The following is a 53,841-nucleotide window of genomic DNA, read 5'->3' on the forward strand; positions in this document are numbered from 1 at the left end:
GGTGACCAGGGCGTTGCGGCTCACCGGCAGCACCACCGACCAGAAGGTGCGGAAGGTGCCGGCGCCGTCGATGCGGGAGGCGGCGATGAGCTCGCCGGGGATGCCCGACATGAACGCCGTGAAGATCATGACGCCGAAGGGCACCGCGATGGTGGAGTCCGCGATGATCAGGCCCCACCAGGAGTTGAGCAGACCGAAGTCCAGGAAGATGCCGTAGAAGCCCATCGCCATGACGATCCCGGGGATCATCTGCGCGATCAGCAGCCCCAGGCCGAGCGCCCCGCCTCCGCGTGGTCGGAGTTTCGCCAGCGAGTAGCCGGCCGGGGCGGCGAGCAGCAGGGTGAGGGCGACCGTGCCCAGGCCGATCAGCAGGCTCGTGCCGAGATACGGCAACTGGTCGTCCAGGACGGCCCGGTAGCCCTCGAAGGTGGGGTGCAGAGGCAGCAGGTCGGGCGGGTCCTTGCGCATGTCCTGCTGCGGGGTGAGGGACACGTTCAGCATCCAGTACACCGGGAACAGCATCAGCGCGGTCAGGACGAGCCCGATGAGCGTGTAACGGCGGGCAGGCCTACGGGACTTCATGCTTCCTGCCTCCTCTGGACGCGGATGTACAGCAGCCCGAAGACGAGCGCGATGAGGATGAGGATGTTGCCGACCGCCGCGCCGGGCCCGAACTTGGGCAGCAGCGTGCCGAAGCCCAGCTGGTAGGACCAGGTCGCCAGGGTGGACGAGGCGTCGCCCGGACCGCCCTTGGTCATGATCCAGATCAGGTCGAACACCTTGAGGGTGTAGACCAGCCCGAGGAGCAGGGTGATCGCCGACACCGGCCGCAGCAGCGGGAAGGTGATCCGCCGGAACTGCTGCCAGGCACTCGCCCCGTCCAGTGCCGCCGCCTCGTACAGCTCGGCCGGGATGTTCTGGAGACCGCTGTAGAGGATGACCAGGTTGAACGGGATACCGATCCAGATGTTGGCGACGATCACCGAGGTCAGTGCCCAGTCCGGCGAGGTGAGCCAGCCGACCGGGTCGACGCCGAAGAAGTGCAGGAAGTAGTTCACCACCCCGGACTCGCTGTTGAACATCCACGACCACGTCGACGCCGACACGATCAGCGGCAGCAGCCACGGGATCAGGAACAGCGCGCGCAGGGTGGGCGCGAGCCGGAAGTGCCGGTTGAAGAAGACCGCGAGGGCGAGCCCGATGACGTACTGGAAGGCGATCGACACGAAGGTGAAGATCATCGTGTGCCGTATGGCGGGGCCGAACGTGGGGTCGTCCAGCACCTTCTGGAAGTTGTCCCAGCCGGAGAACGGTGCGTCGCCCGCCACGAACGACCGGACGGTGTAGTCGCGCAGGCTCAGGTCGAGGTTGCGGTAGAGCGGATAGACGTAGAAGGCGGCGAGGTAGGCGAGGAGAGGGGTCACGAAGGCGAGCGCGGTCAGCCGGCTCCTGCGCCGGTGACGGCGGCGCAGGGACAGCGTGTCGGTGCCGCTCGCCCCCGTCGCGGCGGACGCTGCCCGCCGCGGACGGTCGACCCGGGCGATGGTCATACCGGCCCTAGCCCTTCTGCGCGCTCGACTGGGCCGTGTCCAGGGCGTCCTGCGGGCTCTTGCTGCCCGACAGGGCGGCCTGCACGGCGGTCCACATCGGCTGGGAGATGGTCGGGTACTTGGTGCCCAGACCGCCGCTGGTCCGGCCGCGGGCCGCGGCCACCGCGTCCACCCAGGGCTTCAGCTTCGGGTTCTGCTTCACCTGCTCGGCCTGGACCGCGGCCGTCGGCGCGACGTACTGCAGCGTCGTGTCGGTGGGCAGCAGGTTCGCGTCGCTGGTCAGACAGGTGACGATCTTCTTGGTGACGTCGTAGCGCCCGGTGTCCTTCTGTACGGGCACGGTCACGAACTCGCCGCCCGTCGGCACCGGCGCCGAACCGCCGTTCTGCCCGGGGATGTTGATGATCCCGTAGTCGAAGCCGGCCTTGGCCGCGTTGCCCAGCTGCCAGGTGCCGTTCTCACTGAACGCGTAGTCGCCGGTCGCGAACTCCTGCCAGCTGGTCGTCTGGGTGTTCTGCAGGACGTCCTTGGGGGCGTATCCCGCGTCCACCCACTGCTTCCACAGCGACAGCGCGGCAACTCCCTTGGCGGAGTTGAGCTTTGTCAGGTCGCCCCCCGCGCCCCAGAACCAGGGCAGGAACTGGAAGCTGCCCTCCTCCGTGTTGATCGCGGAGAACGTGATTCCCTTCTTCCCGGCCGACTTGACCTTCTTCAGGGCGGCCGTGAGGGAGGTCCAGTCCTTGATGGAGGCCGCGTCGACACCGGCGGCGGAAAGGACCTTCTTGTTGTAGTAGAGCGCGAGTGTGTTGGCGCCGATCGGCACCCCGTACGACGCGTTGTCGATGGTGCCCGCGCCGATGATGTTCTTCTGGATCGACTTCGTGTCCAGGCCGAGGTCGCTGGTCTTGTTGAGGATCCCGGCCTCCACCAGCGTGGAGACGACCGGGTTGTCCACCAGCATCACATCGGGCGCGTTGCCCTGCTGGGCGGCCAGCAGCGCCTTGTTGCCGAGGTCGGTGGTGTCGTACGGGGTGCGCTTGAGCTTCACCCCGGCCTTGGTCCCGCAGCCGGTCACCAGCTTGCCCCAGGCCGAGGAGGCGTCGAACTGCGGGTAGGGGTCCCAGAAGGTGTACGTCCCGCCGGCCTTGCCGGAGGAGGAGTCCGAGGAGCCGGAGCCGCCTGAGCAGGCGGTCAGGGAGGCGAGCGTGCCGACGGCGGCGAGCGCGGCGAGAAGAGTGCGGCGGGTGGGTATCACGGGGTGACCTCGTTGTCGTAGAGCGAAGTTGAGGGTGTGTCAGGAGGTGGGCAGCCAGACGCGCATGGCGCCGTCCTGCCGGTTGGCCCAGGCGTAGTAGGGGATCGCCGTGAGCTCGACGGACTCGCCGTGCGTGGGGGCTTCATGGGTGCCGGCCGGCCGGTACGGCCACCAGCCCGCGTCGGGGATGTCGCGCCGCCGCCCGGCCGCCACGATCGTGGTGACCCCGCCGAGCAGGTCCGGGCGGTGCTTGACGGCGAGCGGACGGCTCGGGTCGAGGACGAGGTCGTCGAGCCCGCCGCCCGGGTGGTCGACCTGCTCCAGGCAGTACACGAGCGGGCCGCGTTCGATCGCCGCGCAGCCGCGCACGGCGTCCACGCGCGGGTCGCCCGCCGTCAGCCGCGGCTCCAGACCGAGCTCGAGGACGACCTGGTCGCCCGGCGCCCAGGTGCGCTCGATGCGCAGCCAGCCCTCGTCGACCGGAGCGTCGGTCTGGTCGTACGTCACCTCGCCGCACCGCACCCGGAACTCCCGGCACCACTGCGGGATGCGCAGCGACAGCGTCCAGGGCCGGTCGGCCGGGGTGTCCTCGACGGTGAGGGCGACCGTGCCGTGCCAGGGGTAGTCGGTCTCGGCGCGCACGGTGATCGGGCCGGACGTGTAGCGCCCGTTGACGTACTGGTGGATCTGCAGGCCGCCGTCGTCGCCGGTGGCGAGGTAGTGCTCCAGGCCGGCCAGCAGCCGCATCACGTTCGGCGGGCAGCAGGCGCAGCGGAACCAGCGGGTGCGGCGGGCCGACTGGTCGCCGCCGGGGTCGGTGTGGCCGTCGCGGACCTGCAGCGGGTTGACGTACAGCCAGCGTTCGCCGTCCAGCGACACCCCGGCGAGGAAGCCGTTGAAGAGGGTGCGCTCGATCAGGTCGCCGTAGCGGGCCTCACCGGTGAGCAGGGCCATGCGCCAGCTCCACTGCACGGAGGCGATGGCGGCGCAGGTCTCGCAGTAGGCGCGCTCGTTGGGCAGTTCGTACGGGTCGCCGAAGTCCTCCCAGTCGTGGTGGGCGCCGAGGCCGCCGGTGAGGTGGGTCTTGGTGGTGGTCATGGCGTGCCACAACCGCTCGGCGGCGGCGCGGAGTTCGCCGTCCCCGGTCTCGGTGGCGAGGTCGGTGGCGGCGGCCAGCAGGTACAACTGCCGTACGGCGTGGCCCTCGACGTTCGTCGCCTCGCGCAGCGGCACCCGGTCCTGGCAGTAGGCCTCGCCGCCGAGCAGACCGTGGCCGTACCGGTCGACGAAGTAGCCGGCCAGGTCCAGGTAGCGGCGCTCGCCGGTCTCCCGGAACAGCTCGACCAGGGCTGTCTCGACCTCGGGGTGGCCGTCGATGCCGTCGATCTCCTTGCCGCTGCCGGGCGGGCCGAAGACCGAGTCGATGTGGTCGGCGAACCTGCGGGCCACGTCGAGGAGTTCACCGCGTCCGGTGGCCCGGTGGTGGGCGACCGCCGCCTGGATGAGATGGCCCGCGCAGTACAGCTCGTGGCCCCAGCGCAGGTCCTGGTACCGCTCGCCGCCCTTGACCAGCTGGAACCAGGTGTTGAGATAGCCGTCCGGCTGCTGGGCGGCGGCGACCAGCGAGATGATCCGCTCCACGTCGGCCTCGAGTTCCGCCGACGGACCCTGCGCCAGTTGCCAGGACGCCGCCTCCAGCCACTTGTAGACGTCCGTGTCGACGAACGGGTAGGCGCCCTGGAACTCTCCCTGAACCGCGCCTGCCGCCAGCCGCAGATTGTGCAGGTTGCCCGCGGACTCCAGGAGGCCGGGGCCCTGCGGGATGGAGGTGCCCGCGTTCACCTCGCGACGGACGTGCCAGAAACCGCCGCCCACCTCGGCGGCTGCGGGTCGCAGGGCGACAGAGGCATCAGGACCCGGACGGACCGGGCCGGCGGGGGAGGGCGGGGTGGAGCGGGTGCTGGGCATGGCTCTCCGGGATGTGGGCGGTAGCTCGGCGGGCAAACTATTGCGCAACCGTTTTCCTCGCCGAAGAGTAGAGTGGAGCAACGGAGTGCCGGTCAAGAGTTCTGCGCGGTTTTCTCAAGTTGCGCAAGGACTGGCACTCCATCCGGGCGCCTGCCACGATGGGCCGCGCTCCACCCGTGAAGAAGGACCGCTGAGAAAAGGATTGCCCGTGACCGAAGCCGCCCCGCGATCCACCTCCACCGGCCGGGCGAAGCTCGCCGACGTCGCCGCCCTCGCCGGCGTCAGCGTCGGCACGGCCTCAAAGGCGCTGAGCGGCAGCGGCCGGATGCGCCCGGAGACCCGGCAGCGGGTGATGGACGCCGTGGAGACGCTCGGCTTCCGCCCCAACCAGCATGCGCAGAGTCTGCACACCGGGCGCAGCTGGACGGTCGGGCTGATGACGACGGACGGCATCGGCCGCTTCAGCACCCCCGTGCTGCTGGGCGCCGAGGACGCGCTCGGCGCGGGGAAGATCTCGGTGCTGCTGTGCGACACCCGGGGCGACACCATCCGGGAGCAGCACCATCTGCGCAACCTCATGGACCGCCGGGTCGACGGCATCATCGTCACCGGCCGCCGCACGGATCCCCGCCCGCCCCTGAAGGGCCTCGACGGCATCCCGGTCGTCTACGCGCTCTCCCCGTCCACCGACCCCTGCGACACCTCCGTGGTCTCGGACGACCGGGGCGGCGCCCACCTCGCCGTCGAGCACCTGCTCGCCACCGGACGCACGAAAATCGCCCACGTCACCGGCCCCGAACACCACGCGGCCGCCCGCGACCGCGCCCGCCACGCAGTCGACCTGCTCGCCCGCTCCTCCCTCCAACTCGCCACCGGACGCGTCCACTTCGGAGAGTGGAGCGAGGCATGGGGCCGCCGGGCCGCCGACGCCGTCCTGCGCACGGCCCCCGACACGGACGCCGTCTTCTGCGGCAACGACCAGATCGCGCGAGGCGTGGCCGACGCCCTGCGCGAGCGGGGCGTGGACGTACCCGGTCAGATCGCCGTCGTCGGCTACGACAACTGGGACACCATGGCCCTGGCCTGCCGCCCGCCGCTGACCACGATCGACATGGACCTCACCGAGATCGGCCGCATCGCCGCCCTGAAACTGCTGGAGGCCATCGACTCCGAGGCTGTCCCGGGGGTGCACACTGTGCCGTGCCGCCTGGTAGTGCGCGAGTCCACCTGACGGCACCTCTCGCTGCGTTGACGGATGTCCGCCGGGGTCCCGACGATGATCGGCATGCGTTTCCTACGGCGACTGCGCGGCGAGCTCTCCACAGGAGAGAACCTTGAGCTCTACGTCACGGCGCTCCTCTCCCTGACCCTCGCCGTACTCGGCGTGTTCGACGTGGCCGGCGGCAAGGTCCTCGCCGCCGCCACCCTGGCGACACTCGCCCTGCCGGCCGGGAGCCTGCTGGGCAGTCGGCGCCAGATCGCGGACCTGTCCGCGGAGGTCCGGGCCGGCCGCGCCGGTGAGGTCTGTGCGGTGGACTTCTCACCAGCGACAAGCCCGACGCCGTCTTCACCGTGAAGCCGGGGCGCGACGGCCACTGGTACGAGCACTTCCACGCCGAGTTCGAGCGCGTGTGGGAGTCGGCCGCCCGGCCGGCGCCGGGGACGGCTTTCCCGGCGCCCGGTGATGAGGTACAGGACATTTCCCTGGACGAGAATGGAATTCTCGCCCGAGTCGTCGAGGTCGAGTGCCGCGGGATGCGCATAGCTGTTCACTGGACGTTCAGGAGGGCGACAGTTTGTTCGGTCCCCAGTGAGTAGGTTCCCTTTCATGGCGACTGCACAAGCAACTGACAACAATCCCGGCGAGCTCAAAGACGTCCCGGGCTGGTTTCCGCCCTTGGATCAGGCCCTGTTCACCTGGTTCCTCGAGCGGCAGGAGACGCGTGGTTTCCGGGGCGACTTGCTCGAACTCGGCGCCTACATGGGCAAGAGCGCAATCCTGCTCGGCCAACACCTTCAGGACGGCGAGGAGTTCACCGTCTGCGACCTCTTCGGCGGCGACGCCCCGGACGGAGCCAACCAGGCCGAGACGGCGAAGTCGTACTCCTCGCTCAGCCGACAGGCCTTCGAGCGCAACTACCTCTCCTTCCACGACACCCTGCCCAGGGTGATAGAGGCCCCCACCTCCGTGATCTCGAAGGAAGTGGCCCCGGGCAGCTGCCGCTTCGTCCACATCGACGCCTCGCACCTGTACGAGCACGTCCACGACGACATCGGCGCCGCCCGCGAGCTCCTGGTGCCCGACGGCATCGTCGTCCTCGACGACTTCCGCTCCGAGCACACCCCCGGCGTCTCGGTCGCCACCTGGGAGGCCGTGCTCAACCGCGGACTGCGCCCCATCTGTCTCAGCACCCAGAAGCTGTACGGCACTTGGGGTGATCCGGAGCCGGTGCAGGAGGAGCTGCTGGCGATGCTCAGGGACCGTACGGACGTCGGCCTGAGCGTCCAGGAGGCTGCGGGGCACTGTCTGGTCCGCACCCGCGCCCAGAAGGGAATGCAGCCGCCGCCCTTCCCGCGCTCCCGGCACTACACGGCGCCCGAGTCGCCCAAGTCCCCGGCGCGGGCCGCTGCCCCCGCTCCCGCCGCCCCTCCGGCTTCCACGACCCGCCGCCCCCGCTCCCGGGTCCGCCGCATCGGCGTGGACCTGCTGCCCCCGATCGTGACCCGGGCGATACGCCGGGCTCTCGCGCCCGGAGCTCAGGGCGCCCCGCGGCGCGTGGCACGTTGAGCGGCGCCGCGCGGTGGGCGTGGCGGCCGGCGAACAAGCCCCGCCTGCGTTCCGGTGTCGGTTCGCAGGCCGTCAGCCGCGCATGAGGCCGTTCGCGCAGTAGTCCCAGATCTCGTCCGCGGTGAGCGGGTGGGCCGCCTCCTGCCCGCTCGACCGGGCGTTGAACATGACCGCCTGCAGGGTCATAGCGGCCGCCCGGCGCGCCGTGAAGCCCGGACGCAGCAGATGTGCGTCCTCGAGCTCCTCCATCAGCTCGGTGAACAGTGCGAGCAGCGGCGCGTTCGCGTCCCGCATCTCGGCCGGGTGCGAGACCAGCAGGCGCAGCGCGAAGTCCGTGAACAGCGGACGCTGCTTCCCCGACGGGCCGGGCCGCGAACTCTCGACGCTTCACGGCCCGGCTGGAACGCTCGACCGCACGCTGCGTCCAGGACCTGGGGCGGCTGTCGAACCCCTTGGCCGAAGCTCCGCTAGACCTTCCCGGCCAGGTTCTGCGTGCCGAGCACGGAGATGAGATCCAGCTTCTCGGCGGGCTCGGTGCCCGGTTCGGCCGAGTAGACGAGGATGTGCAGGTCGTTCTCCTCCACCCGGAGCAGGTCGCAGTCCAGCGTGAGCAGGCCCACCTGCGGATGCTCGACCGTCTTGCGCGAGGCCGCCAGCCGCCCGACGACACCCGCGTCCCACAGCTCCGCGAACCGCTCGCTCTTCGCACGCAACTCTGCTATCAGGAGCCGCAGTTGACGGTCGGCCGGATAGCGGGCGGCGGTCGTCCGCAGCTCGGAGACCATGCCGACCTGGAAGGCACTCCACTCCTCCGGCGTGTGCCGCACTCGGCTCGGAAGGCCGAGGAAGTTGCGCCACACGCCGTTGCGTTCGAACCCGCGCAGGCCCGACGGGTCGCCCATCAGTGCCGCGTACATCGGGTTGGCCATCAGCAGTGTCATGGCTGCGTCGGAGACCGCGACAGGCGTGTCCACCAGCCGGTCCAGCAGCCGCTGGACGCTGGGCGTGATGAACCCGGGCACCATGTCGGGACCCGGCGGCACCAGCTCCGCAAGGCCGTACAGATACGCGCGCTCGTCCCCGGACAGCCGCAGCGCCCGGGCCAGCGACTCGACGACCTGCCCGGAGGGGTTCGCCGCCCGCCCCTGTTCGAGGCGCGTGATGTAGTCGACCGAGATCCCGGCCAGCAGGGCCAGCTCCTCGCGCCGCAGTCCGGCCGCGCGTCGGCGCCCGCCGAAGGGCAGCCCCGCCACCTCCGGGGCGACCCGGTCGCGCCAGCGCCGCAGCGCCCGTCCGAGTTCCGTCGCCGTCATGCCCCCAGTGAACACCGCGGGCCGCACATGTGCCTGGTACTCCGAGTCCCAGGAAAAAGGGTCTCCTGGCTGATCGGGGTGGCGCGCCGCAGTCTTGACGCATGACGACAACACTGATCACCGGAGCCAACAAGGGCATCGGCCACGAGACCGCCCGCCAGCTCATCGCCGCAGGTCACACCGTGTATGTGGGGGCCCGCGACGCGGAGCTCGGACGCCGGGCCGCCGAACAGCTCGGCGCACGCTTCGTCCTGCTCGACGTCACCGACGACGCCACGGTCGAGGCCGCGGTCAAGACCGTCGAGGCCGACGGCGGACTGGACGTACTGATCAACAACGCCGGGATCGAGACCCGCGGCGAGGGAAACAGCGTGCCCACCGCCGAGACCGTGACCGCCGACCAGATGCGGAACACCTTCGAGACGAACGTCTTCGGCGTCGTCCGCGTCACCCACGCCTTCCTGCCCCTTCTGCAGCGCTCGGCCGCGCCGGTCGTGGTCAACGTCAGCAGCGGACTGGCCTCGCTGACCCATCTCTCCGACCCTGACCACCCCGCGCACTTCTACCCGGGCGTCGCCTACCCGACGTCCAAGACCGCGGTCAACATGCTCACCGTGCAGTTCGCGAAGGCGTTCCCGAACATGCGGATCAACTCCGTCGAGCCCGGCTTCACCAAGACCGACCTCAACGGCAACACCGGCACCCAGACCGTCGAGCAGGCCGCCCGGATCATCGTGCGCATGGCGCAGGTCGCGCCCGACGGTCCGACCGGCGGCTTCTTCGACGTCAACGGCCCGCTGCCCTGGTGACCTGTCGGACCGCAGACGCAGGTTCCCTCTGCGTGGGGGCGAGGTAGAGCCCGAAAATGCCCAGTGAGGTCGATGCGGCTGCTGGTCCAATACGCGGATGGAGAACCTTCCGAACGCGGAAACCTCACTCTCCGACCGATGGCTTGCGTACTTCGCCGCGTCCGGGCACATGGGCGTCCGCCGTATCGGCGCCGGTGTTGAGGGCGTCGTTTACTGGCTGGGCGAGGGCCGAGTCGCCAAGGTGTGGAGCGGTCGGTCGCCGGCCGACTTCGAGCTCGCCCGCCAGGTGTACGCGGATATTGCGCGGCACCCGTTGCAGTTCTCCACCCCGGAGATCTTGGATGTCGAGGACCACGAGGGCGTCCTGGTGACGTATGAGCGTGAGCTGCCCGGGTTTGCGATGCGGGTCGACTCCGCACACGCGGAGTACGAGCGCGAGCTGTCCGCCGGGCACAGCGACGGGCTGCTTGCCGTTCTGCGTGGCATGGCCTCCGTGCCCGGCACCGAGGCCATGCGCCAGTTGACCGTCCAGGGTGACGACCGTCCACTGTGGCGCGGTCACGACTGCTTCCGCAACGCGCTCGCGGCTCTGGTCGCCCGGGCTGCGGCCCGGCACGGTACTGCCCTGGCTGCCTACGTGCCCGATTTCTACGCAGGAGTTGCACGCACGCAGAAGGCACTGCGCTCACTCCCCGACGCCCCGGTGACAGCGATCCACGGCGACCTCGTCCCGCCCAACATCCACATCGACGCGGCCGGCCGGCCCGTGGCGGCTCTGGACTTCGGCTTCTACACAACCGCAGGCGACCCGGCCTTCGAGGCCGCAGTCACCGCTGCCATCTGGGACATGTACGGGCCGCACGCCGAGGAGCACACCGCGGAACTCACGCGGCTCTTCGCCCATGAGCTCGGGTACGCGCCAGAAACCCTCACCACCTATCAGGCCGCATACGCTCTGACCACCTACGACCTTTTCGGCCTGGACGACAGCGACGGGCACTTCCGGTGGTGCGCCGAACAGCTACGGCGCAACGCTGTGTTCAGCGCCTGAAGTGAACGTCCGACCGCGCTGAATGTGCCTGGGAAGCCCTCCGGCAACGCGTTGAGCCGGATTTGGTGGGGCACCTGTGGATTTCCGTACCCCTGCATGACGAGTGACGCCCGGATGCAAGGATGAGGCGCCATGACAGCAGGGTGGTGTTCTCGCACGGTGCGGGCCGCGGTGTTCGCGGCCGTCTGTGTGCTGCTCGCCGCCCTGGGCCACATCCTGATGTCCGGCAGCGATGTGCCTGCCTGGGCGCTGGCCGCCGGAGCGGCCGGAACCGGGGGCGTGGGCTGGTGTCTGGCGGGGCGTGAGCGGGGGCTGCCGTCGATCGTGGCGGTCGTGGTCGCCGCGCAGACGGTGCTGCACAAGGCGTTCTCGTTCGCCCAGTCGACGACCGAGGCAGCCGGCTCGTCGGCCTCCATGGACATGAGCGGCTTGGGCTCGGTGCACATGGACTCCATGGACATGGCCCACATGGATCACATGGGTCATGCAGCGACCGGCACTTCGCCGTCGGCGGGCATGCTCCTCGCCCACCTTCTGGCCGCGCTGCTGTGCGGGCTGTGGTTGGCGTACGGCGAGAAGGCCGCCTTCCGTATCCTCCGGGCCGTCGCCGGATGGCTTGCCGCACCGCTACGGCTGCTGCTCGCCCTGCCGGACACCCCAGAGCGCCCGCGCCCGTACCTGCGGCGTCGCCGTTCGGACCGCGAGCCCCGCCTCCTCCTGCTCGTCCACGCGATCACCTCTCGGGGGCCTCCCGTGGGGACGGCTGTCGCCTGACGACAGCTGGTTTCCCGAGGCTGCCCGTACGCGCCTCGGGCCACGGCCGTACGACCGCGCAGGCGCCGTAGCGTCACCGCGGCGTAGGCCGTCTCCCCACTCACCGGACCGCTCGTGCCCTCGCGCGCCCCGGTCCGGATCACGGTCGACCTGAGAAGGACACCAGGTGATTACCTCTGCCCTGCCCACCTCGCGCGCCACGAACGACAAAGCGGCGGCGCTCGACGAGTCGATCACAGCCTGGGCGCTCGCCGCCCGGGGCGGCGATACGGACGCCGTCGAGCAGTTCGTGCGTGCCCTGCAGCGGGATGTCCAGCGCTATGTCGCGCACTTGTGCGCCGACCCGCAGGCCGTGGACGACCTCGCGCAGGACACGTTCCTGCGCGCACTCGGCAGCCTGCACCGCTTCGAGGGCCGCTCCTCGGCGCGTGCGTGGCTGCTGTCCATCGCCCGACGGGCCGTCATCGACAGCTACCGCTACGCCGCCGCTCGCCCCCGCCTGTCCGACGTACCGGACTGGCAACTGGCCATCGAACTGTCCCAGCCGCGCGACCTGCCCGGCTTCGACGACGGCATCGCCCTGCTGGACCTGCTGGCAGCCCTGCCGGAGGAGCGCCGAGAGGCGTTCATCCTCACCCAGCTGGTCGGTCTCCCGTACGCGGAGGCCGCCGAGGCCGGCGGCTGCCCGATCGGTACGGTCCGCTCCCGCGTGGCCCGCGCCCGGGCGAGCCTGATGGACCTGCTGGAGGAATCGGAGGAGCCCGCCGGGCCGGCGGCGGTCTGAGCCGCGCTCGCAGGAGGGTGTCGGGGCGGTCGCCCCGGCACCTTCGGCGGCACTCATTCAGAAGCCCGACCACACACGTCAGACCAGCCGCGCGCCGCGGCGCGCCGTACAGCGGCCGTCCTTCAGGACGCCGGCGGCGACACCACCGGCCGGACCGTCGCCGAGATCGTGGCCCTCGGCCGCGCACCTCACCACGGGCTGCTCGGCCGTGACGGACCCGAGGATCACGGAGCCTTGTCGGACGCCATCGACCGCTGCGGCGTAGGGCCCTTCGCGGACCGCGACTACGCCTCCCCCTCCGGCGGCGAACGCCAACGCGTGCTGCACGCACGGGCGTTGGCGCAGCACCCAGTGCTCCTCGTGCTGGACGAGCTCACCAACCACCATGACAACGGGCCTGGTTCGAACTCCTGGACCTGATCGGCGCCACCGGCGTCACCACCCTCGCCACCTTTGCGGGTGCTGTGCGCCTGAGGTCGGCGGGTCACCTCACGCGGGGTACGCGTGCGTCTGAGCCGCCTTGACCGTCGCCCAGACCGTGGCGCCGGGGTGCAGGTCGAGTTCCGCGGCGGCGACCGTGGTGAGGTCGGCGGCGAGGGGGAGTTCGCCGGTGAGAGCGGCGCGGATCTGGTCGCCGTGGGTCTCCAGGCCGGCCACCTCGCACTGCCAGAGGTTGCGGGCGCTGGCGCCGGTGGGGCGGTCCCGGTAGAGGGTGACCGCGCTGGGCGGGAAGGCCACGAAGACCGGGCCGGTGAGGTCCTCCTCGGTCGTGATGCCGGGGCCGCCTTCGAGGCTGACCGTGTGGCCTTCGGCCTCCCCCCGGTAGAGGTTCAGGCCGACCAGGTGGGCGATGTAGTCGGTGCGGGGGTGGCGGGCGATGTGTGCGGGGGTGCCCTCCTGGACGATGTGGCCATCCTCGATGACGATGAGGTGGTCGGCGAGGACCATCGCGTCGAGCGGGTCGTGCGTGACGAGGACGGCTACTGCTTCGAAGTCGGCCAGGTGGCGGCGGAGTTGGGCCCGGATGTCGAGGCGGGTGCGGGCGTCGAGGGCAGCAAGGGGTTCGTCGAGGAGCAGCAGGCGCGGGTTGGTGGCGAGGGCGCGGGCGAGGGCGACGCGCTGGGCCTGGCCGCCGGAGAGGCGGCGGGGTTTTGCCCCGGCGTGGCCGGTGAGGCCCATGCGCTCCAGCCATACGGCGGCCTCGGCGCGGGCTTCCGCTTTGGTGGCGCCGTGGCAGCGCGGCCCGAAGGCCACGTTGTCCAGCGCGGTGAGGTGCGGGAAGAGCAGGTAGTCCTGGAACACGACGCCGACCGGGCGGGACTCGGGCGGTGTACGGTCCAACTCGGCGCCGTCCAGCCGCAGACGGCCGCCGGTGAGCGGGACGAGTCCGGCCAGGGCGCGCAGGGCGGTGGTCTTGCCGGCGCCGTTGGGGCCCAGGAGGGCGACGACGTCACCGGGCGCCGCGTTCAGCGTCACGTCGAGGCGGAAGGAGCCGCGCTCGACCAGCAGCCGCGCATCAAGCCCCTCGCCGGTGAGGGTGGGAGCGTCCACGGCGGCCTTGTCGATGTCGGTCATGAGGCGGTCATCCAGCGGTCTCGCAGCCCTGCCAGCACCGCGATCGACACGGCGAGCAGGACCAGGCTGAGGGCGATCGCCGCCTCCGGGTCGTTCTGGAGGGCGAGGTAGACGGCGAGGGGCATGGTCTGGGTGCGGCCGGGGAAGTTGCCTGCGAAGGTGATCGTCGCGCCGAACTCGCCCAGCGCCCGCGCCCAGGCCAGCACGGCGCCCGCCGCGACACCGGGGGCGATCAGCGGCAGGGTGACCCGGCGGAAGGCGGTGAAGCGGGAGGCGCCGAGCGTGGTGGCCGCCTCCTCGTATCGCGGGTCGGCCGCCCGCAGGGTGCCCTCGACGCTGATGACCAGGAACGGCATCGCGACGAACGCCTCTGCGACCACCACCCCGGCCGTGGTGAACGGCAGGGTGACGCCGAACCAGGAGTCCAGCCACTTCCCGACGACCCCGTTGCGCCCGAGCGCCATCAGCAGCGCCACGCCGCCCACCACGGGCGGCAGGACGAGCGGCAGGGTGACCAGGGCCCGTACGACACCCCGTCCCGGGAACTCGACCCGGGCCAGCAGCCAGGCCAGCGGCACCCCGATGACCAGGCTTACCGCGGTCGCCGCCGTCGCGCAGACCAGGGACAGTTGTAGCGCCTGCCACACCTCGGTGCTGGTGAGCAGGTCGGGCATGCTCCGCCACGGGGCCCGGATCAGCAGGGCGACGAGCGGCAGGATCAGGAACGCCAGGCCGATCAGCGCGGGCAGCAGGAGAGGCAACGGGGCGCCCCCGCGCACACCCTTGAGGACACGGCGGCGCCGCGGGCCACCCGTGAGGGTGTCCGCGGCGTCGGTCCTGTCCGGGGAGGGAGAGGTCACGGCTTGAGGAATCCGGCCTCGGTCAGGACCTTCTGGCCCTCGGCGGACTGCACCAGGGCGATGAACGCCTTGGCCGCCTCCGCGTTGGGCGCGTCCTTGAGGACGGTGATCGGATAGTCGTTGATGGCGTCGGCGGACTCGGGGAACTCCACGCCCTGCACCTTGCTGCCCGCCGCCTTCACATCGGTCTTGTAGACGACTGCGGCGTCGGCCTCCTTCAACACCACCTTGTTCAGGGCGGACTTGACGTCCTCCTCGTAGGAGACCGGGGTCAGCTTGAGCTTGCTCGCGTCCAGCGCCTTCTGCGCTGCGGCGCCGCAGGGCACCGTCTTGTCGCACAGCACGACCTTCAGCGAGGACTTGGTGAGGTCCTTGAGGGAGGCGACCTTGTCCGGGTTGCCCGGCAGGGTGGCGATCTCCAGCTGGTTGCGGACGAAGGTGGCGGGCGTGCCGACCGCGTCCTTCTTGTCCGTCACGATCTTCATCGTCTTGGGGCTCGCGGCGGCGAACACGTCGGCCGGGGCGCCGCCGGTGATCTGCGCGGCGAGGGTGTCGCTGCCACCGAAGCTGAAGGTCACCTTGGTGCCCGGGTGGGCCTTCTCGAACTCCTTGCCCAGCGTCGTGAAGCTCTCCTTGAGCGAGGCGGCGGCGAATACGGTCACCGTGCCCGACAGCTTCGGCGACGTGGACGCCGACGCCGAAGTGTCGGACTTGGTGGAGTTCGATTCGGAGGACGAACAGGCGCTCAGGGCCAGCAGCGCGGCGGTGCTCACGCCGGTCACCTGCAGCATCCGGCGGTTCCGACGCACGGAACGGGTCATCACGGGTCCACTCCCTCTGGTCCTGACGGACTCAGCTACGGTCTTGCGACCTCTTCTACGGTCTCTCGACAACCACGTTGGTCGACTTGATCACGGCTACCGCCGGAACACCGGGCTCCAGCTTCAGCTCCTCAGCCGACTCTCGGCTGACCATGGCCACCACCCGGAACGGTCCGGCCTGGATCTCCACCTGCGCGGAGACGTCCCCGAGAATCACGTCGGTGACGATGCCGGACAACCGGTTGCGGGCCGAGGAGCCGGTGGACTCCCGTTCCGCCCGGTGTGTCTCGCGGGCGTAGGCCGCAAGAGCCGGCCCGGGGATGATCCGGTGGCCGAGCTCGTCGCGTTCGGCGGTCAACTTCCCTGCGTCGACCAGACGCCGCACGGTGTCGGGGCTCACGCCGAGTAAGGCGGCCGCGTCCCCGATCCGGTAGGTGTGCATGCGCCGATCATACTGCCGCAGATGCAAGGCGAAAGTCTGCTGTCACATCGCATGAGCCGGAACTGTGATCCGATGGCATGGCATGTGCGTTTGTACGGGAGGTCGGTTCGGGTACGGTCATGCGGGAGGTGGTAGCCCGTGAGCCAAACCCTCGCAGCTGCCCGTACGGCCGCCGGACCCGCGGCGGAACTCGTCCTCACCGGCGACCTGGACCGACCGGCCCGGCTGACGGTGCCCGAGCTGCTCGCCTGGCCCCAGCACCGTGCCGACGTCGCCTTCGAGTGCGCCACCAGCGGCTTCCGGCACCACACCTTCACCGGCCCGCTTCTGCACGACGTCCTCATGGACGCGGGCCCTGTCTTCGATCCCGCCCGCCGCAAGGACCGCCTCCGCTTCCTCATCGCCGTGCACGGCATGGACGGCCACCACACGCTGCTCTCCTGGGCCGAGATCGACCCCGACTTCGGCCGCGCCCCCGTACTCCTCGCGGTCACCCTCGACGACACCCCGCTCGACCGTGCCGGCGCCCAGCTCGTCCTGCCCCAGGACCGCTGCGGCGCCCGCTACGTCAGCGGCATCGACGCCATACGCGTGGACGGCGGATACACCGCATGGGCCTGACGGCGACCAGAGGAGCACGGTGAAGCACGGTCCAGCGGTGAACGACGTCCTGGTCCTGGAACACGCGCCGCACGAGGGCCCCGTGCCTGGTCGGCCCCCCTGCAGTGGTTGCTGCAAGGGATCTGGGTAATTACGGTCGGTTTCATGGCGGACGACGAATCCACGCGCGCGGCATGCTTGCTGGACGCCCAGGCGAAGGCCGTGCGGCTCTTCGCGGAGATCGAGGAGCGCGGGCTGGTCGCACCGGGGCAGGGGGAGCGGGCGGTCAGCGACCGGATCCGGGACCTGGCGAACGAGCTGTTCGGCAAGACCCGGCACTGGCACAAGCGGATCGTGCGCTCCGGCCCCAACACGCTGATGCCGTACAGGGAGAATCCGCCGGACCGGGTGATCGGTGCGGACGACATCGTGTTCGCCGACTTCGGGCCGATCTTCGAGGAGTACGAGGCCGACTTCGGCCGCACCTTCGTCCTCGGCGACGACCCCGTCAAGCAGCGGCTACGCGACGACCTGCCGAAGGTCTTCGCCGCGGGCCGCCGCTGCTTCGAGGCCGATCGGGCCATCACCGGCAAGCAGCTCTACGCCGAGGTGGAGCGGCTGGCCGCCGCGGCCGGGTGGGAGCTGGGCGGCTGGCACGCCGGGCATCTGGTCGGGGAGTTCCCGCACGAGTGGATCGACGGCGCGGACGTGGAGTCGTACATCACCCCCGCCAACGACACCCTGCTGCGCCGCACCGACAAGGCCGGGCGCACCTGCCACTGGATCCTGGAGGTCCATCTCGTCGACCGGGGACGGGAGTTCGGCGGGTTCTACGAGGAGCTGCTCACTCTCTGATCACGAGGCCCTGTTCACGCTCCCTTCCGTCACGCCCGCATCACGCAACCTCAGCCATACCCGGTCGCGCGTCAGCGGCACTGCGGGGAAGCGGACGCCGGTCGCGTCGCGCCGGGCGTTGGCGGAGGCGGGAGCGACCGGGTTGAAGGGGCTCTCGCTCATCGACTTCGCGCCGAGGGGGCCGATGGCGTCCGTGGGTTCCTGAACCACTGGGCGTTGAAGGCGACCGTGCGCGGGGTGCCGCTGAAGTGGCCGTCGGCGCTGAACTCGACGCCGACGGCGCGGGCGGGCGGCGAAGTCGGGGAGCGTGTCGGCGAGGGCGCGGGAGCGTCTACGCGGTGGCCGGCAGCACGTGGGTCGGCTCTGACGTGCATGCTCTCGCCCTCTTGAGGGCGGGCCCAAGGCCGAAGCCGTCGTAGTTACCGACGTTGCATCGAACGGAGAGCTGATCACCCTTCGGCTACAGGGCTGAGGAAGCGCGTCCAGGCCAGGGTGCCGAAGACGAAGGTGGGGCCTTTGTCAGTACGTGTTCGTGGACGGCCGGGGTCGACGCTGGAGCAGTCCTGAACGACTGACGAAGTCGGCTCCGGCCCACGTCGAAGAACGCGAGCCGGAGCCAAGCCGGACACGGGAAGGTGATGGTGGTCAGTCCGCGGACCGCACGGTGGGTGTGGCGAGGGCGACCGGGCCGGTGGCGGCACCGGTCTTGCAGGAGTCGTGGCAGTTCTTCTCCAGGCTGCAGCACAGTGAGCAGATCGCCCCGGAGTGGAAGGTGCAGTTGGCCACGTCGGGCCGTTCGAAGTCGGTCGTGCACACGGTGCAGGTCAGTGTGGCCGCGGAGGGCAGGCCGTCCGTCCCGAGCAGCGGTTCCTCGAGGTCGTCGACGCGGGCGATGTAGTACCTGCCCTTCGTGAGCACGGCGAACAGCGGTGACAGGATCATCGCGAGGAACAGGGCGATGAAGGGGGAGTACGCCTTGCCGTAGTCGCCGAAGGCCTCGAAGTACGCGGCGATGGAGACGGCGGAGGCGATGAGCATCGAGCCGAAGCCGACGGGGTTGAAGTTGTACAGGTGGGCGCGCTTGAACTCGATGTACGACGGGCTCAGTTTCAGCGGCTTGTTGATGACCAGATCGGCGACGACCGCGCCGATCCAGGCGATGGCCACGTTGGAGTAGAAGCCGAGGACGGTGTTGAGGAAGCCGAAGACTCCGCCCTCCATCAGGGCCAGCGCGATACCGACGTTGAGGAAGATGTAGACGACCCGGCCCGGGTGCCGGTGCGTGAGGCGGGAGAAGAAGTTCGACCAGGACAGCGAACCGGAGTACGCGTTCGTCGAGTTGATCTTTATCTGGGAGAGGATCACGAAGAACGTCGCCAGTCCCAGGGCGACGGGCGCCGCGAAGGTCTTGAAGCCGTGCACGTACTGCTGGATGGGCTCGTTGGCCTTGGACAGGCCCACGCTGCCGGCGATGTAGAAGGCCAGGAACGCCCCGCCGATCTGCTTCGCCGCGCCGAGAACCACCCAGCCGGGACCGGCGGAGAGCACGGCGCCCCACCACTTCCCCGCGTTCTCGGGGGTCTTGTCGGGCATGAAGCGCAGGTAGTCGACCTGCTCACCGATCTGCGCGATCAGTGACAGGGCCACGCCGGCGCCCGCGCCGACGCCGAGCATGCTGATGCTGGAGCCGGTGGGGGAGTTGCCCGCGAAGTGGGTGAACTGCGAGAACTTGTCCGGCTCCTGGATGGCGATGGAGACGAACGGCGCGACCATCAGCACCAGCCAGACCGGCTGCGTCCACACCTGCATCTTCGACAGGGCGGTCATGCCGTAGATCACCAGCGGCAGGATGATCAGCGAGCAGATCAGATAGCCGACGGCCAGGGGGATATGCAGGCCCAGCTCGAGGGCCTGCGCCATGATCGAGCCTTCGAGGGCGAAGAAGATGAACGTGAAGCTGGCGTAGATGACCGACGTGAGGGTCGAGCCGAGATAGCCGAAACCCGCGCCCCGGGTCAGCAGGTCCATGTCGATGGAGTACTTCGCCGAGTAGTACGAGATCGGGATGCCGGTCAGGAAGATGACCACCGCCGCGGCGAGAATGGCCACCATGGCGCTGGAGAAGCCGTTGGAGATGGCGATCGAGCCGCCGATGGCGAAGTCGGCGAGGTAGGCGATGCCACCGAGCGCCGTCGTGGCCACCACGTAGGGAGTCCAGCGGCGGAAGGACTTCGGCGCGTAGCGCAGCGAGTAGTCCTCCAACGTATCGTTCTGAGCCCAGTTGTTGTACGTCCGTCCGCCTGTACTCGTCGGCGGTGCTTCCTTGTCGACGATCTCCGTCACGACATTCCCTCTTCCCAGCACTGGGGACGACCCGGGCGACCCCGGGTGATTGCATGGAAGAGTCACGCCGAACTGTTTCTTGAACGTTTCGCTTCCTTTAAGGGAAAAGGTCTTTAACGGTCCTTTATTTGACGCGCGTAGATAGTGCGCGACCAGGAGCGCGCTGTGTGGGCGGGGCGCCCGTCGATGAGAGACTGTGGCGAGCGAAGGGCTCGATTGAATACAGATGCCTCGCGTCCGCCAGATGCTTCCCGTAGAAAGTATTTCTGTGGCAGGGTAATGTCAATCAACGGCCAGGGAGCCGGGTCAGAGTTGGGTGACGACGTGGAAGTCGAAGGCATCCGCCCGTGCCAGGTACAGCCGTTGGGTGAGATGGTTGCCGCGCAGCCGCAGTGCGCCGCGCGGGCCCTCGTAGGAGACCGTTTCGCCCACCGTGCACATCGTGTTCACGTCCAGCGACCGCGCCCGCTCGGCCAACGCCGCCAGCAGGCGCACTCCTTCGAAACACGACTCGCCCAGACTACCCACGACGGGTGCCTCCACACCGAACCGCGCCGCGTAACGCGCGCTGAAGTCCAGGCTCTCGGCGGTCGCGAGCGACTCGAAGAAACCGGCCGTCGCCCACAGCCCGTCGGTGGCCTCCGCTCCGGTGGCCAGCAGGATGTTCTCGTCCATGTGGGTGCTCAGCCGCAGGCACCGCTGATGCAGACCGTACCCTGCGAACGCCCGGTTGAAGTGAGCTGCGTCGTCCCCGACCAGCAGCATCAGTACGGCATCCGCCTCGCACCGCTCGATCCGGCGCAGCACGGGCCCGAAGTCGCGTGTTCCCAGGGGCACGAAGACTTCGTCGCGCACCAGGCCGCCACAGGTCCGGGCGTATCGCCGTGCGGCACGGGCGGTCACGCGCGGCCAGACATAGTCGTTGCCCACCGTGCACCAGCGTCGCGCTCCGGTTGCCTCGGCCAGCAGCCGCATCGCGGGCAGCAGTTGAGCGGCGTCGGTCTCGCCCGTCAGGAAAACCCCGGGTGTGCGCTCGCCGCCCTCGTACTGGGCTGTGTAGACGTACGGCACGCGGCCCGCGATCCGCGGCAGCAGCGCCTGGCGCACCGCCGAGGTGTGCCAGCCCACCACCCCGTCAACGGCGCCCAGCGACACCAAGGCCTCGACTTCGGCCGCCACCTGCTCCGGCGACGCCCCGCCGTCCACCGTGACCAGGTGGACCTCCTGGTCCAACACGCCGCCCGCGGCGTTCAGTTCCTCCGCGGCCAGTTGCGCAGCCAGCTCGCACGACGGACCGAAGACCCCAGCCGGTCCCTGCAGCGGCACGACCAAGGCCACGACCAGCGTCGTGCTCGAATCGTCATTCTTTCTCGGCGGCACCGGATGCACAGACCACCTCCGTGAGGGCACTGGGCGCGCGGATCCCGGTCCGGGCCCCGGCACCCTCGCGGAGGCTCGTAATCTGCCCGAACACTAGACCTACGGAAGGACACCGGCAATGCCGTCGGAACCCTCCTCGCCGGACCTGGCCCACCTCCTCAGCCACGCCGAGCGATCCCTCGGCCGGCGCTTGGCCGCGATACTGGCCGAGGAGGGCTGCTCGGTGGATGAGTGGCGCGTCCTGTCGGCCGTCGCCGACGGGCAGGGTCACCCGATGTCTGAAATCGCCGACCACGCACTCATGCCGGCGCCCACTTTGACCAAGCTCGTCGACCGCATGGTCGCCGGCAACCTGGTCTACCGTCGGCCCGACCCCGACGACCGCCGCCGCGTCCTGCTTTACCTCACCGCCCGCGGCCGCATCCTCCACCAGCGCGCCGCCCACCGCGTCCGCTCCGACCAGACCCGGCTTCTCGACGCCATTGGTGACCAGGGAGAACTCACCCGGCTCCTGCCTCTGCTCGCGGCGACGGTCGACGGGTTGCCTGCGGTGGCGCCCAGCAGACCGCAGAGCTGATCTTTTCGATCAATGGCCGCGGCCTCGCCCGTGTGCGGCGAAGGTGGGCCTGCGCTTCAGCGTCCTGGCGGTCGCGCGAGCGAGTGGGGCGACCAGGTTGGCGTGACGGTCAGCGGAGGTGGTGAAGCCCTGCGCTCACGCGCTCGAAGAGGGAGCGCGGCCAGAGCGCGGGCGGGATGACCGGGGCCGAGAAAGACGACGATGCCCGTGCCCTCGGGTGAGGGGTGCGTGGCCTGTGTCCAGCCCCGCCGGCGGTAGAAGGCGACGGCGCGCGGCGAGCGGACGGACGTGAGCAGCCAGGAGCGGCGTTCGGGGGCGTCCTCGGTGACCGCTTCGAGCAGTTCGGCGGCCAGGCCGGTGCCGTGGGCGGCCGGACGGACGGCGAGTTCGTCGATTCGCGGGCGCCGCCATCAGTGCTGCCCGTCTTCCGCCGGTCGACCGGCGACGGACCGGTGTCGGCTCCCCTTTTTTTGCACGGCCGTGGGAGCCGCCCACGCACAACATGGGACCAGTCGCGTTTGCCGGCCGCGTTGAGTTCGGCGAGCAGTCTGCTCAGAAGGCGGGACATCAACTGCCGCGTGCCGTCCGGTCACAGCATCCGACGCAACTGGCTGGTGGTGGCGATGCGGTGCTGGGCGAGCCCGGCCAGCACCTGGGGAGGCCGAAGCCCATCTCGGATCGGGAGGGCGGCGAGAGCTGTCAGTAGGTGTCTGTGGACATCACTGACCGCTGCGCCGCAGCCGCACGCGGTACGAGTAGTGCTCGGGCAGGAAGTGGCTGATGGCCAGTTCGACGAGCTGACCGGCGACCGTCTGGTAGACGCGGTCGATCCGCAGCAGGGCGCGGCCCGGCTCGCAGCCCAGGTGTTCGGCGATCTCCGGGGTGGCTTCGGCGACGGTGATGCTCTGCTCGGCCACCGCGATCGGTTCGGGCAGCCGCTTGTCGAGCAGGCCGATGACGGTGAAGGCGTTCGGCCTGCCCGGCAGCGTCAACTCATCGACGGACTCCAGCAGTTGGCCGACGGGGGGCGGCAGCCAGACCGACGTGTGGCAGAACGCGGCGTCCTCGTGCAGCCGTAGAAAGGCCAGCTTGTGCACCCGGTCCGTGTTCAGGCCCAGTCGTCCGGCCGCGTCGACGTCGACCCGTCGGTGCAGAGGTGTGACGACGTCCATACGGGTGTCGAGGGACAGCCCCATCAGGTCGTCCACCGAGCCGAACTGCCGCAGGTACTGCTCCTCGCGAGGCGTGGCGAACGTCCCGCGCCCCGGCACCCGGTAGACCAGTCCCTCGGCCACGAGGTCCTGGAACGCGCGGCGCACGGTCTGCCGACTCACCCCGTAGGTCTCGGCCAGCTCCGCCTCGGTGGGCAGCCGGACCCCGTCGGGGTAGTCGTGCCGCAGGATCGCCGCCCGCAGCTCTCTCCCGAGCCGCGAGTACGTGCTCTCCCGCTGCGATTGCTCAGCCATCGAGACCGCCCCTTGCCACCAACTGCGCGGCGATCACGTTCCGTTGGATCTCGTTCGTGCCCTCGCCGACGATCATCAGGGGCGCGTCGCGGAAGTACCGCTCCACGTCGAACTCCGTGGAGTAGCCGTAACCGCCGTGGATCCGCACGGCGTTGAGCGCGATCTCCATCGCCGTCTCCGACGCGAACAGCTTCGCCATGCCCGCCTCCATGTCGACCCGGCGCCCGGCGTCGGCCTCCCGGGCCGCGTGCAGCGTCAGTTGGCGGGCGGCCATGAGCTTGGTCGCCATGTCGGCGAGGTAGTTGCCGATGGACTGGTGGCGCCAGATCGGCTTGCCGAACGACTCCCGTTCCTGGGCGTAGCGCAGCGAGTCCTCCAGGGCCGCCCGCCCCACGCCGAGGGCCCGGGCGGCGACCTGCAGCCGCCCGGTCTCCAGCCCCTTCATCATCTGGGCGAAGCCGTGGCCCTCCTCGCCGCCCAGCAGCGCGTCGGCCGGTACGCGGTAGTCCTCGAAGGACAACTCGCAGCTCTCGACGCCCTTGTAGCCGAGTTTGGGCAGATCGCGGGAGACGACGAGGCCCGGGCCGTGCTCGGCGAGCAGGACCGAGATGCCCGCATGACGGGGACTGGCGGCCGGGTCGGTCTTGCACAGCAGCGCGATCAGGCCGGCGCGGCGGGAGTTGGTGATCCAGGTCTTCGCCCCGTTGACGACGTACTCTCCGCCCTCGCGGCGCGCGATGGTGGTCATCGCCTGCAGGTCCGAACCGCCGCCAGGCTCGGTGAGCGCCATCGTGGCGCGCACCGCTCCGGTCGCCAGCCTCGGCAGATACTGCTCCTTCTGCCCTTGTGTGCCGTACAGCAGCAGGAGCCTGGAGACGACGGTGTGCCCGCCCATCGCTCCGGCCAGGCTCATCCAGCCGCGTGCGAGTTCCTCGGTGACGAGTACGAAGCACGGTGTGGAGACCGGGTTGCCGCCGTACTCCTCCGGGACTGCCAGGCCGTAGATGCCGAGTTCCTTCATCCGCTCGATGAGGTTCTCGGGATAGGTGTCGGTGTGCTCCAGCTGCTGGACGACGGGCTTGACGTCCTTGTCGACGAACTCCCGCACGGTCCGGACGACGAGGCGTTCGTCGTCGGTGAGGATGTCCAGGACGCTCATGGGGCGCAACTCCACATCGTCGGGGGTCAGATGACGGCGTCGGCGCGCAGCGCCTGGATGTCGTCGGGGGCGAGGCCGAGGCCGGTGAGGATCGCGTCCGTGTGCTCGCCCACCGCCGGCACGGGATCCATGCGCGCGGGGATGCCCGCGAGGTCGGCCGGTGGGAGCAGCGCCTGCACCGTCGCGCCGGGCACGGCCACCTCGCGCCAGCGCTCGCGCGCGGCCAGCACCGGATGGTCCAGGAACGCGGCGACGTCGTTGACCCCGGCGCAGGCGATGCCGATCTCCTCCAGGTCCTTCAGGTTCTCCTCGGCGTCGGAGCGGGCGCAGCGCTCGGCGACGATCGCGTTGAGCACGTCGCGGTGCGCGACGCGGTCGGAGCCCGTCGCGAAACGCGGATCGTTCGTCAACGCCGGCTCTCCGAGGAAGTCCGCGCACAGGGCGGCCCACTCGCGCTCGTTCTGGATGGAGAACAGCACCTGCTTGCCGTCGGCCGTCGTGAAGGCGCCGTACGGTGCGATGGTGGCGTGCTGGGTGCCGAGCCGGGCGGGCTGACTGCCGCCGTATCGCGTGTAGTTCGCGGGCTGGCCCATCCACTCCGCCAGCGCCTCGAACAGGGACACCTCCACCGGGTGCGTCCGTCCTGTGGTGGCCCTTGTGTACAGGGCGGTCAGGACGCCCGTGTAGGCGTACATCCCGGCGGCGATGTCGGCGACGGAGATTCCGACGCGCGCCGTCTCGTCGGCGGTTCCGGTGAGTGAGACCAGGCCGGTCTGGCACTGCACCAGCAGATCGTACGACTTGCGGTCGGCCCACGGCCCGCTCGTGCCGTAGCCGGAGATCGTGCACGGGATCAGCCGCGGGTAGCGGGCGGCGAGCGCATCGACGCCGAGGCCCAGACGGTCGATGGCGCCGGGCGCGAGATTCTGTACGAACACGTCGGCGCCGTCGAGGAGTTGGTGCAGGATCTCCATGCCCCGTGGATCCTTCAGATCCAGCGTGAGGGACTCCTTGGAGCGGTTGAGCCAGACGAAATAACTGGAGTGGCCGTGCACCGTCGTGTCGTAACGGCGCGCGAAGTCCCCCTCGCCCGGCCGCTCCACCTTGATGACCCGGGCGCCGAGATCGGCGAGCTGCCGGGTGGCGTAGGGAGCGGCCACGGCCTGCTCCAGGCTGACCACCGTGATGCCGGACAGGGGAAGCTGGTGCACCGTCATGCCTCCTGGTCCTCGTAAGGGATGTAGCGGTCAACGGTCTCCCAGGGATTCGGTACCTGTCCCTGCTCAGATTTGTACGGCCAAATCCGTGACCCTGTCAATGCTGTCTCCAGTGCCATGACCTGTGTCTTAGTGCACTGTCCTGATGCGCCGGAGCAGACATCGGGGCCGTGGTCAGACTTTGTACGCAACAATGTGCCCGGCCGCGAGCCGCCGCGACGAAGCCCACGCCGGGCGGGCGCGGCCTTCGTCCGAGGGAAGCTTTCTTCAGTTCTCCCGGCTGGGATCGCACAGCACCATGACCGCGCGGGCGACGAGTTCGCCCGCGCCGCCGAGTTCCCTCCGGTAGCGGTCCGTTATGCCTCGTACCGTCTCCGCGAAGGCCGGATCGCCTGCACGGGCGCGGGCCGGAGCCGGGAGTGCCTGGGCCATCGCGCGGCGTCGTGCGAGGAGCGTGATGATCTCGTCGTCGAGACGCTCGATCTGGTCGAGTGACAGGTCCGCCGTAAGACCGGCCGCGTGGTTCGTCATCAGAAGGGATCTCCGTTCGCCGGCGGGAGCCGGATCGCGGCCCCCGTCCGTCCTCATCGCCATTGGTCCTTCATCACTTTGCCCGCGGCGATGAGCGGCAACTCCTGGCGGAACCCCACGGATCGGGGGCCCGTGAACCCGTGTCCCTCTTGTGGCTCAGGCGGCTTCGTCGATGCTCGGCTGCGCCATCTCTGCGGGGCCCGCGACTCGACGGGGCAGCAGCAGCGGCGTGGCCAGGACGAGGACACCGGCGACGGCGATCGCCGCGCGGGGGCCGGTCAGGCCGGCCAGCAGGCCCCACAGGGCGGTCATCCCGGCGGTCGTCGCCTTGGTGGTGACCGACCAGGCGGAGAGCGTGCGCGCCACCCGGCCCGTGTCCGTCTGCCGCAGTCGAATGGTGGAGTACACCGGGTTGAAGACGGCACAGGACACGATCACCCCCAGCTCTACGACCATGACGAGCACCAGCCCCGCCGTGCCGGGCCCGACGAAGGCGAGGCCGATCGGCCAACACGCGCGCAGTGTCCCCGAGACGAGCAGCACCCGGCGCTCTCCGAACCGCGGCACGAGCCGGCGGGTCAGCCGCGAGCCGATCAGGCCGCCGATGCTGGGTACGGAGAAGGCCAGGCCGTACTGCCAGGCGGAGAAGCCGAGATCGCCGACCATCAGCACGGCGAGCAGCGGAAGCGACACCATGATCAGGGCGTTGTACAGCACCGTGTTGAAGAACATCGGCCGCAGCGTGGGATGGGCCAGGATGTAGCGCCATCCTTCGAGCAGGCTGCCGGCCGGTGCCGGCCCCGGCCCCGGCCCTACGGGACGCGTCTCGGTCCCGCCGATCGCGCGGATCCCGGCGGCCGACAGCAGGAAGCTCACCGCATTGGCCACCACGGTCATCACCGGCCCGAACACGCCCATTGCGGCCCCGCCCAGGGGCGGCCCCAGGATGGTCGCGGTCCACTGGGTCGCCTCGAACCGTGCGTTCGCGGCGAGCAGGTCCTCCGGCGGCAGCAGCGACTTGACGAAGGCCCCGCTTGCCGCGGTGAAGCTGATGTCGGCCGCGCCGACGACGATCGACACAACCAATAGTTGTACGAAGGTGAGCGCGCCGAGCGCAAACGCGACCGGAATGGTCAGCAACACCCCACAGCGGACCAGATCCATGGACATCATCACGGGCCGCTTGCGACGGAACTCCATCCATGGCCCGAGCGGCGTCGCCACCGCCGCCCCCACCGCGAGCCCGGCCGCCGACAGCACCGCCACCTCGGTCGCCCCGGCATGCAGCACCATCACCGCGATCAGCGAGAACGAGTCAAAGGCGAGCCATGTTCCGACCGCGCTGACGGCGTACGCCCCCCACAGCCATCCGAACTGTCGCCCCAGCGCCTGCCCGCCCCGCATGCCGGCCTCCCCGTCCTGCCCGAATCTCGACCGGCGACATCAAAGCCGGTCACCCGGCGCGGGGGCAAACAACCGACGCGCCGGTCGTCCGACAACCGGAAGTTGTAGGGCGACTGACCATCGGACGTTGTAGAAAGGGGCCCGTGGACATCGACGCAGTGCGCACTTTCGTGGCCGTCGCGGATGCCGGGCAGTTCCGGGAGGCCGCCCTGGTCCTGGACGTCACCCAGCAGGCCGTGTCCAAGCGGGTCGCCGCGCTGGAGAAGGACCTCGGCGCGCGGCTGTTCACCCGCACTGCGCGTGGCGCCCAGCTCACCGTCGACGGCCAGGTCTTCCTGCCCCACGCCCGCGAACTCCTGCAGGCCGAGGAGCGAGCCGCAGCCTCCGTACGGCCCGGCCGCCGTGCCCTGCGCGTCGACGTGATCGGCCGCCGGCTCGCCCCGGCCGACCTGATACGGGACTTCCACCGCGCGCACCCCGACTCGGCCCTGGACGTCGTGACGCTATTCGACGCCGACGCGGCGATCTCCGCGGTGCGCTCCGGCACCATCGACGCGTCCTTCCGCGCCCTCACCCTCCCCGCGCGGCAGCTGCCCGAGGGCATCGAGGCGGCCCGAGTCCACGACGAGCCCCTCGAGCTCCTCACCGGCCCCCGGCACGCGCTCGCCTCGGCCCGCGCGGTCACCCCGGCCCAGCTGGCCGGGCACCGGATCTGGATGCCCGGCAACGTCGCCGGCACAGAGTGGGCCGCCTTCTACGACGACCTGGCTGCCGCCTTCGGCTTCACGATCGAGGTCACCGGCCCCGACTTCGGCACCGAACCGCTCCTCGACACCATCGCCGACTCCTCGCTGCTCGCGACCTTCGTCGGCGTACAGACCCGCATGGTCTGGCCGGCCGACCACGACCTGCGCCGCATCCCCGTGCGCGACCCCACGCCCGTCTACCCGCACTCGCTGATCTGGCGCGGCGACAACCCGCATCCGGCGCTGGCGTCGCTCCGTGCCCACCTCGGCACCGCCCGGCGGGACGCGGACACCTGGACCCCGAAATGGGCCCAGTAACAGCCTCGAATCGGCAGTGGCAGCCGCAGCCGCCCGCGCCCCGAACCGGCAGCGTCCGGCCTTCAGTTGAAGGTGTCCGGGTCGGGGCCGGTGCGCAGCCCCCGGTCCAGGGCGGCGATCGCGGTCATCTCCTCGTCGCCGAGGGCGAAGTCGAAGACGTCGATGTTCTCGCGGATGCGGGCGGGGGTGACGGACTTGGGGATCACGACGTTCCCGAGCTGAAGGTGCCAGCGCAGCACCACCTGCGCCGGTGACTTGCCGTGCCGCTCGGCAATCTCCGTCAGCGCGCGCTCGCCCAGCACCGCGCCCTGCGCCAGCGGACTCCAGGCCTCCGTGGCGATGCCCAAGTCGGCGTGCCGGGCGCGCAGTTCACGCTGCTGGAGTCCGGGGTGCAGTTCGATCTGGTTGACGGCCGGCACCAGCGCGCTGCCCTCCAGCAGCCGGCGCAGATGGCCGGGCTGGAAGTTGGAGACACCGGCCGCGCGGATCCGCCCGTCGGCCGCAAGCTTCTCGATGGCCTGCCAGGACTCCCGGTACAGGTCGCGGGCCGGAGTGGGCCAGTGGATGAGGTACAGGTCTACGTAGTCCAGGCCCAGCTTGTCCAGGCTCGCTTCGAATGCGCGGAGTGTGGCGTCGTACCCCTGGTCGGCGTTCCACAGCTTGGTGGTGACGAACAGTTCCCGGCGGTTGATGCCGGAAGAGGCGAGGGCGGCGCCGACGCCGGTCTCGTTGCCGTAGACGGCGGCCGTGTCGATGCTGCGGTATCCGGCCTCCAGTGCGGCGCTCACCGCAGCGGCGGTCTCGGCGTCGGGGACCTGGAAGACGCCGAAGCCGAGCTGGGGGATCTCGACGCCGGTGTTGAGGGTGACGGTGGGGACGGAAGGGGTCATGTGCGTTGCGTTCCTTGCGAGTTGGTGGTTCAGTGCCGCGCGGCGGCCGGGATGTGCTCGGCCGGCGCGGACGCGGCCACGACACGGCCGGCCGGGCGGGTGCGGCGGTCGAGGAAGGCCGCCAGGAGGGAGAGGAGCAGCGCGCTGCCGGCCAGCAGGGCGCCGACCCAACTCGGGGCCGTGTAGCCGAGCCCGGCCGAGATGACGAGACCGCCGAGCCAGGCGGACAGCGCGTTGCCGAGGTTGAAGGCGCCGATGTTGGCGGCGGAGGCCAGCGTCGGGGCGGCCGAGGCCTGGTCGAGCACCCACTTCTGCAGCGGGGGCACGGTGGCGAAGCCCAGCGCACCGATCAGCGTCAGGGTGAGCGCGGCGAGGACCTTGTTGTGGGCGGTCGCCGTGAACAGCAGCAGCGCCAGGGACAGGGAGCCGAGCGCGGTGAACAGCATGGGCATGAGGGCACGGTCGGCGAACCGGCCGCCGACCAGGTTGCCCAGGAACATCCCGGCCCCGAACAGCACCAGCAGCCAGGTCACCGCACCGGCCGAGTAGCCGGTGACCTCGGTCATCATCGGCGTGATGTAGGTGATCGCGGCGAACACACCGCCGAAGCCGAGGACCGTCATCGCCATCGCGATCCACACCTGCACGTTGCGGAAGGCGGCGAACTCGGTACGGATGGTGCCGGACTCCGGGCGGCCCGGCTCGGGCACCAGCTTCGCCACCCCGACGAGCCCCGCGATGCCGAGCGCGGCGACGGCGGTGAAGGTGACCCGCCACCCGGCCGCCTGGCCGATGTACGTGCCCAGCGGCACACCCACGACGTTGGCGACGGTCAGGCCCGTGAACATCAGGGAGATCGCGGAGGCCTTCTTCTCCGGCGCGACCAGACCGGCCGCGACCACGGAGCCGATGCCGAAGAACGCGCCGTGCGCGAGGGAGGCGATCACCCGGCCGGCGAGCATGACGCCGAAGGTGGGGGCGAACGCGGACAGGGTGTTGCCCACCACGAACAGGCCCATGAGGAACATGAGCATCTTCTTGCGGGAGACCTTGGTGCCCAGGACCGTCAGCAGGGGCGCGCCGAGGACGACGCCCAAGGCGTAGCCGGAGACGAGCCAGCCGGCAGTGGGGATGGAGACATCGAAGTCACCCGCGACCTCGGGCAGTACGCCCATGATCACGAATTCCGTGGTGCCGATCCCGAAGGCCCCGATGGCCAGGGCCAGGAGGGCGAGAGGCATGGGAAGTACCTTCCAGGCGATTGCGTGTAACGCTTACAGGCGTCGACAATAGTTGCAGACGCGCGATAAATGCAAACGCATTGAATGATCAGAGCGGGTAGCAGGTGTCTGCAAGTATCTGGCCAAGCGAAAACCCCCGCGGCGAGGACTCCGGCGGCGGGGGTCTCGGGGTCAGGCAGGGACGCGGAGCGTCTCGACCGCTTCGACCAGCGGCGCGAGCTCCGGGCTCCGGGCGGCCTCGTCCAGGGCCTCGCGCAGGGCCGCCTCGTTGGTCGGGCGGGCCCGCTCCAGGAGTCCGAGGCCGGCCTCGGTGACGTTGGTGTAGATGCCGCGCCGGTCCGTGGGGCACAGGTACCGGGTCAGCAGCCCGCGGTCCTCCAGGCGCGTGACCAGCCGGGTCGTGGCGCTCTGGCTGAGGACGACCGCGTCGGCGACCTGCTTCATCTGCAGGTGCCCGCCCTCCCCGTCGTGCTGCCGGCTCAACACGTCCAGCAGGGAGTACTCGCGCACGCTCAGATCGTGCCCGGCCTGCAGGGCACGCTCGATGTGGGCCTCGATCCTGCCGTGCAGCAGCGACAGGGCGGACCAGCTCGAGGCGAGCGCGGTGAGCGCCGGATCCGTCGCGGTCATGGGTCTGGGTCCTCCGTCCCGAAGTGCCTGCGATCCAGGATAGGGCATCTGTGAAATTGTCCGCGAGAGCCGATATGACGCGCATGCAAGGGTGTCGGGTCGCGGTCGCGGGCATCCGCCTGGTACACCCTTGCCATGGCAGACGAGGAATCCGGTCGTTTCGTAGCAGGGCAGACGGCGCTCGTCGTACCCGTACCCGAGGCGGAAGCGGTGGTCCGGCCCTGGCGGGACCGCTTCGACCCAGCCGCCCCAGCCGGTGTCCCGGCCCACGTCACCGTGGTCTTCCCCTTCCTGCCCGCCTCCCTCGTCGACGCCGCGACCTGCGCCGCCCTGGACGAGATCTTCGGGCGCCACCGCTCCTTCGAGGTGCGGTTCGAAGAATCCGGACGGTTTCCCGGGGTGCTCTACCTCGCGCCCACCCCCGAAGCTCCGTTCCGCCGGCTCACCGAGGCGGTCGTCGAGCGCTGGCCGGAAGCCCCGCCGTACGGCGGGAAGTACGAGCCTCATCCGCATTTGACGGTCGCCCAGGGCCAGGACGACGCCGTGCTGGACGAGATCGAGGCCGGCCTGCGCCCCGCCCTCCCCTTCACGGCTCGCGTGCCCACGGTCGACCTCGTGGCCTACGACGGCACCGACTGGCTGCACCGGGCGTCGTTCGCCCTCCGGTAGCCGCCCGGAACGGAAGCACCCGATCGTCGATCGAAACCCCTTGGCCGCGGCGCCGGCCCCGCCTGTACCGTCCGGGCTCCCGACCGGCACGCACCGGCGGCCGATCCCTCGTGGAAAGCGAACGCCATGACCAGCCCGCGACCGACGACAACCCTGTGGCGCCCCACCGGCCCCAAGGAGCTGGACCTGGTCCGTGAGCTGGAGTGGCGCGCGTGGCCGCCCCGCCTGCCCGAGCAGCCGATCTTCTACCCGGTGGTCAACGAGAACTACGCCATCAAGATCGCGCGGGACTGGAACGTCAAGCACGACGGCGCCGGCTTCGTCACCCGCTTCGAGGTCGACACGGAGTTCCTGAGCCGGTACCCCGTGCAGCAGGCCGGCGGCGAGACCATCCTCGAGCTGTGGGTTCCGGCCGAGGAGCTCGACGAGTTCAGCGCCCACATCGTCGGCGAGATCCACGTGGTCCACGAGTTCCGCTGAACCCCGCGCGTCGGGGGCCTACGGCCGCGCCAAGTTCCGCATTGTGAGCGCCAGTTGCAGCCTGAGCCGGCCCTGCGGCGTGCGCAGCGGCCAGCCGAGCAGGTGCTCGGCCTGGGTCAGGCGGTCCTGGAGCGTGGAGTGGTGCACGCTGATCTCGGCGGCCGCCGCCCGCTGGCTCGCCGTGGCGGCCACGGCCTGCAGCGTGGCCAGCAGCCCGGGCAGAGCGCCCGCCGCCGCTTCCAGCGCCCGCACGTCGGGCGGTGGCTCGGCGCCCGGCACGACGAGATCCGCGAGCAGCGCGATGCCGCCCAGCTCGTCGGCGTACACCACACGCGGGCCGGGATCCCGTGCCGTGCCGTCGGCCGTGAACCGCAGGGCGGTGCGGGCAGCCACCCACGAGCCCGGCAGGTCGAGCACGGGGACGGCGGGCCCCACGCCGAGGCGACCGGCGGGCAGCTCGGGGTCGCTCGGGCGGACGCCCGCGCGGGCCGCCAGGATGCGGGGCGGGCCGTCGCCGGGGGCAAGGGCGCGGATCCGTACGGCAGGGTCGGCGGGGTCGATGCCGATTCGGCGGGCCGCGTGCAGCCGGGCCGGCTCGGGCACCGTGGCATCCAGGAGGGTCTCGATCAGTGCCGGGTCGTCGGCGGGGGAGGCCGGGGCGCGGCCCCGGGTGCGGTCCAGTACCAGCCGTATCGCACCGGCGGCACGCTCCAGGATCACCGCGTCGACGACGCTCGGTCCGGTACCCGCCCGCTCCAGCCACAGGGCCGGTGCCCCGCCTGGCTCCAGCGCCGTGCACGGCCAGTCCGGCTCCGGCGGCGCTTCGCTGTCCTTGCGGGTGCCGTCGGGCTCGACCCGCACCCGCACGCGCCGCCCGGCGTCGACGAGCCGCGCCGGACATCCGGCCAGCACGGCCGCCCCGCGCACCAGCGCCTCCAGACCGGCCCTGGTCTCGGCCAGTCGGTCGAAGTAGGCGATGACCCGCACGGCGGCACCGGCGTCGGGATCCAGCGCGGTCAGGCGCCCGGCCAGCTCTTTCATGTTGGCCATCATGCGCCATGGCGCACTCGGTGAGGAGCGCCTGCGAAGGTCCGGCCGTTCCATTTGAGCGGTGCGGCCGGGCTCCGCCGACGATCCGTGCCGGGGCGCCTGCTGCAGGAGACGCACTCGCCCGTGGTGAACTCGCCGCGCGCCGGAGCGGCTGGGCAGCGCTCCGCGCACCTGCCAAGAGGTGTTCATGGCACCGCCGTGGCAGCGCATCGAGACCGCCGTGGCGGCCGACGGGGTCAGGGCGTTGCCGGACACGTTCCGCCCGACGAGCAGCCGGCAGGCCCGCCATGGAGGTCGACTGTCCGTAGACCGAGACCTGGTCCTCAAGGGCCGCGGTCCGCTGCTGGTGCTCTCGTACTTTCTGCCGGCCCCGGCCCGTCCCGTTGGTTGACGAGACCTCCTGCCGGTCCCGGCCCATCCGGTCGACAAGACCGTCGTCCCCGACGCGTCCGTCGCTTCACCCCAACGCGCCCGGTCCCTCGGACCCACCCGCGCGGCCCTGCTCTACGTGACCGCCACGCGAGGCTTCGCCTCCGCCGCCGCACCGGCCGGCCCGGTCGTCGTGTCCGTGCCCTCCGCGAGCCGGCCACTCGGCGTGCTGCGCGAGTCCGGCCTCGTCACCGGGCCGCCGCGACGGCAAGTACGTCCTGCACAGCGTGACCCCGCTGGGCCCGCGACCGCTCGGAAACCTCGCCGGAGCGGCGGTCGAGGCACCCTTCTGACCGCCGCCCGCACCCCGTTACTGCGCCAGCAGTCGGCGCAGCCAGTCCAGATGCGCCGACCGGGCCGCCTGGGACAGCGTCGCCTGCGGGGCGAAGCCGTCGAAGCCGTGGAAGCCGCCCGGCCACACGTGCAGCTCGGCCACCCCGCCGGCCTGCCAGATCCGGGAGGCGTAGGCCACGGTCTCGTCGCGGAAGGTCTCCGCGGAACCGACGTCCAGGAAGGCCGGAGGCAGACCGGTCAGGTCCTCGGCGCGGGCGGGCGCGGCGTACGGCGGCACGTCCGGGCCGCCGCGCTCCTCGCCCAACAGCGCCGTCCAGCCGGTGTCGTTGGCCGTGCGGTCCCAGACGCCGAGGCCCGCCATCTGGTACGTGGACGGGGTGTCGTTGCGGTCGTCCAGCATCGGGCACATCAGCACCTGCCCGAGCGGCCGCGGGCCCTTGCGGTCCCGGGTCAGCAGGGCAAGCGCCGCACTCAGCCCGCCGCCCGCACTGGCACCCGCGATCACGATCCGCTCCGGGTCGGCGCCGAGCTCCCCGGCGTGCTCCGCCGTCCACAGCAGACCGGCGTACACGTCCTCGATCTGCGCCGGATAGGGATTCTCGGGCGCCAGCCGGTACTCCACCGACACCACGACCGCGTCCAGCTGCTGCGCCCACGCCAGGGGTACGTCCACACCGACCCGGTTGTTGCCGATGATCAGCCCGCCGCCGTGGACGTGGTAGACGACGGGCCGCGGACCGGCGGCCGCCGGGGCGGCGGGGCGGCAGATCAGCAGGGAGATGTCGGGCGCGTTCTCGGGGCCGGGCACGGTGCGGTCCTCGACCTCGAAGAACCCGCCGGCGGTCAGGTCGAGCTGGGCGAGCATCTCGATGCCCGGCCCCTGGCGCACCAGGTCGATGTCGTCGAGGGTGAGACCGGGTTGCACCACGTCCTTGATCAGCTCGAGTGCTGCGGCAAGTTCGGGATCGAACGGGGGCGGGACCAGGGTCATGATTCTCTCCTCACGCACGGCGCGGCGGCTCTGGCCGACATGATTCACGCACCGGCCGCCGTGCGGACCGCCGCCGTCCGGCGGAACCTCCCCGCCGAACGGCGGGTGCCCGACCGATACCTGCTCATGACCTTTTGTTCACCTGTGAGGGGTGGAAAGGGCCCTGATCGCCGACAACGCTGTCATATCCCCCACCTGCACCAGGAGCACCATCCGTGAACGTATCCCTCACCGTCTGGCTGCTGACCGTCGCCGCCCTGTGCGCGCTCGTGGCCGTCGACTTCTTCGTCGGGCGCAAGCCGCACGATGTGTCCGTCAAGGAAGCAGGGACCTGGACGGTCGTGTGGGTAGTGCTGGCCTGTCTCTTCGGTCTGGGCGTGTATTTCTACGGCGGTGGCGGGCCCACCGGCGAGTTCTTCGCCGGATACATCACCGAGAAGTCGCTGAGCGTGGACAACCTCTTCGTCTTCGTCCTGATCATGGGGAAGTTCGCGGTGCCCTCCCAGTACCAGCAGCGGGTGCTGATGGTCGGCGTCCTGGTGGCCCTGGTGCTGCGCGCGGGCTTCATCGCCGCCGGAGCGGCGATCATCTCCGCCTTCTCCTGGGTGTTCTACCTCTTCGGCGCCTTCCTGATCTGGACCGCCTGGAAGCTGATCCAGGACGCGCGCAAGGAGGAGCACGAGGAGGAGTACCAGGAGAACAAGCTGCTCAAGATGGTGGAGAAGCGTTTCGGCGTGGCCGACCGCTACCACGGCACCAAGCTGTGGATCGAGCAGAACGGCAAGCGGGTCATGACGCCGATGCTGGTCGTGATGCTGGCGATCGGCTCCACCGACGTCCTGTTCGCCCTGGACTCCATCCCCGCCATCTACGGCCTGACCCAGGACCCCTACATCGTCTTCACCGCCAACGCCTTCGCACTGATGGGCCTGAGGCAGCTGTACTTCCTGATCGGCGGACTGCTGAAGAAGCTGGTCCACCTCAGCTACGGCCTGTCGATCATCCTCGGCTTCATCGGCGTCAAGTTGGTGCTGCACGCGCTGCACGAGTCCGGCGTGCACGTCCCGGAGATCAGCATCCCCTTCTCGCTCGGCTTCATCGTGCTCGTCCTGGCGGTCACGACGATCACCAGCCTGCGGGCTTCGAAGAAGCAGGAGAAGCAGGAGAGGCAGGCGGCGCAGGAGCGTGAGGATGCGGCCGATGCGGGCCGCGCCCTCTGAGAAGGCCGGGCGAAGGCCGCCGCGGTGAGCCCCGCTCCTGAGGTGGCGCGGGGCTCACTTGACTTCGAGAGCGCTCGAAGTTCTGGCGTCGCCAGGGACGGCAAAGGTCCGGGCGGACGGAGACGGTCATGTGGGTGGGCGTACACATCAACCGGTTCAACCACAGTGGCCAAGGCGCCGCCCTCGGCGCTGAACTCGCCGCGACGGGCACCGCCGCTGAGGCGGCGGGGATCAGCCGGCTGTCGGTCATGGACCACTACTTCCAGATGGAGTGCAACGGCGGGGCCGAGGACCCCATGCTGGAGGCCTACACGACCCTCGGCTATCTCGCCGGCCACACCTCCACGGTGCAGCTGGGTGCTCCCCCACTGCCTTAAGGGCGTGGGAGGTACCCCCAGGTGACCGGCGTGACCTACCGGCACCCCGGCCTGCTCGCCAAGATCGCCACCACGCTGGACGTCCTGTCCGGCGGCCGCGCCACCCTCGGCATCGGCGCGGCCTGGTACGACCGCGAGCACGAGGGCCTCGGCGTACCGTTCCCGCCAGTCGCCGAGCGCTTCGAACGGCTGGAGGAGACCCTGCGGATCTGTCTGCAGATGTGGGACCCGGAGGCGAACGGCTCCTTCGAGGGCAAGCACTACCGGCTGGCCGAGACCCTGTGCGTGCCGGCGCCGGTCAGCAGCCCCCACCCCGAGATCATGATCGGGGGCGGGGGCGGGGGCGAGAAGAGGACCCTGCGTCTGGTCGCCCGGTACGGCGACGCCTGCAACCTGTTCGCGACCTCACTGGAGGAGGTCCGCCACAAGCTCGACGTGCTGCGCGGACACTGCGACGCCGAGGGGCGCGACTACGACCGGATCCGCAAGACGGTCGCCTACATGGGCGAGCCGGCCACAGCAGGAGACCTCGACGCCTTCATGCGGGACATCTCCGGCTACACCAAGCTCGGCCTCGACACCGTCATCCTCGTGCCGCGCCTCGGGGAGCCCGCGGCGTGGATCGAGAGCTTCGCGTCCCCGGCCGTTCAGCGGCTGGCCGGGTTGGACTGAGGCTCCGCGGGACCGCTGCGCGAGACGACGCGCATCCCGCAGCCGTCGACCACCCGGACCTGCAGCGAGCCACAGCCGCAACGCGTCCACACCGTGCGGCCCGCCGCGGTGCTGTGCGTCGAGACCACCTGGAAGGGCTCGGCGCCGTCCGGCCAACCGCAGTGCGGGCAGCCGGTGCCGGTCGTGCTGATCATGGCAACTCCTCGTACGTCCTGACTGGTGGACCGTCGCGACACAGCCAGGGTGCAGCGCAGCGTCCGTACACGTCCAGGTTGACTTTGTGGATCTGACCTTGAAGCCTGGACTTCATGATTGATCTGCGCCGACTGCACGTCCTGCGGGCGGTGGCCCACTACGGCACCGTCACCGCGGCCGCCCGCGCCCTGCACTTCACCACCTCGGCTGCCTCGCAGCAGATCCGCCAGCTCGCCCGCGACCTCGGCGTCGACCTCCTGGAACCGCAGGGCCGCGGGGTGCGGCTCACCCCCGCCGCCGAGAGCCTGCTCGCCCACGCGGACGCGATCCAGGCCCGCTGGGAACAGGCCGAGCTCGACCTGCGCGCCGAACGGGGCGCACCGGCGGGGCCGTTGCGGGTGGGCGGGTATCCGGTGGCGATCTCGGTACTGCTGGCACCGATGGCGGTCCGGCTCCAGGAGCGGCATCCGCGGCTGGCCGTACGCATCCAGGAGGCGGGTGTGCCGGAGAGCTTCGACCTGCTCTTCGAGGGCGAGATCGACCTGGCGATCGTCGAGGCGACCCCGCACAACCCGCCGCTGAGCGACGCCCGCTTCGATCAACGGCCGCTCCTGGACGACCCGTTCGACCTCGTCGTCCCCGCCGGTCACTCGCTGGCCGACAAGGAGCGCGTCGACCTGTCGGACGCGGCGCACGAGGACTGGATCGCGCCCATGCCGGAGAGTCCCTGTCGTGCGCATGTCATGTCTGCCTGCGGGGAGGCCGGGTTCAGCCCCGCGGTGGTCCACCAGGCCGTGGACTGGAACGTCACCGCCCATCTCGTCGCCCATCGGCTCGGCGTCGCGCTCATCCCGCGACTGGCCCAGCTCACCCCGCACCTGCCCATCACCCGGGTGCCGTGCACGGGCAACCCGCACCGCAAGCTGCTCACCTGCACCCGCCGGGGCGCCCGGGAGCGGCCCGCGGTCGCGGCCGCACTCCAGGAACTCGGCGAACTGGCGCCGACGGCCGTGGCCTGGAGAACGGACCCGATTGCACGGACATGACACACGTGCTGACATGCCGAGGGGCCGGAGCGATCAGCTCCGGCCCCTCAAGTCTCTGCTGTCGGCTGTGCCGTCGCCGTCAGGCGGCAGCGGCCTCGTCCGCATGGCCGTGAATGCGGGCGATGACCTCGGTCAGCTGCGCGGCGACCTCGGCGTCGTCGGCCGGGTGGGTCTCGGCGAAGCGGACCACGGAGCCGGGGATGGACAGCTTGACGTCCTCCAGCACCTTGCCGCCGGCGATGCCCACGGCCTTGCGGGTCTCGTCCTGCGCCCACACTCCGCCGAACTGGCCGAAGGCGGTACCGACCACGGCGACCGGCTTGCCGCCGAAGGCGCCGGCGCCGTAGGGGCGGGACAGCCAGTCGATGGCGTTCTTCAGGACGGCAGGGATGGTGCCGTTGTACTCGGGGGAGAAGAACAGGAACGCGTCGGCATCCTGAGCGGCCTCGCGCAGCTTGGCGGCGGCGGCCGGGACGCTGCCCTCGACGTCGATGTCCTCGTTGTAGAAGGGGATCTCGGCCAGGCCCTCGAACAGCACGACATCCGCGCCCTCGGGGGCGAGCTTGACGGCCGCCTCGGCGAGCTGACGGTTGTGCGAACCGGCGCGAAGGCTGCCGACGAGAGCAAGGATGCGAACAGACATGGGTACTCCAGAGGGTGCTGAAACATTGCCGTTACGATCCGGACCGAGGTCCGTTTATTGTTCTAGCACCCTAACCGGACCGCGGTCCAGTTTTGTTCCCGATGCTTTACGCTGTCTTCATGTCCGCCACGCTGCCGCCCTTCCCGAGGCCTCAAGAGCCCACTGGCGAGCCCGAGTTGCTGCAGCTCGGCTCGGCCGAGGACGAGCCGTGCCTGCGCGCCGACGCCGCCCGTAACCGAGCTCGGCTGCTGGAGGCCGCGTCCCGGCTGATCGCCGAGCACGGCGCGGCCGGGGTCACGATGGAGGCGGTGGCCGCGGCCGCCCAGGTGGGCAAGGGGACCGTCTTCCGGCGCTTCGGCGACCGCACCGGGCTGCTGATGGCGTTGCTCGACCATTCGTCGAGGAAGCTGCAGGCCGACTTCCTCGGCGGACCGCCGCCGCTGGGCCCCGGAGCGCCGCCCCTGGAGCGGCTGCGGGCGTTCGGAGTGGCGCTGCTCTACCGCTCGGCCGAGCAGCTGGACCTGCAGCTGGCGGCCCAGCCGGAGCCGACCCGCCGGTTCACTCACCCGTCGGTTCGGGCACTCACTCTGCACGTCACGATCCTGCTGCGGCAGATCGTGCCGGACGCCGACTGCGATCTGCTGGGCCGGACGCTGATGGCGTATCTCGACCCCGCCCTGATCCACCACCTCACCGAGCAGTGCGGGATGTCCCTGGAGCGCCTGGAGAAGGGATGGGTCGACCTGGTCGCCCGGGTGACGGGCACCGAGCCGCCCGGCTGAGCTCTGCTCAGCGCCAGGCCGCGAACGCGTCGACGAGCCCCTGCGGCGCGTCGGCGCGGAACAGCAGGACTCCGTTGCGGGCCGATTCGGCGGCGGAGTGCTCGCTGCGCGGGAACAGCTTCTCCTCGTAGGCGGCCAGCGCGGCCTCGGTGGCGCCCGGGTGCGCGGCGAGCGCCAGGCCCAGTTCGGCGCCGTCGAGCATGGCGAGATTGGCACCCTCGCCCGCGAACGGGGACATCAGGTGCGCGGCGTCGCCGAGAAGCGTCACGCCGGGGACGCGCTCCCAGCGGTGCCCGACCGGCAGTGCGTGGATGCGCCGCGGGACCAGGGAGCCGTCGGCGTCCGAGACCAGCGCCCGCAGACTCTTGTCCCAGTCCGCGAAGTGCTCCAGCACGGTCTCCTTGGACGCCTCGGTGTCGGTGAAGTCGATGCCGTCGAGCCACTCCTCTGGTGCCTTCAGCGCCGTGTAGACGTGCAGGCTGCCGTCGGTCTCGCGGTGGGCGAGAAATCCCCGCCCGGCCCCGAGCGCGAACAGCATGCCGCCGCCGACGACCTCGGCGCTCACCGGGTGTCGCAGATCCGCGTCCCGCAGATCAGCCTCGACGAACGAGACGCCGGTGTAGGCGGGCTGGGCGTCGGAGACCAGCGGCCGGATGCGTGACCAGGCGCCGTCGGCGCCCACCAGCAGATCCGTGGTGAAGACGCTTCCGTCGGCGAGCGTCACCTCGTGCCGGCCGCCGCCCAGCGGCCGCGCGCCGGTGACCTTGGCGCTCCAGCGGACGGTGCCTTCGGGCAGTGAGCCGAGCAGCAGGCCGCGCAGGTCGCCGCGGTCGATCTCGGGTCGCCCGCCGGTGCCGTCGTCCGCCTGCTCCATGCGCACCAGCGCGTCCTTGTCGAGGATCCGCAGGGCCTCGCCGCCCGGATGTACGAGCGCCCGGAACTCCTCGTACAGGTCGGCCGTGCGCAGCGCCTCCTGGCCGGATTCCTCATGCATGTCGAGCATGCCGCCCTGGGTGCGGGCGGAGGGGGAGGCGTCCAGCTCGTAGACGGCCGCCTCGATCCCGCGCACATGGAGAACACGGGCGAGTACGAGACCGCCGAGACCGGCGCCGATGATCGCTATGGGGTGATGTGTGGTCATTGCGTTCTCCTTGGGGTCAGTCGGGTACGGCGGTCCGCTCGATGCCGGCGATCAGCGCTCGCAGCCCCCACGACAGGCGGTCCTCGGGCGCTCCGGACAGCAGTGCGCCGCCGAGCGCGGCGATGCGCGGGTGGGTGCGGCCGGAGATGTCGTGCAGGGCGCGGCGCAGAGCGTCCCAGTCCTCCTCGGACGCCGCGTCGGCACCGTGCTCGGCGGCCGTCGCGGTGGCGTGCTGCAGCAGCAGGTCCACGCCCCACGCGGCCTGCGCGGGCGGTACGCCACCCTCGTCGAGCAGGGACAGCAGCGTTTCGATCAGGTTCAGGTAGTGCGGGCCGCTGGGCCGGGCGGTGAGCGCGGAGCGGGCCAGGCTCGGATGCTCGAAGAGCATCGCGGTGTACGCCCTCAGCACGTGCTCCAGCCGCTCCCGCCAGGAGCCCTCCGCCGGGGCCTGCCCGACCGTCCCCAGCAGCTCGTCCAGGACGGCCGCGTGCAGTTCGGCCGTGTTGCGCACGTAGACGTACAGCGAGGCCGGGCCGGTGTCGAGCTCCTGCGCCAGGCGTCGCATGGTCACCTTCTGCAGGCCCTCGGCGCGCAGGATCGCGACGGCGGCAGCCACGATGCCGTCCCTGGTCAGAGCGGGCTTGGCAGGGCGTTCGCGGCGGCTGCGCGGGGTGCCGGGGCGTTGTGTCATGCCTCCACGATAACGAACATGTTCGTTGCGAACAAGTTCGTTGCGAACGTGTTCGTGCATGCCCGCCTGTGGCCCCGGCCACAGGTTCTGCAAAGATGCCGTACGTCATGGTGCAGATACCGAAAACGCCCGCGCCCTCGTCGCCCGCACCGCGCTCCGTGCCCACGAGCGCCGATGTGGCCCGCCTGGCCGGCGTCTCGCGCGCGACCGTCTCCTACGTCCTCAACAACGCCAGCGCCGTACGGATCAGCGAGCCCACGCGCCGCCGCGTCCACGAGGCCGCCAAGGAACTCGGGTACGTGCCGCACGCGGCCGCCCGCAGCCTGCGCGCCGGACACAGCCGCATGGTCCTGATGCCCGCGCCGAGCTTCCCCGTCGGCCCCCTCTACAGCCAGTTCATCAGCGAGCTGCAGTGGGCGCTGGGCCGTCTCGACTACACGGTCGTGCAGTACGGCTCCGTGGGCGTGCACGGCGACGAGGCCGCCCGCGCCTGGGCCGAACTGCGCCCGGTCGCGGTCCTGGTACCCGGCCCCGGCTCCCTCGGCCCGCAGGGCGTGACGGTGCTCAAGCGCTCCGGCGCCCGCGCCGTCGTCACCCTCGGCCCCCACTCCGTCGAGGGCGCCCACGCCCTGCTGATGGACCACGAGGCCGTCGGCCACTGCGCCGGCAGCCATCTCTTCGACCGCGGGCGGCGACGCTTCGGCGTCGTCGTACCCGAGGAGGAGGGGCTGGAGTCCTTCTCCCTGCCCCGACTCGACGGCGTGCGCCGCGCCCTGCACGGCACCGACGCCACCGTCACCGAACTGCCCCTCGGCTACGAGGAGGAATCAGCCGCGCGCCTCGCCGCCCGCTGGCGCGACCTCGACCTCGACGCCGTGTTCGCGTACAACGACGAGTACGCGATGCTACTCATGCGCGCCCTGCAGGATGCAGGGGTACGCGTCCCGGAGGACACGGCCGTGATCGGTGCCGACGACCTCATGCTCGGCCGGCTGCTCAGGCCCCGGCTGAGCACGGTCCACATCGAGCTGCCGTCCGGCCGCGACCTCGCCGAACTCGTCGACCGCGCGGTGCGCAACCCCGGCGCCGCGCCCGAGACGCACAAGGTGCTGGGAGCCACGATGGTGCACCGCGAGTCCAGCTGAACCCAGGGGAGGCGCCCATGCGCACGACGGTCGGCATCATCGGCGGCGGCCCCGCCGGGCTGCTCCTGGCCCGGCTGCTGCACCGCACGGGCATCGACTGCGTCGTCCTGGAGGCCAGGACCCGCGAGTACGTCGAGCACCGCCAGCGCGCCGGCATGCTGGAACAGGGCACCGTCGACGCCCTGCGCGAGGCCGGCGCCGCCGAGCGCCTGAACGCCGAGGGCCTGGTCCACCAGGGCATCGAGCTGCGCTTCGACCGCGAACGCCACCACATCGACTTCCCCGCCCTCACCGGCGGCCGCACCGTCACCATCTACGCCCAGACCGAGATCGTGAAGGACCTCGTCGCCCTCCAACTGGCCGACGGGCCACAGCTGTTGTTCGAGGCGGAGGCCCTGGCGATCGAGAAGCCGGAGAGCGCCTCGCCCGTCGTACGCTTCCTGCACGAGGGCCGCGAGCAGACGCTGACCTGCGACTGGGTGATCGGCTGCGACGGCTTCCACGGCATCTCCCGCGACACCTTCCCCGCCGCGAGCAGCCGCACGTACGCGCACGACTACCCGTACTCCTGGCTCGGCATCCTCGCCGACGTGGCACCCTCCTGCGAGGAGCTGATCTACGCGCGCGGCGAGAGCGGCTTCGCCCTGCACAGCATGCGTTCCCCGCACCTGTCCCGCCTCTACCTCCAGGTCCCGAACCACACCGACCCCGACGACTGGCCCGACGACCGCATCTGGGACGAACTCGCCGCCCGCTTCGCCGTCGACGCCGACTGGACCCTGCACCGCGGCCCGGTCACCGCCAAGTCCGTGACCTCGATGCGCAGCTACGTCCACGAACCCATGCGCCACGGCCGGCTGCTGCTGGCCGGCGACGCCGCCCACATCGTGCCGCCGACCGGCGCCAAGGGCCTCAACCTCGCCGTCTCCGACGTCCGAGTCCTCGCGCGCGCCTTCGCTGAGCTGCACCGCAGCGGATCCGAGCAACTCCTCGACACCTATTCGGAGACATGCCTCGCGCGAGTGTGGCAGGCCACGCGTTTCTCGTACGACATGACTAAGATGTTGCATGCTCAACCAGATGGGGATGCGTTCGAGAACCGCCTGCAGTTGACACGTCTGCGCCGGATCGCCGCATCCCGCCACGCGGCCGCCGAACTGGCCGCCAACTACACGGGACTTCCGCTCATGACCTGAGTCCCGCCGGTGACGAAACGGAGAGCCGTCATGCCGTTGCTCGACCCGAAGACCTGGCAGTCCCGCCCCCTGTCGGGACCGGAGTACGCCGTGACGGAGCCCGCCACCGGGGACACCCTCGCCACCGTCACCCTCGCCTCGGCCACGGACGTCGGCCCGGCCGCCGAGGCCGCCCGCACCGCCCAGGCCGAGTGGGCGCGCGTCCCGCACTTCGTGCGCGCAGGGGTCCTGCGCAAGGCCGGCGACCTGTTCGCCGCGCACGCCGAGGAGCTGCGCGAATGGCTCGTCCGCGAGTCCGGCTCCATCCCCGGCAAGGCCGAATTCGAGCTGCACGTCGCCGCCCAGGAGTGCTACGAGGCCGCCGCCCTCGCCTCCCGCCCGGCCGGACAGATCCTGCCCAGCGAGGCGCCCCGCCTGTCGTACACGCGACGCATCCCGGTCGGCGTGGTCGGCGTGATCTCCCCCTTCAACGCCCCGCTGATCCTCTCGATCCGCTCCGTCGCCCCGGCCCTCGCGCTGGGCAACGCGGTCGTGCTCAAGCCGGACCCGCGCACGGCCGTCTGCGGCGGGCTCTCCCTCGCCGCGGTCTTCGCCGAGGCCGGCCTGCCCGAGAACCTCCTGCATGTGCTGCCGGGCGGCCCGGACGTCGGCCAGGCCCTGGTCGCCGACCCGAAGATCCCCGTCATCTCCTTCACCGGCTCCACGGCCGCCGGCCGCGCGGTCGGCGAGGCGGGCGGCCGCCACCTCAAGCGCGTCCACCTGGAACTCGGCGGCAACTCCGCCATGGTCGTCCTGGAGGACGCCGACCTCGACGCGGTGATCTCCACGGCAGCCTGGGGCTCGTTCTTCCACCAGGGCCAGATCTGCATGACGACCGGCCGCCACCTGGTGCACCAGTCCCTCTACGAGGAGTACGTCGAGCGCCTCGCCGCAAAGGCCGAATCCCTCGCCGTCGGCGACCCGCACCGCGAACAGGTCCACCTCGGCCCCATCATCGACGACGCCCAGCTGACCAAGGTGCACGGCCTGGTCGAGGCCAGCACCTCCCGCGGCGCCAAACTGGCCGCGGGCGGCACCCACGACCGCCTCTTCTACCGTCCGACCGTCCTCGCCGGCGTCGACGACCAGAGCCCCGCCTACGCCGAAGAGGTCTTCGGCCCGGTTGCGCCCGTACGGTCCTTCGCCACCGCCGACGAGGCAGCAGCCCTCGCCTCGGCGGGGGAGTACGGCCTCTCGCTGGGCATCGTCACCCGCGACGCGGCCCGCGGCCTCGACCTGGCCGAGCGCATCCCGACCGGCATCGTCCACATCAACGACCAGACGGTGAACGACGAGGCCGTGGCCCCCTTCGGCGGCATCGCCGCGTCCGGCACCGGCGCCCGCTTTGGCGGCGAGGCCAACCTGGAGGCCTTCACCGACGTGCGCTGGACGACGGTGCGCGGGGACGTGGCACCGTACCCGTTCTGATCCGGGCGGCTACTGGCCGTTCTGCTCGGCCTGCGCCTGCTGTTCCGCGACCGCCTTGCGGACCTCGTCCATGTCCAGCTTGCGGGCCTGGCCGATCACATCCGTCAGGGCGGCCTCGGGCAGCGCGCCAGGCTGCGCGAACACCGCGACCTGGTCGCGGACGATCATCAGCGTCGGGATCGACTGGATACCGAAGGCCGCGGCCAGCTCCGGCTGCGCCTCGGTGTCGATCTTGCCGAACACCAGGTCCGGGTTGTCCTCGGCCGCCTTCTCGTACACCGGCGCGAACTGACGGCACGGCCCGCACCACGACGCCCAGAAGTCGATCAGGACGAACTCGTTGTCCGTGACCGTCTGGTCGAAGTTCTCCTTGGTGAGCTCCACGGTGCTGCTCATGACCTGAAATCCCTCTTCCTGCTGTCGGGGCGAAGCCGTCGGCACAACACGGCCGGCCGGTCACGTATTCCGCGCCCCTACCCGTGTGGCCTGAGGCCACACCACCCACCAGACTGACCCCATGACGGAAACGGAAACCATCGCGTACGACGTCGTGGTGCTCGGGGCCGGGCCCGTGGGGGAGAACGTCGCCGACCGCACCCGTGCGGCCGGCCTGTCCACCGCGGTCGTGGAGAGCGAGCTGGTCGGCGGCGAGTGCTCGTACTGGGCCTGCATCCCCAGCAAGGCCCTGCTGCGCCCGGTCATCGCCCGCGCGGACGCCCGCCGCGTGCCCGGCCTGCGCCAGTCGGTGCAGGGCCCCCTCGACGCCGCCGCGGTCCTCGCCCACCGCAACTACTACACCTCCGACTGGCACGACGACGGCGCCGCCGGATGGCTGGACGGCATCGGCGCCGACCTCCACCGCGGCCACGGCCGCCTGACCGGCCCGCGCACGGTGACGGTCACCGCCTCCGACGGCGGACAGAAGGTGCTCACCGCCCGGCACGCCGTCGCCGTGTGCACCGGCACCGACGCCGTCCTGCCCGACCTGCCCGGCCTGGCCGACGTCAAGCCGTGGACCAGTAGGAACGCCACCAGCGCGCAGGAGGTGCCGGGCCGTCTGGTAGTGGTGGGCGGGGGAGTGGTCGCCACCGAGATGGCCACCGCCTGGCAGGCCCTCGGCTCCCAGGTCACCGTCCTCGTCCGCGGCAAGGGACTGCTCAACCGCATGGAACCCTTCGCCGGCGAGCTGGTCGCCGAGGCCCTCACCGAGGCCGGCGCCGACGTCCGCACCGGCACCTCGGTCGAATCGGTCTCCCGCGAGAACGGCACCGTCGTGGTCGTCACCGACCAGGGCGACCGCATCGAGGCCGACGAGATCCTCTTCGCCACCGGCCGCCGCCCGAAGACCGGCGACATCGGCCTGGACACCATCGGCCTGGAGCCGGGCAGCTGGCTCCCCACCGACGACAGCCTCCGCGTGACCGGCAGCGACTGGCTCTACGCGGTCGGCGACGTCAACCACCGCGCACTCCTCACCCACCAGGGCAAGTACCAGGCCCGCATCGCGGGCGCCGCCATCGCCGCCCGCGCCTCCGGCGAACCGCTCCTGGAGTCGGACCCCTGGGGCGCCCACGCCGCCACCGCCGACCACCATGCCGTCCCCCAGGTCGTCTTCACCGACCCGGAGGCGGCGGCCGTCGGCCTCTCCCTCGCCGAGGCGGAACAGGCCGGCCACCGGGTACGGGCCGTGGACGTCGACATGACCTCCGCATCCGGCGCCGGACTGTACGCCGACGGCTACCGCGGCCGCGCCCGCATGGTCGTCGACCTGAACGAGGAGATCCTGCGTGGAGTCACCTTCGTCGGCCCCGGCGTCAGCGAACTCATCCACTCGGCGACCATCGCGGTCGCCGGCCAGGTCCCGATCAGCAGGCTCTGGCACGCGGTGCCGTCGTTCCCGACGATCAGCGAGGTCTGGCTGCGGCTGCTGGAGGCGTACCGCGACAACTGACCTCCGTGGCAGGGGAATTCACGCGGGCATCACCGGCTCCGGACAGTCCTCGCTCCACGGATCCTCCTCGGACTCCGGCAGCAGCAGCACCCGGTCCGGGCGCAGCGCCGTGACGGCGCCCTCGTCGTGGGTCACCATGACGATCGCGCCCGGATACGTGCCCACCGCCGCCAGGACCTCGGCGTGGGAGGCCGGATCCAGGTTGTTGGTGGGCTCGTCCAGGAGCAGCACGTTCGCGCCGGAGTGGACCAGACCCGCCAGGGTGAGGCGGGTCTTCTGCCCGCCGGACAGCACCCCGACGCGCTTGTCGACGTCGTCCCCCTCGAACAGGAACGAGCCCAGCACGCGCCGGACTTCGACGTCCACGTGGTTCGTCGGCACCGTACGCGTCGGCGCGCATCTCCTGCTCGAACCGGCCTACCAGCGTCATCGGGCGGACGGGTCAGGTTGCCGTCCTGCTGCGAGGGCGACGCTGCGGGGGACCGCCGCACGGCGTTCGCCCGGCCCTACGCCGGTGCCGTGCGGGAGCGGGTCGTGCAGTTCGCTGGGCGCTTCTGAGCCGATGAGGGCCGCCAGATCGCCGTTCGGTAGTTCGAAGTCGGCAGGACAAGTGCCTTCGCTGAGGCACGAGGCGGCGGTGGCCGGCCGTACCTGCGGACACGTTCTTCACGGCTGTGACGGCAGATCGAAATCCAGAGCCTGCGCCGCCTGGTCCGGCGTCGCCTGAGCCCACCGCTCCGCCATCGCCTGGTTGGAGGACAGTGAGCGCAGTTCCGCCCGGTCGAGGTACAGAACACCGTCGAGATGGTCCGTCTCGTGCTGCACGATCCGCGCGGGCCAGCCGCTGAAGACCTCGTCCACCGGGCGCCCGACCTCGTCCTCACCCCTCAGGCGGACCTCGGCCGCCCGTGCCACTACGGCCTGCCAGCCCGGCACACTCAGACAGCCCTCGAAGAAGGCGGCCCGGGCCGCACCGACGGGCTCGTACGTCGGATTGACCAGCACCCGGAACGGCTGCGGCACCCGGCCACGGGCCAGCCGCACCTCCTCCGGCACCGGAGCCGGATCCTCGATCACCGCAATCCGCAGCGGCACACCGACCTGCGGTGCGGCAAGGCCCACGCCCGGCGCCTCGTGCATGGTGACGCGCAGCGCCTCGACGAAGCGGGCCAGCAGGGCGGAGTCGAGCTGTCCGTCGAAGCGCTCGGTGCCCCGCCTCAGGACCGGGTCACCCGCCGCGACGATGGGCAACGGGCCGCCGACGGTGAGGAGTTCCTCGACGTGCTCGGCAAGGGATGCGTGATCACGGGCAGTTGCCATTCGGCCAGCATGCCATGACCGGTCGGCGACAGACGTCTCGCCTTGTGACGCACGCCACTTCCACCTCCGGGAACTCGGCGTCCTCCACCCCCGACTACTGGACCGCTACGCCCCAACACGTCCCCGTCCCCCGGAGAAGCCCGCCGATGTCCACCGCTCCCTCGACAACCAAGGACGAGGCCCCGCAACCGGCCGCTGCCCCGGCGCCGTCCCCCAACCGCCTGGCGCCGCTGCGCCCGCTGATCCTGCGACTGCACTTCTACGCCGGAGTGCTCGTCGCGCCGTTCCTGCTCGTCGCCGCCGTCACCGGTTTCCTCTACGCCGGCGCGTTCCAGGCCGAGAAGCTCGTGTACGCCCACGAGATGACCGTCGCGAAGGTCGGCGACACCAAGCTGCCGATATCCGAGCAGGTCACCGCGGCGCGCAAGGCGCACCCCGAGGGCACCGTCTCGGCCGTACGCCCCTCCCCGGAGGCCGACGCCACCACCCGCGTGATGCTGTCCGGCGTCAAGGGCGTCGACCCCGACCACACCCTTGCCGTCTTCGTGGACCCGTACACCGGCAAGGTGCGCGGCGCCCTCGAACAGTACGGCTCGACGGGCGCGTTGCCGTTGCGCACCTGGATCGACGAGCTCCACCGCGACCTGCATCTCGGCGACACCGGCCGGCTCTACAGCGAGTTCGCCGCGAGCTGGCTGTGGGTGATCGCGGGCGGTGGCCTGGTGCTGTGGTTCTCCCGGCGCCGGGCCCTGCGCAGGGTGCGCGGCACCAGCGGGCGGCGGCGCACGCTCGGTCTGCACGGCGCCGTCGGCGTGTGGGCCGCGGCCGGGTTCATCTTCCTGTCGGCGACCGGTCTGACCTGGTCGACCTACGCCGGGGCGAACATCGACACCCTGCGTACCTCGCTAGGCCAGGCCACCCCTTCGGTCTCGGCGACGGCGGGCGGCGAGCACGCGGGGCACGGCACCTCCGCCACCACCGGGGCCGGCGAACACGGCGTCGGCCTCGACACGGTGCTGGCGGCGGCCCGGTCCAAGGGCCTGTCCGACCCGGTGGAGATCGTGCCGCCCGCCGATGCGAACTCCGCGTACGTCGTCAAGCAGGTACAGCGCAGCTGGCCCGAGAAGCAGGACTCGGTCGCGGTCGACACCGCCACCGGCAAGGTCACCGACGAACTGCGCTTCGCCGACTACCCGCTGCTCGCCAAACTGACCCGATGGGGCATCGACCTGCACACAGGCGTCCTGTTCGGCCTGGTCAACCAGATCGCCCTGATGCTGCTCGCGCTCTCCCTCATCCTGCTGATCGTCTGGGGCTACCGCATGTGGTGGCAGCGCGGCCGCGGCTCCGCCTTCGGCCGGCCGATTCCCCGCGGCGCCTGGCAGCAGGTCCCCCCGCAGATCCTCGTCCCGGCGGTCGCTGTCATCGCCGTCCTCGGCTACTTCGTGCCGCTGCTAGGCATTCCGCTGGCCGCGTTCATCGTCGTGGACGTCCTGCTCGGCGAGATCGCCCACCGGAGGGGGCGGTCCGCACCTGCACTGGACACGGCCGTGAAGTAGCACGGCGGCGGAGGCAGAGCCGGGGCCCGGTTCCTTTGTGGAACCGGGCCCCGGCCGCAGTGCTGTACGGCGTGGCTCAGACCTGTTCGAAGTCGCCCGCGAGCGCCGAGGCGATCCGCATGTGCGACTCGGCCTCCTCGTGCCGCCCCTGCCGCTGGAGCGTGCGGCCGAGCATCAGCCGGGCGTAGTGCTCCACCGGATCGCGCTCGACGATGACACGCAACTCGCTCTCTGCACGCCGCAGTTGGGCCGAGTGGTAGTAGGCCCGTGCCAGCAGCAGCCGCGGTCCGGTCTGCTCCGGCACCTCCTCGACCAGCCCGCCCAGCACGCGCGCCGCGGCGGCGTAGTCCTTGGCGCCGAAGAACATCTGCGCGCGCTCCCAGCGCTCCGCCGGTGTCCCGTGGTCGTAGTACGTCATCTCCACTCGTGACCTCCTTCGTGCACTCCAACCGAACGAGGTCGTTGAACATTCCACTACGCGGGGGGTGTGTCGGTGAGGGGCGCTCAGGCCGCCAGGGCAGCCAGTTCGGTGTTGGCCCGCTCGGCCACCAGGGCCAGTACGCGTCCGGCCGCCGCCAGATCCTGCGCCGGGATGCCGGCATAGATCCGGGCGGAGATCACCGCGGTCTCACTGCTCACTTCGGCGTGGAACGCCCGCCCGGCATCGGTGGCGTGGACGCCGGTCGCCTCGGCGGCCACCAGCCCCTTGGCGATCAGCTCCGCTATGACGTCCTCCACTTCGGCAGCGCCGACCTTGAGCGCACCGGCGACCTGCCCGACGAGCTCCTCACGCTCGAGGGGCCCTTCGGCGGCGAGAGGTCGCAGGGTGATCTGCTGCTGGAAGGTGGCGCCGTGACGGGCCAGTACGTGCTCCAGGACGGCGCGGCCGGCGTAGTGGGCCAGGGCGATGACGCGAGGACCGGCGGGTGGTGCACTGTTGTATGTGGTGGTGGGTGCGGTGGTGGTCATGACTACTCCTTCTTGCTCTCGGTGATCTCGCCGAACGGATCAAGAGGTGCATCGAGCAGGGTCGCCAGATCCCGGGTGAACTCCCGCGTGCGGGGGCTGTCGAGGCCGCCGAGCGGCTGCAGCAACTGCTGCAGAAGTCCCTGTACGACCTTGATCGCGCGCCCGGTGACCTCGCGGCCCTGCTCGGTGAGGGCCAGCTGCACCGCGCGCGGATCCTTGGGGTCCCGGGTGCGCTCGATCAGGCCGGCCGTCTCCAGGGTGCGGGCCAGTTTGGACACGTACAGCGGCTCGAGGCCCGTCACGTCGGCGAGGCGGCGCTGACTGGGGCGCTCCCCGCTGCGCTGCATGCCGTACAGCGAGGCCACCAACGAGTACTGCGCGTGGGTGAGCCCGAGCGGGGCCACCGCCCGGTCGACGGCCACCCGCCACTTCATCGACAGACGCCACACCAGGAAGCCGGGCGTGCCCTTCTCGGAACCTGTACTCATGGCAGATACAGTACATGGCTACTATGTCCATGGCTACTATTTCCTCGAGGGCATGCGAGAACGCCCGGGTGACGGACTGACGAGATGCCCTCGGCGGGGCTAGGTTGGCGCCATGAGCAATCTTGATCGCGAGCCGGTTCCCGCTGTGTGCGGCGGCCGTGGATTCGTGGTGGCCGAGCCCGTGCGAGAACTCCTCAGCCCTCGCCGCGTCAAGCTCGGCGAGTCGACCGAAGTGCGCCGACTGCTGCCCAACCTGGGCCGCCGCATGGTCGGCGCCTGGTGCTTCGTCGATCACTACGGCCCCGACGACATCGCCGACGAGCCCGGCATGCAGGTGCCGCCGCACCCGCACATGGGCCTGCAGACGGTGAGCTGGCTGCACGAGGGCGAGGTGCTGCACCGCGACTCCACCGGCAGCCTGCAGACGATCCGCCCCCGCGAACTGGGACTCATGACCTCCGGCCGGGCCATCAGCCACTCCGAGGAGAGCCCCCGGCCGCACGCCCGCTTCCTGCACGGCGCGCAGTTGTGGGTCGCCCTCCCGGACGGCCACCGTCACATCGACCCCCACTTCGAGCACCACGCCGAACTGCCGCGCGTCACGGCTCCGGGCCTCAAGGCCACTCCCATCCTCGGCACCCTCGACGGCGCGACCTCACCCGGAACGACGTACACCCCGATCGTCGGCGCCGACCTGACCCTCGCCCGCGGCGCGGACGTACGCCTGCCGCTGGAGCCGGACTTCGAGTACGCCGTACTGTCCATGTCCGGTGAGACCCACGTCGACGGGGTTCCGGTCCTGCCGGGCTCGATGCTCTACCTCGGCTGCGGCCGCACCGAACTCCCGCTGCGCGCCGAGTCGGACGCAGGCCTGATGCTCCTGGGCGGGGAGCCCTTCGAGGAGGAGCTCATCATGTTCTGGAACTGGATCGGACGGTCGCAGGAAGAGATCGTGCAGGCTCGCCGGGACTGGATGGAAGGGACACGGTTCGGGGAGGTGAAGGGGTACGACGGCGCTCCGCTGCTCGCTCCGGAGCTGCCGCCCGTGCCGTTGAAGCCGCGAGGAAGAGTGCGCTGACCAGCGAAAATGCCTTGCGCGTCGGCGGCGTTGCCGAGTGAGGTGCCGCCGGGCAATGGCTTCTCCGGTCGACCGCTTGCTGGAGGGCGGTCGACCGCGTTGCCATCTGGGCCAGCGCTGGCGGCGATTCCACGGTGTGGCCATCTGTGGGCGGCTGTGGCAGAGCTCTTGCTGACTTTCCTGATGCCTCGTCAGGCAATGCAGAAGGGTTCTGTCGAAGCCCAGTCGCTAGCGCAGGGCTTTGCGGGACCGGTGGCCACCGGGTGAATGCTGACGTGACGCGTGGTTGAGGCGGGCACCGGTGCGCACCCACGGGGCTCGCACTGTCGCCTTGTGGAGAGTTGACAAGGCCAGATGTTGTCACTGCTCACCTCGTGCGTCGCGACCATCGCTCGGCGTTTGCGTTCTCGGTCCGCGTGTGCGACTCCCGCCAGTGTTCCGTACGGTCCCTGGTCCCGGCGAGCCTGTCGGCGTCTGAGCAGACCGTCAGGCGGTGGTGGGCTGAGAGGCGAACGCGCGCTCGAGCAGTGCGTACAGAGTGTCCTGCTCCTGCTCGCTGAGTCTGCTCAGCCCGGCCAGCGTCTTGTTCATCTTCCCGCGGATCACGTCGATGACCTGCTCGCCCTCCTCGGTGAGCAGGA

General features: G+C 70.7%; 55 protein-coding genes and 5 pseudogenes (2 of these 60 only partly in view). 25 read left to right on the forward strand and 35 right to left on the reverse strand.

Features of this window, described 5'->3' with window-relative positions; all coding sequences use genetic code 11:
• The 4 genes in view from IH68_RS0120515 to IH68_RS0120530 are tightly spaced (at most 39 nt apart) and all read right to left on the reverse strand, a layout consistent with a single transcriptional unit that may run on beyond the window.
• A protein-coding gene (locus tag IH68_RS0120515) for a carbohydrate ABC transporter permease (RefSeq protein ID WP_030937276.1) crosses the window boundary here: on the reverse strand, positions 1–582 show its 5' portion. 240 nt of this gene lie to the left of the window's left edge; 582 of the gene's 822 nt are visible here — the first part of the coding sequence; the start codon lies at positions 580–582; its stop codon lies beyond the left edge, outside the window.
• Positions 579–1,550, reverse strand: a complete 972-nt coding sequence (locus tag IH68_RS0120520; RefSeq protein WP_030937278.1) for a carbohydrate ABC transporter permease — start codon at positions 1,548–1,550, stop codon at positions 579–581. Before IH68_RS0120520 ends, IH68_RS0120515 begins: the two co-directional genes overlap by 4 nt.
• Before the next feature lie 7 nt (positions 1,551–1,557).
• Positions 1,558–2,805, reverse strand: coding sequence for a sugar ABC transporter substrate-binding protein (locus IH68_RS0120525; protein ID WP_030937281.1), 1,248 nt, complete (start codon positions 2,803–2,805; stop codon positions 1,558–1,560).
• A gap of 39 nt (positions 2,806–2,844) precedes the next feature.
• The gene (locus IH68_RS0120530) at positions 2,845–4,773 is read right to left on the reverse strand and encodes a glycoside hydrolase family 127 protein (protein ID WP_030937283.1); all 1,929 of its coding nucleotides are present in this window, start codon (positions 4,771–4,773) and stop codon (positions 2,845–2,847) included.
• A 208-nt stretch (positions 4,774–4,981) separates the two neighbouring features.
• On the opposite strand from IH68_RS0120530, the gene IH68_RS0120535 reads away from it, so the two are divergent.
• The 3 genes from IH68_RS0120535 to IH68_RS0120550 all read left to right on the forward strand — a co-directional run bounded on the left by IH68_RS0120535 (position 4,982) and on the right by IH68_RS0120550 (position 7,561).
• Positions 4,982–6,004 carry a LacI family DNA-binding transcriptional regulator gene (locus IH68_RS0120535; protein WP_030937285.1) on the forward strand — a complete coding sequence of 341 codons (1,023 nt, stop codon included), beginning with the start codon at positions 4,982–4,984 and terminating at the stop codon, positions 6,002–6,004.
• 54 nt (positions 6,005–6,058) lie between these two features.
• The gene (locus IH68_RS0120540) at positions 6,059–6,349 is read left to right on the forward strand and encodes a hypothetical protein (RefSeq protein ID WP_159403703.1); all 291 of its coding nucleotides are present in this window, start codon (positions 6,059–6,061) and stop codon (positions 6,347–6,349) included.
• 252 nt (positions 6,350–6,601) lie between these two features.
• Complete coding sequence (locus IH68_RS0120550) at positions 6,602–7,561, forward strand: class I SAM-dependent methyltransferase (protein WP_030937291.1); 960 nt, start codon at positions 6,602–6,604, stop codon at positions 7,559–7,561.
• Positions 7,562–7,633: 72 nt separating this feature from the next.
• Here IH68_RS0120550 and IH68_RS0120555 read toward each other — a convergent pair whose 3' ends face one another.
• Together IH68_RS0120555 and IH68_RS0120560 are read right to left on the reverse strand one after the other, a co-directional pair.
• Entirely contained in the window at positions 7,634–7,855 is a 222-nt protein-coding gene (locus tag IH68_RS0120555; RefSeq protein WP_051833607.1) for a hypothetical protein, read from the reverse strand.
• Positions 7,856–8,028: 173 nt separating this feature from the next.
• Complete coding sequence (locus IH68_RS0120560) at positions 8,029–8,874, reverse strand: helix-turn-helix transcriptional regulator (protein ID WP_030937293.1); 846 nt, start codon at positions 8,872–8,874, stop codon at positions 8,029–8,031.
• A gap of 101 nt (positions 8,875–8,975) precedes the next feature.
• Here IH68_RS0120560 and IH68_RS0120565 point away from each other — a divergent pair, with 101 nt between their 5' ends.
• The 5 genes and pseudogenes from IH68_RS0120565 to IH68_RS49950 all read left to right on the forward strand — a co-directional run.
• Entirely contained in the window at positions 8,976–9,683 is a 708-nt protein-coding gene (locus IH68_RS0120565; RefSeq protein ID WP_030937294.1) for an SDR family oxidoreductase, read from the forward strand.
• Between the two features lie 97 nt (positions 9,684–9,780).
• Positions 9,781–10,734 carry an aminoglycoside phosphotransferase family protein gene (locus tag IH68_RS0120570; RefSeq protein WP_030937295.1) on the forward strand — a complete coding sequence of 318 codons (954 nt, stop codon included), beginning with the start codon at positions 9,781–9,783 and terminating at the stop codon, positions 10,732–10,734.
• Between the two features lie 132 nt (positions 10,735–10,866).
• On the forward strand, positions 10,867–11,508 hold the full coding sequence (locus IH68_RS0120575; RefSeq protein ID WP_030937297.1) for a hypothetical protein: 642 nt from the start codon (positions 10,867–10,869) through the stop codon (positions 11,506–11,508).
• A 166-nt stretch (positions 11,509–11,674) separates the two neighbouring features.
• Positions 11,675–12,292 (forward strand): sigma-70 family RNA polymerase sigma factor, encoded by a 618-nt coding sequence (locus IH68_RS0120580; RefSeq protein WP_030937299.1) that lies wholly within the window; start codon positions 11,675–11,677, stop codon positions 12,290–12,292.
• A gap of 90 nt (positions 12,293–12,382) precedes the next feature.
• Positions 12,383–12,741 (forward strand): annotated as a pseudogene (locus IH68_RS49950) (ATP-binding cassette domain-containing protein); the annotation flags it as partial.
• 40 nt (positions 12,742–12,781) lie between these two features.
• On the opposite strand, the gene IH68_RS0120590 reads toward IH68_RS49950, so the two are convergent.
• From IH68_RS0120590 to IH68_RS0120605, 4 genes are read right to left on the reverse strand one after another with little or no spacing between them, the layout of a single operon-like run.
• Entirely contained in the window at positions 12,782–13,867 is a 1,086-nt protein-coding gene (locus tag IH68_RS0120590) for an ABC transporter ATP-binding protein (RefSeq protein WP_030937302.1), read from the reverse strand.
• Positions 13,864–14,727 carry a molybdate ABC transporter permease subunit gene (modB, locus tag IH68_RS0120595; RefSeq protein ID WP_030937304.1) on the reverse strand — a complete coding sequence of 288 codons (864 nt, stop codon included), beginning with the start codon at positions 14,725–14,727 and terminating at the stop codon, positions 13,864–13,866. The genes IH68_RS0120590 and modB overlap by 4 nt, the downstream gene beginning before the upstream one ends.
• The gene (modA, locus tag IH68_RS0120600; RefSeq protein WP_030937306.1) at positions 14,724–15,548 is read right to left on the reverse strand and encodes a molybdate ABC transporter substrate-binding protein; all 825 of its coding nucleotides are present in this window, start codon (positions 15,546–15,548) and stop codon (positions 14,724–14,726) included. The genes modB and modA overlap by 4 nt, the downstream gene beginning before the upstream one ends.
• Positions 15,549–15,603: 55 nt before the next feature.
• Positions 15,604–15,990: a TOBE domain-containing protein gene (locus tag IH68_RS0120605; protein WP_030937308.1), complete on the reverse strand. Its 387-nt coding sequence runs from the start codon at positions 15,988–15,990 to the stop codon at positions 15,604–15,606.
• A gap of 138 nt (positions 15,991–16,128) precedes the next feature.
• Here IH68_RS0120605 and IH68_RS0120610 point away from each other — a divergent pair, with 138 nt between their 5' ends.
• Both IH68_RS0120610 and IH68_RS0120615 read left to right on the forward strand, forming a co-directional pair.
• A complete protein-coding gene (locus IH68_RS0120610) occupies positions 16,129–16,611 on the forward strand; it encodes a molybdopterin-dependent oxidoreductase (protein WP_030937311.1) in 483 nt (160 codons plus the stop codon).
• 144 nt (positions 16,612–16,755) lie between these two features.
• Positions 16,756–17,445 carry a M24 family metallopeptidase gene (locus tag IH68_RS0120615; protein ID WP_030937313.1) on the forward strand — a complete coding sequence of 230 codons (690 nt, stop codon included), beginning with the start codon at positions 16,756–16,758 and terminating at the stop codon, positions 17,443–17,445.
• Here IH68_RS0120615 and IH68_RS0120620 read toward each other — a convergent pair.
• The 3 genes and pseudogenes from IH68_RS0120620 to IH68_RS0120630 all read right to left on the reverse strand — a co-directional run.
• Positions 17,446–17,640, reverse strand: a pseudogene (locus IH68_RS0120620) (hypothetical protein); the annotation flags it as partial. It abuts the gene before it with no gap.
• Positions 17,641–18,090: 450 nt separating this feature from the next.
• Complete coding sequence (locus IH68_RS0120625) at positions 18,091–19,788, reverse strand: purine-cytosine permease family protein (RefSeq protein WP_030937318.1); 1,698 nt, start codon at positions 19,786–19,788, stop codon at positions 18,091–18,093.
• A gap of 306 nt (positions 19,789–20,094) precedes the next feature.
• Entirely contained in the window at positions 20,095–21,177 is a 1,083-nt protein-coding gene (locus tag IH68_RS0120630; RefSeq protein ID WP_030937319.1) for a substrate-binding domain-containing protein, read from the reverse strand.
• Between the two features lie 109 nt (positions 21,178–21,286).
• On the opposite strand from IH68_RS0120630, the gene IH68_RS0120635 reads away from it, so the two are divergent.
• Positions 21,287–21,745: a MarR family winged helix-turn-helix transcriptional regulator gene (locus tag IH68_RS0120635; RefSeq protein ID WP_030937320.1), complete on the forward strand. Its 459-nt coding sequence runs from the start codon at positions 21,287–21,289 to the stop codon at positions 21,743–21,745.
• A gap of 146 nt (positions 21,746–21,891) precedes the next feature.
• On the opposite strand, the pseudogene IH68_RS53260 reads toward IH68_RS0120635, so the two are convergent.
• From IH68_RS53260 to IH68_RS0120660, 6 genes and pseudogenes are all read right to left on the reverse strand, one after another.
• Positions 21,892–22,140: pseudogene (locus tag IH68_RS53260) on the reverse strand (GNAT family N-acetyltransferase); the annotation flags it as partial.
• A 324-nt stretch (positions 22,141–22,464) separates the two neighbouring features.
• Positions 22,465–23,211: a GntR family transcriptional regulator gene (locus IH68_RS0120640; RefSeq protein ID WP_030937322.1), complete on the reverse strand. Its 747-nt coding sequence runs from the start codon at positions 23,209–23,211 to the stop codon at positions 22,465–22,467.
• Positions 23,204–24,370 carry an acyl-CoA dehydrogenase family protein gene (locus IH68_RS0120645; protein ID WP_030937323.1) on the reverse strand — a complete coding sequence of 389 codons (1,167 nt, stop codon included), beginning with the start codon at positions 24,368–24,370 and terminating at the stop codon, positions 23,204–23,206. Before IH68_RS0120645 ends, IH68_RS0120640 begins: the two co-directional genes overlap by 8 nt.
• 26 nt (positions 24,371–24,396) lie before the next feature.
• The gene (locus IH68_RS0120650) at positions 24,397–25,587 is read right to left on the reverse strand and encodes a CaiB/BaiF CoA transferase family protein (protein WP_030937325.1); all 1,191 of its coding nucleotides are present in this window, start codon (positions 25,585–25,587) and stop codon (positions 24,397–24,399) included.
• Positions 25,588–25,854: 267 nt separating this feature from the next.
• Complete coding sequence (locus IH68_RS0120655) at positions 25,855–26,118, reverse strand: hypothetical protein (protein ID WP_234341447.1); 264 nt, start codon at positions 26,116–26,118, stop codon at positions 25,855–25,857.
• A gap of 156 nt (positions 26,119–26,274) precedes the next feature.
• Positions 26,275–27,522: an MFS transporter gene (locus IH68_RS0120660; RefSeq protein WP_030937328.1), complete on the reverse strand. Its 1,248-nt coding sequence runs from the start codon at positions 27,520–27,522 to the stop codon at positions 26,275–26,277.
• A gap of 143 nt (positions 27,523–27,665) precedes the next feature.
• On the opposite strand from IH68_RS0120660, the gene IH68_RS0120665 reads away from it, so the two are divergent.
• Positions 27,666–28,586, forward strand: coding sequence for a LysR family transcriptional regulator (locus IH68_RS0120665; protein ID WP_030937331.1), 921 nt, complete (start codon positions 27,666–27,668; stop codon positions 28,584–28,586).
• A 62-nt stretch (positions 28,587–28,648) separates the two neighbouring features.
• On the opposite strand, the gene IH68_RS0120670 is transcribed toward IH68_RS0120665, so the two are convergent.
• The 3 genes from IH68_RS0120670 to IH68_RS0120680 all read right to left on the reverse strand — a co-directional run bounded on the left by IH68_RS0120670 (position 28,649) and on the right by IH68_RS0120680 (position 31,347).
• The gene (locus IH68_RS0120670) at positions 28,649–29,476 is read right to left on the reverse strand and encodes an aldo/keto reductase (protein WP_030937333.1); all 828 of its coding nucleotides are present in this window, start codon (positions 29,474–29,476) and stop codon (positions 28,649–28,651) included.
• 29 nt (positions 29,477–29,505) lie between these two features.
• The gene (locus IH68_RS0120675) at positions 29,506–30,717 is read right to left on the reverse strand and encodes an MFS transporter (RefSeq protein WP_030937335.1); all 1,212 of its coding nucleotides are present in this window, start codon (positions 30,715–30,717) and stop codon (positions 29,506–29,508) included.
• A 171-nt stretch (positions 30,718–30,888) separates the two neighbouring features.
• Entirely contained in the window at positions 30,889–31,347 is a 459-nt protein-coding gene (locus IH68_RS0120680) for a MarR family winged helix-turn-helix transcriptional regulator (protein ID WP_030937337.1), read from the reverse strand.
• A 135-nt stretch (positions 31,348–31,482) separates the two neighbouring features.
• Here IH68_RS0120680 and IH68_RS0120685 point away from each other — a divergent pair, with 135 nt between their 5' ends.
• Together IH68_RS0120685 and IH68_RS0120690 are read left to right on the forward strand one after the other, a co-directional pair.
• Positions 31,483–32,016, forward strand: a complete 534-nt coding sequence (locus IH68_RS0120685; RefSeq protein WP_030937339.1) for a 2'-5' RNA ligase family protein — start codon at positions 31,483–31,485, stop codon at positions 32,014–32,016.
• 126 nt (positions 32,017–32,142) lie between these two features.
• Positions 32,143–32,496, forward strand: coding sequence for a hypothetical protein (locus IH68_RS0120690; protein ID WP_030937341.1), 354 nt, complete (start codon positions 32,143–32,145; stop codon positions 32,494–32,496).
• 18 nt (positions 32,497–32,514) lie between these two features.
• Here IH68_RS0120690 and IH68_RS0120695 read toward each other — a convergent pair whose 3' ends face one another.
• Positions 32,515–33,537: a helix-turn-helix domain-containing protein gene (locus IH68_RS0120695; protein ID WP_030937343.1), complete on the reverse strand. Its 1,023-nt coding sequence runs from the start codon at positions 33,535–33,537 to the stop codon at positions 32,515–32,517.
• A gap of 196 nt (positions 33,538–33,733) precedes the next feature.
• Between IH68_RS0120695 and IH68_RS0120700 the strand changes: the two genes are divergently transcribed.
• A complete protein-coding gene (locus IH68_RS0120700) occupies positions 33,734–33,937 on the forward strand; it encodes a hypothetical protein (protein WP_159403704.1) in 204 nt (67 codons plus the stop codon).
• 348 nt (positions 33,938–34,285) lie between these two features.
• Here IH68_RS0120700 and IH68_RS0120705 read toward each other — a convergent pair whose 3' ends face one another.
• Positions 34,286–35,260, reverse strand: a complete 975-nt coding sequence (locus IH68_RS0120705) for an alpha/beta hydrolase (RefSeq protein WP_030937348.1) — start codon at positions 35,258–35,260, stop codon at positions 34,286–34,288.
• Between the two features lie 215 nt (positions 35,261–35,475).
• Here IH68_RS0120705 and IH68_RS0120710 point away from each other — a divergent pair, with 215 nt between their 5' ends.
• Both IH68_RS0120710 and IH68_RS49955 read left to right on the forward strand, forming a co-directional pair.
• Complete coding sequence (locus IH68_RS0120710) at positions 35,476–36,480, forward strand: TerC family protein (protein ID WP_030937350.1); 1,005 nt, start codon at positions 35,476–35,478, stop codon at positions 36,478–36,480.
• Positions 36,481–36,608: 128 nt separating this feature from the next.
• Positions 36,609–37,529: pseudogene (locus IH68_RS49955) on the forward strand (LLM class F420-dependent oxidoreductase).
• Here the strand turns inward: IH68_RS49955 and IH68_RS0120720 are convergent.
• A complete protein-coding gene (locus IH68_RS0120720; RefSeq protein ID WP_030937352.1) occupies positions 37,505–37,723 on the reverse strand; it encodes a hypothetical protein in 219 nt (72 codons plus the stop codon). The pseudogene IH68_RS49955 and the gene IH68_RS0120720 sit on opposite strands and share 25 nt — an antisense overlap.
• A 114-nt stretch (positions 37,724–37,837) precedes the next feature.
• Here IH68_RS0120720 and IH68_RS0120725 point away from each other — a divergent pair, with 114 nt between their 5' ends.
• Entirely contained in the window at positions 37,838–38,770 is a 933-nt protein-coding gene (locus IH68_RS0120725) for a LysR family transcriptional regulator (protein WP_030937354.1), read from the forward strand.
• Between the two features lie 79 nt (positions 38,771–38,849).
• Here the strand turns inward: IH68_RS0120725 and IH68_RS0120730 are convergent, their stop codons facing one another.
• A complete protein-coding gene (locus IH68_RS0120730; protein ID WP_030937357.1) occupies positions 38,850–39,413 on the reverse strand; it encodes an NAD(P)H-dependent oxidoreductase in 564 nt (187 codons plus the stop codon).
• Between the two features lie 101 nt (positions 39,414–39,514).
• On the opposite strand from IH68_RS0120730, the gene IH68_RS0120735 reads away from it, so the two are divergent.
• Entirely contained in the window at positions 39,515–40,195 is a 681-nt protein-coding gene (locus IH68_RS0120735; RefSeq protein WP_030937360.1) for a TetR/AcrR family transcriptional regulator, read from the forward strand.
• A 7-nt stretch (positions 40,196–40,202) separates the two neighbouring features.
• On the opposite strand, the gene IH68_RS0120740 is transcribed toward IH68_RS0120735, so the two are convergent.
• Positions 40,203–41,336 carry an FAD-dependent oxidoreductase gene (locus IH68_RS0120740; RefSeq protein WP_030937366.1) on the reverse strand — a complete coding sequence of 378 codons (1,134 nt, stop codon included), beginning with the start codon at positions 41,334–41,336 and terminating at the stop codon, positions 40,203–40,205.
• A 16-nt stretch (positions 41,337–41,352) separates the two neighbouring features.
• Complete coding sequence (locus IH68_RS0120745) at positions 41,353–42,027, reverse strand: TetR/AcrR family transcriptional regulator (RefSeq protein ID WP_030937367.1); 675 nt, start codon at positions 42,025–42,027, stop codon at positions 41,353–41,355.
• Between the two features lie 95 nt (positions 42,028–42,122).
• On the opposite strand from IH68_RS0120745, the gene IH68_RS0120750 reads away from it, so the two are divergent.
• From IH68_RS0120750 to IH68_RS0120760, 3 genes are read left to right on the forward strand one after another with little or no spacing between them, the layout of a single operon-like run.
• A complete protein-coding gene (locus IH68_RS0120750) occupies positions 42,123–43,172 on the forward strand; it encodes a LacI family DNA-binding transcriptional regulator (RefSeq protein WP_078912536.1) in 1,050 nt (349 codons plus the stop codon).
• A 17-nt stretch (positions 43,173–43,189) separates the two neighbouring features.
• The gene (locus IH68_RS0120755) at positions 43,190–44,368 is read left to right on the forward strand and encodes a 4-hydroxybenzoate 3-monooxygenase (RefSeq protein WP_030937370.1); all 1,179 of its coding nucleotides are present in this window, start codon (positions 43,190–43,192) and stop codon (positions 44,366–44,368) included.
• 30 nt (positions 44,369–44,398) lie between these two features.
• Positions 44,399–45,835 carry a benzaldehyde dehydrogenase gene (locus IH68_RS0120760; protein WP_030937372.1) on the forward strand — a complete coding sequence of 479 codons (1,437 nt, stop codon included), beginning with the start codon at positions 44,399–44,401 and terminating at the stop codon, positions 45,833–45,835.
• A gap of 9 nt (positions 45,836–45,844) precedes the next feature.
• Here IH68_RS0120760 and trxA read toward each other — a convergent pair whose 3' ends face one another.
• Positions 45,845–46,231, reverse strand: coding sequence for a thioredoxin (trxA, locus tag IH68_RS0120765; protein ID WP_030937375.1), 387 nt, complete (start codon positions 46,229–46,231; stop codon positions 45,845–45,847).
• A 121-nt stretch (positions 46,232–46,352) separates the two neighbouring features.
• Between trxA and IH68_RS0120770 the strand changes: the two genes are divergently transcribed.
• The gene (locus tag IH68_RS0120770; RefSeq protein WP_030937377.1) at positions 46,353–47,786 is read left to right on the forward strand and encodes a dihydrolipoyl dehydrogenase family protein; all 1,434 of its coding nucleotides are present in this window, start codon (positions 46,353–46,355) and stop codon (positions 47,784–47,786) included.
• A gap of 18 nt (positions 47,787–47,804) precedes the next feature.
• Here the strand turns inward: IH68_RS0120770 and IH68_RS0120775 are convergent.
• Positions 47,805–48,176 (reverse strand): annotated as a pseudogene (locus IH68_RS0120775) (ATP-binding cassette domain-containing protein); the annotation flags it as partial.
• Positions 48,177–48,452: 276 nt separating this feature from the next.
• Entirely contained in the window at positions 48,453–49,106 is a 654-nt protein-coding gene (locus IH68_RS0120780; RefSeq protein ID WP_030937381.1) for a peptide deformylase, read from the reverse strand.
• Positions 49,107–49,252: 146 nt separating this feature from the next.
• Here IH68_RS0120780 and IH68_RS0120785 point away from each other — a divergent pair, with 146 nt between their 5' ends.
• Positions 49,253–50,665 (forward strand): PepSY-associated TM helix domain-containing protein, encoded by a 1,413-nt coding sequence (locus tag IH68_RS0120785; protein WP_030937383.1) that lies wholly within the window; start codon positions 49,253–49,255, stop codon positions 50,663–50,665.
• A 76-nt stretch (positions 50,666–50,741) separates the two neighbouring features.
• Here the strand turns inward: IH68_RS0120785 and IH68_RS0120790 are convergent, their stop codons facing one another.
• From IH68_RS0120790 to IH68_RS0120800, 3 genes are all read right to left on the reverse strand, one after another.
• Positions 50,742–51,089, reverse strand: a complete 348-nt coding sequence (locus IH68_RS0120790) for a tetratricopeptide repeat protein (protein WP_030937385.1) — start codon at positions 51,087–51,089, stop codon at positions 50,742–50,744.
• 80 nt (positions 51,090–51,169) lie between these two features.
• On the reverse strand, positions 51,170–51,634 hold the full coding sequence (locus IH68_RS0120795) for a winged helix DNA-binding protein (protein WP_030937386.1): 465 nt from the start codon (positions 51,632–51,634) through the stop codon (positions 51,170–51,172).
• A gap of 2 nt (positions 51,635–51,636) precedes the next feature.
• The gene (locus tag IH68_RS0120800; protein ID WP_030937388.1) at positions 51,637–52,122 is read right to left on the reverse strand and encodes a MarR family winged helix-turn-helix transcriptional regulator; all 486 of its coding nucleotides are present in this window, start codon (positions 52,120–52,122) and stop codon (positions 51,637–51,639) included.
• A 112-nt stretch (positions 52,123–52,234) separates the two neighbouring features.
• Between IH68_RS0120800 and IH68_RS0120805 the strand changes: the two genes are divergently transcribed.
• On the forward strand, positions 52,235–53,200 hold the full coding sequence (locus IH68_RS0120805; RefSeq protein WP_030937390.1) for a pirin family protein: 966 nt from the start codon (positions 52,235–52,237) through the stop codon (positions 53,198–53,200).
• 486 nt (positions 53,201–53,686) lie between these two features.
• On the opposite strand, the gene IH68_RS0120810 is transcribed toward IH68_RS0120805, so the two are convergent.
• On the reverse strand, positions 53,687–53,841 hold the end of the coding sequence (locus IH68_RS0120810) for a MarR family winged helix-turn-helix transcriptional regulator (protein ID WP_030937392.1). 283 nt of this gene lie beyond the right edge of the window; only the last 155 of its 438 coding nucleotides appear in the window; its start codon lies off the right edge, out of view; it ends in the stop codon at positions 53,687–53,689.

The organism is Streptomyces sp. NRRL S-646 (genome assembly GCF_000720765.1).
Classification (GTDB): domain Bacteria; phylum Actinomycetota; class Actinomycetes; order Streptomycetales; family Streptomycetaceae; genus Streptomyces.

Coding starts and splice junctions, on each gene's coding strand:
- IH68_RS0120725 (WP_030937354.1), top strand. CDS start 37,838: ATGATTGATCTGCGCCGACTGCACGTCCTGCGGGCGGTGGCCCACTAC.
- IH68_RS0120770 (WP_030937377.1), top strand. CDS start 46,353: ATGACGGAAACGGAAACCATCGCGTACGACGTCGTGGTGCTCGGGGCC.
- IH68_RS0120675 (WP_030937335.1), bottom strand. CDS start 30,717: ATGCCTCTCGCCCTCCTGGCCCTGGCCATCGGGGCCTTCGGGATCGGC.
- IH68_RS0120745 (WP_030937367.1), bottom strand. CDS start 42,027: ATGACACAACGCCCCGGCACCCCGCGCAGCCGCCGCGAACGCCCTGCC.
- IH68_RS0120565 (WP_030937294.1), top strand. CDS start 8,976: ATGACGACAACACTGATCACCGGAGCCAACAAGGGCATCGGCCACGAG.
- IH68_RS0120730 (WP_030937357.1), bottom strand. CDS start 39,413: ATGTCTGTTCGCATCCTTGCTCTCGTCGGCAGCCTTCGCGCCGGTTCG.
- IH68_RS0120735 (WP_030937360.1), top strand. CDS start 39,515: ATGCTTTACGCTGTCTTCATGTCCGCCACGCTGCCGCCCTTCCCGAGG.
- IH68_RS0120560 (WP_030937293.1), bottom strand. CDS start 8,874: ATGACGGCGACGGAACTCGGACGGGCGCTGCGGCGCTGGCGCGACCGG.
- IH68_RS0120530 (WP_030937283.1), bottom strand. CDS start 4,773: ATGCCCAGCACCCGCTCCACCCCGCCCTCCCCCGCCGGCCCGGTCCGT.
- IH68_RS0120740 (WP_030937366.1), bottom strand. CDS start 41,336: ATGACCACACATCACCCCATAGCGATCATCGGCGCCGGTCTCGGCGGT.
- IH68_RS0120695 (WP_030937343.1), bottom strand. CDS start 33,537: ATGAAAGAGCTGGCCGGGCGCCTGACCGCGCTGGATCCCGACGCCGGT.
- IH68_RS0120640 (WP_030937322.1), bottom strand. CDS start 23,211: ATGGCTGAGCAATCGCAGCGGGAGAGCACGTACTCGCGGCTCGGGAGA.
- IH68_RS0120655 (WP_234341447.1), bottom strand. CDS start 26,118: ATGACGAACCACGCGGCCGGTCTTACGGCGGACCTGTCACTCGACCAG.
- IH68_RS0120645 (WP_030937323.1), bottom strand. CDS start 24,370: ATGAGCGTCCTGGACATCCTCACCGACGACGAACGCCTCGTCGTCCGG.
- IH68_RS0120590 (WP_030937302.1), bottom strand. CDS start 13,867: ATGACCGACATCGACAAGGCCGCCGTGGACGCTCCCACCCTCACCGGC.
- IH68_RS0120550 (WP_030937291.1), top strand. CDS start 6,602: ATGGCGACTGCACAAGCAACTGACAACAATCCCGGCGAGCTCAAAGAC.
- IH68_RS0120660 (WP_030937328.1), bottom strand. CDS start 27,522: ATGCGGGGCGGGCAGGCGCTGGGGCGACAGTTCGGATGGCTGTGGGGG.
- IH68_RS0120685 (WP_030937339.1), top strand. CDS start 31,483: ATGGCAGACGAGGAATCCGGTCGTTTCGTAGCAGGGCAGACGGCGCTC.
- IH68_RS0120680 (WP_030937337.1), bottom strand. CDS start 31,347: ATGACCGCGACGGATCCGGCGCTCACCGCGCTCGCCTCGAGCTGGTCC.
- IH68_RS0120555 (WP_051833607.1), bottom strand. CDS start 7,855: ATGCGGGACGCGAACGCGCCGCTGCTCGCACTGTTCACCGAGCTGATG.
- IH68_RS0120520 (WP_030937278.1), bottom strand. CDS start 1,550: ATGACCATCGCCCGGGTCGACCGTCCGCGGCGGGCAGCGTCCGCCGCG.
- IH68_RS0120605 (WP_030937308.1), bottom strand. CDS start 15,990: ATGCACACCTACCGGATCGGGGACGCGGCCGCCTTACTCGGCGTGAGC.
- IH68_RS0120785 (WP_030937383.1), top strand. CDS start 49,253: ATGTCCACCGCTCCCTCGACAACCAAGGACGAGGCCCCGCAACCGGCC.
- IH68_RS0120760 (WP_030937372.1), top strand. CDS start 44,399: ATGCCGTTGCTCGACCCGAAGACCTGGCAGTCCCGCCCCCTGTCGGGA.
- IH68_RS0120720 (WP_030937352.1), bottom strand. CDS start 37,723: ATGATCAGCACGACCGGCACCGGCTGCCCGCACTGCGGTTGGCCGGAC.
- IH68_RS0120805 (WP_030937390.1), top strand. CDS start 52,235: ATGAGCAATCTTGATCGCGAGCCGGTTCCCGCTGTGTGCGGCGGCCGT.
- IH68_RS0120635 (WP_030937320.1), top strand. CDS start 21,287: ATGCCGTCGGAACCCTCCTCGCCGGACCTGGCCCACCTCCTCAGCCAC.
- IH68_RS0120755 (WP_030937370.1), top strand. CDS start 43,190: ATGCGCACGACGGTCGGCATCATCGGCGGCGGCCCCGCCGGGCTGCTC.
- IH68_RS0120615 (WP_030937313.1), top strand. CDS start 16,756: ATGGCGGACGACGAATCCACGCGCGCGGCATGCTTGCTGGACGCCCAG.
- IH68_RS0120670 (WP_030937333.1), bottom strand. CDS start 29,476: ATGACCCCTTCCGTCCCCACCGTCACCCTCAACACCGGCGTCGAGATC.
- IH68_RS0120540 (WP_159403703.1), top strand. CDS start 6,059: ATGCGTTTCCTACGGCGACTGCGCGGCGAGCTCTCCACAGGAGAGAAC.
- IH68_RS0120650 (WP_030937325.1), bottom strand. CDS start 25,587: ATGACGGTGCACCAGCTTCCCCTGTCCGGCATCACGGTGGTCAGCCTG.
- IH68_RS0120705 (WP_030937348.1), bottom strand. CDS start 35,260: ATGACCCTGGTCCCGCCCCCGTTCGATCCCGAACTTGCCGCAGCACTC.
- IH68_RS0120780 (WP_030937381.1), bottom strand. CDS start 49,106: ATGGCAACTGCCCGTGATCACGCATCCCTTGCCGAGCACGTCGAGGAA.
- modA (WP_030937306.1), bottom strand. CDS start 15,548: ATGACCCGTTCCGTGCGTCGGAACCGCCGGATGCTGCAGGTGACCGGC.
- IH68_RS0120575 (WP_030937297.1), top strand. CDS start 10,867: ATGACAGCAGGGTGGTGTTCTCGCACGGTGCGGGCCGCGGTGTTCGCG.
- IH68_RS0120700 (WP_159403704.1), top strand. CDS start 33,734: ATGGCACCGCCGTGGCAGCGCATCGAGACCGCCGTGGCGGCCGACGGG.
- IH68_RS0120795 (WP_030937386.1), bottom strand. CDS start 51,634: ATGACCACCACCGCACCCACCACCACATACAACAGTGCACCACCCGCC.
- IH68_RS0120800 (WP_030937388.1), bottom strand. CDS start 52,122: ATGAGTACAGGTTCCGAGAAGGGCACGCCCGGCTTCCTGGTGTGGCGT.
- IH68_RS0120750 (WP_078912536.1), top strand. CDS start 42,123: ATGCCGTACGTCATGGTGCAGATACCGAAAACGCCCGCGCCCTCGTCG.
- trxA (WP_030937375.1), bottom strand. CDS start 46,231: ATGAGCAGCACCGTGGAGCTCACCAAGGAGAACTTCGACCAGACGGTC.
- IH68_RS0120690 (WP_030937341.1), top strand. CDS start 32,143: ATGACCAGCCCGCGACCGACGACAACCCTGTGGCGCCCCACCGGCCCC.
- IH68_RS0120570 (WP_030937295.1), top strand. CDS start 9,781: ATGGAGAACCTTCCGAACGCGGAAACCTCACTCTCCGACCGATGGCTT.